Genomic DNA, 56028 nt, shown 5'->3' with positions numbered 1-56028 from the left:
GATGGACACAATCGACATGGTAAAGACCGTACACGAACACAGCACGCCAATGGTGGCGGCATCGTATTCGCCAATCACATCCAGCACCGGCTTGATGATAACGCCGCCGCCCATGCCGGTCAGGGCCCCGGCCGTGGTAGCGATCCACACCACCATAAAATAAATCAGTTCCATGCAGGGATTCCTCCTATCCCGATCGCATCAAAAAAGGGCTGCTCTGCACAGGAGAACAGCCCTTTGTTTTGGAATGCGTCTTATCGCGTCAAATTGGTGTAATTATGCGCCCATTGCTCGCTCCAACTCTGCTCAATGCCTGCGCGCCAGGTTTCGGCCTTTTGCCGCAGCTGCTCGGTTAGTTCGGGCATGGCTTCGGCCAGGTTGTGACTCTCCGACGGATCGTTTTCCAAATCGGACAGGAATACCGGCGCCTGCTCGGGTTCGCCTTCCACCAGCTTGCCGTGGAGCACCAGCTTATACTTCCCGCACCGCACGGCGGTCTGGTCCTCCATTTCCCAATAGATGGCGTCATGCGGCGTACTGCCCTGCTCGGTCAGAACCTGCGAAATATCCAGGCCGTCCAGCGTATACTGCGCCGCGTCGCCGCCCGCCATGTTCAGGAACGTCGGGAAGACATCCATGGCGGCGCACGGCTGGTCAATGACCTGCCCGGCCGGAATGTGCCCCGGCCAGCTGAAGATACCCGGCACGCGAATGCCGCCTTCAAACAGGCTGAACTTATGCCCCTTCAGACCGCCCGCCTGGCCGCCGTAATAGGGGTCGGGTGTGCCGTCCAGCCAGTTGCGCGATTCGCGCGACGGCCCGTTATCGCTTTGGAAGAAGATCACGGTATCCTCATAAATGCCCTGCCGTTTGAGTTCGTCCACGATCTGGCCCACGCCATCGTCCACGGCGCTCAGCATAGCGGCCATGATCTGCCGGTCCCACGGCAGATCGGGGAAGCGGTCCAGATATTTCTGCGGCGCATGCATGGGATAATGCGGCGCATTGTAGCCCACATACAGGAAAAACGGCTTGTCGTCCCGGTTCATTTTGCGGATCTGCTCGACCGCATGCTCGGAAATATCCTCGGTCAGGTATTTGCCATTGCGGTAGATCTCGGTATTGTTTTCCCACAGGTCATGGGTGGGGTTGGTATGGCCATCTGCCATGGACCAGTAAAAAATATGCGAATAATAATCCAGGCAGCCTGCCATGAATCCATAGAAATAATCAAAGCCGTTTTGGTTGGGACGGCTGGCTTCCTGCAATCCCAGATGCCATTTGCCGATCAGGGCGGTTTGGTAGCCCTCCTCCTTGAGCGCGGTCGCAATGGTGGGCGCATCGGCGGTCAGACCGGACGCCTTGCGGTTGCCGGCCAGAATCGCGCGCACACCCGCATGGGCCGGATACCGTCCGGTCAGCAGCGAGGCGCGGGACGGCGAGCAGACTGGGCTGTTGGAATACCAGTTGGTAAACCGCGCGCCGCTTTGCGCCAGGGCGTCGATGTTCGGGGTCTGGAAATCGGTGTTGCCCATACAGGACAGATCGCCATAGCCCTGGTCATCGGTCATGATAACAATGAAATTTGGCTGTTTCTGTGCCATGTTTATTCTCCTTGTATTATAGAGTAGTAGTTATTAGAGCCCCTCTCCAAGGGCTGTGCTACACTGTAAGGGATGCTGTGGATTGGTTGGCGGCTCCTACCACAAGATGGTTCACGAAAGGTTCCAACCACAGCCCCTTACAATTTTGTTAATCAGTTAAATACCGCCAGACGGTTTATGTGGAACAAGGCTACAAAAGTAAGGTGTACTGTGGATACAGCATCACATATTTTCTCTGGAGGTATTTGTTATGGTAGTTTCTGTTGGCATTGATGTCTCAAAAAACAAGCATGATTGCTTCATTGTAAGCTCAGAGGGTGAAGTCCTGGCGGATGTTTTTACTATCCCTAACAACATGGACGGTTTTGATGCTCTACTGGAAAAAATTCGAGCTTGTACTACACCGCAGGACAAAATAAAAGTAGGGCTTGAGGCAACCGGGCATTACAGCTACAACATTCTTGGGTTTCTTCTGGACAACGGTCTGGCCACCTATGTCTTGAATCCCCTACGCACGAACCTCTACCGGAAAAGTCTCAGCCTGCGAAAGACCAAGACCGACCGTGTAGATGCTCGAACCATTGCTGCTATGCTGTTATCCGATGTGGGCCTCAAACCCTACACGAATACAGCATATCACAACGAGGAACTAAAGTCACTCACCAGATACCGTTTTGACAAGGTGAAAGAACGAGCAAAGCTGAAAAGCTCAATTTCCAGACTGGTTTGCATTCTCTTCCCTGAACTGGAGAAGCTGGTGTCCTCTCTCCATTTGGCGACTGTCTACGCTCTGCTGGAAGAGTTTCCAGGTTCCAAACAGATTGCCAAGGCACACCTGACAAGGCTCAAAACCCTTTTGGGAAACGCCTCCAAAGGTCGCTACGGTCGGGATATGGCTGTTACTATCCGGAGCGCTGCTCAGAATTCTGTTGGGTCCTGTATGCCTGCCAAATCCCTGGAATTGCAACATACCATCCGGCTTATCCGTGAATTGGATGCTGAGATCGCTGAAATCGAGGCTGAAATTGAGACAATGATGGACAAGATACAGTCTCCCATTATAACTATCCCTGGCATGGGCTTTCGTATGGCTGCCATGATTCTTGCTGAAATCGGCGACTTCTCTCGGTTTGAGTCGCCGGACAAATTATTGGCCTACGCCGGAATGTCGCCTTCTACTTACCAGTCCGGGCAGCTCAAAAATTGCTATCCCCACATGGAGAAGCGTGGCTCTCGATACTTACGCTACGCTCTTTACAACGCAGCCAAGTATGTCTGTCACTGGGACCCAACCTTTGCTGCTTACCTTGCTAAGAAAAGAGATGAAGGCAAACACTACAATGTCGCACTTTCTCATGCCACCAAAAAGTTAGTTCGTCTGCTGTTTGCCCTGGAAAGATCCAGACAGCCTTATTGCAGCTTGGCGGCCTAATTCCATCTTGTTAGCCTACGCCGGGGTCCCTACGGACCTCTGCTTTGCTATACCTTTCTTGAACTATCTCTTTTCACCACCACCATTCATTTTTGGGGTTGACTTTTAATAGTTAATCTTTCAGCGGCTCGGCATAGATGGATGCATCCATTTTCAGCCCTTCGGGAAGCGTTCCGTTTTCATAGAGAAAACACTTGACCTTGCGCGAGCCGACCGTATAGGTATCCGGTACCTGGCTGCGGCACCGATCGGTCGCCAGCGGGCAGCGGGCGGCAAAAGGACATTTCCGGCTTTCCCCGGTCAGGTTCGGACGTTCCTCACTGGCATGGATCTCAACCGGCTGCTCCCGGAACGGTTCGGGCGAACTATTAAGCAGCAGCACGGTGTAGGGATGCAGCGGCTGATCGATCATCTCTACCGTATCCCCCTGCTCCACGCAGTTGCCGGCATACATGACCGCCATGCGGTCGGACATATACCGCGCCGACGCGAGATTGTGCGTGATGAACATATAGGTCAAATGGTTGTCTTCTTTTTTCTTGAGCATGAGATTCATGATCTCAATGCCGATGGAAACGTCGAGCATGGAGGTCGGTTCGTCGGCTACGATGATGGACGGATTGGCTGCTAGAGCGCGCGCAATGACGATGCGCTGGCGCTGGCCGCCCGAAAGCTGGTTGGGGTGCTTGGGCATAAAGTCCTCTGCCGGCGTCAGACCGACGGTTTCAAAGAGTTCCCGCACCCGCTGGTCGACCTCTTTGGCGCTCAGACCGGGATTGTGCAGCTCTACGGCGCGTCCCACGATGCGCCCGGTTTTGTGCGCCGGGTTGAGCGAGCTAAACGGGTCCTGAAAGATCATCTGCACCTTGGAGGTATATGCCTTGCTATCTTTGGCATGCATGCGGCCGGTCACGTCGACGCCGTCCACATAGATATGGCCTTCGGTCGCCGCATACAGCCGGCACAGCATTTTCGCCAGGGTGGATTTGCCGCAGCCCGATTCGCCGACCACGGCTAAGATCTCCCCGCGCTTGATCTCAAAGCTGACATCGTCCACGGCGCGGAAAAATTCCTTTTTGAACAGCGAGGATTTTTTGGTCGGGAAATATTTTTTGACATGCTCAAACTTTACCGCAATATCCGAATTCATTTGGCTCATTGGTCGCTCTCCTTCAACTTGTGGTGACAAGCGCAGTAATGGTACGGTCCGGTCTGCTCCAGTTTGGGGATGCACTGCCGGCATTCCGGCGTTGCTGCAAAGCAGCGGTCATAAAACAGGCAGCCGGGCGGCGGTGTGATGAGATCGGGCACGCTGCCGCCGATGCCGCGCAGCTTTTTCTTGGGGCCCATCAGCGAGGGGAAGGCGTTGAGCAGTCCCTTGGTATACGGATGCTGCGGGGCAACGCTCAGTTCTTCTACCGGTCCCACTTCGACCAGGCTGCCGGCATACATGACCGCAATGCGGTCGCACATTTCCAGCATCAGCGGCAGGTCGTGCGTGATAAACAGGATGGCAAACCCCATCTCGTCTTTGAGCTTGATGATTCTGCGGATGATATTGTACTGCACGACCACATCCAGTGCCGTGGTCGGCTCGTCAAAGATGACCAGGTCAGGTTTGAGGGCCAGCGCCATGGCGATGACCACGCGCTGCTTCATGCCGCCCGACAATTCATGCGGGTAAGCGTTGACCCGCTCGGGGTCGATGTTGACCAGTTCCAGCAGGCTGCGCGCCCGGTCCATGGCATCCTTGACCGGGATGTCCTCGTGCGCCAAAATGGCATCGCTGAGCTGGCTGCCGATGGTGACCACCGGATTGAGGTTGTTCATCGCGCTTTGCAGCACCATGGAGGTCTTTTCCCAGCGGAATTGCCGCATTTCGCCGCTCGAAAGATCGAGCAGGTTCTTGCCCTTAAACGAAATGGTGCCGTCGACGATCTTCGCGCCGCTTTTAAGCAGCTGCATCACAGCATAGGCCATGGTGGACTTGCCGCAGCCCGATTCCCCGGCCAGGCCGAAGAATTCCCCGCGGTGGATGTCAAACGAAACGCCGGTGACCGCATGGACCTGTCCGCGGTCGGCGGTATATTCAATGCTCAGATTTTTTACGGATAAGATAATTTCGTCGTTCATATTCCGGATCCTTTCTTGCCATTACAGCTTGATGTGTCCACCACGGTCGTTGGCGTAGATATCCAGGAAGGAGTTGCCGATCAGCATAAAGCTGAAACCAAGCGTTGCAATGCACAGGCCGGGCGGAATCATCCACCACCATGCGTCATGCAAAATCGCGCTGTTGTCATAAGCGATGGACAGCATCTTGCCCCAGCTGACCGCCGCCGCGTCGCCCAGGCCCAGAAAACTCATGGAAGCCTCGGTCAGCAGCGCCTGGGTGATGACCATGACCATATTGGCCGTAACAACCGGCAGAATGTTGGTCAGGATCTCTTTGAACATGATCTCGATACTGCCCATGCCCTGCGCTCTGGCGGCATCGACATATTCCCGTCTGGCTTCGGTCAGCGTCTGCGACCGAATGCTGCGCGCCATCATCAGCCAGCTAAAAAAGCCGATGACCAGAATTTCGCCGCCCAGGCCCATGTCCCGTACGTACGACGACAGCACGATGATGACCGCCAGCGTGGGCAGCACCAGAAAGACGTCGACAATGCGCATGAGCACTTCGCCGGTCTTGCCGCCCCTATAGCCGGCCAGCAGGCCGACAAATGTACCAATAAAGCTGCTCAACAAGCCGGCAAAAATACCGACGAGCATGGTCACACGGGTGCCGTAGACCAGGCGGGAAAAAATATCCTGGCCGTAGCTGTTGACACCCAGCCAGTGCTCGCTTGTCGGGCCTTCCCAGGGGGTGAAGTCGATCGCATTGGCCGAATACGGCGCAATGAAGTCCGCAAAGATCGCGACCAATGCAAAAAATACGATGATGCCGATGCCTACTTTGGCGCGCAGGTTCTTTCCGATGTATTTATCAAAGGAAAGGCGCAGCTCACTGACCGGCTTTTTGTTGGTTTCCAATCCCGATCCCTCCTTTTATGACATGCTCACGCGCGGGTCTAATGATGGGATAGAGCAAATCTGCAATGAAGTTGAGCACCACGACACACAGCGCAATGAGCGCAAAACAGCCCTGCACCACCGGATAATCCTGGTTCATGATCGCGTTATAGATCGTCAGGCCGAGGCCGGGGTAAGAAAAGACCAGTTCGGTGACCAGTGCGCCGCCGACCGCCTGTCCCAGGCTGACCATCAGGCCGGTGAAGGACGGCAGCAAGGCATTGCGCAAAGCATATTTACTCAGTATTTTGCTGCGCTTGAGCCCCTTGGCCTGCGCCAGCACGATGTAATCCTCGGAAAAGACCTGCAAGATGTTGCTGCGCATCATGATCATACGCCCGGCCAGGCCAACCAGCACCAATGACAGCACCGGCAGGAAGGCGTGATACAGGATGTCGCCCAGCTGTCCCAGCCAGGTCGAATAGGTCGCCCGCGTCGACAGGGCATGCGACAAGGGGAACCATTTGAGATTGAAGGCAAAGACCATCAAAAGGATCATTGCGACAAAATAATAGGGCACCGACTGCACATAGAACGACACGCCGACCGTAGTCTTATCAAAGGCCGAGCCTTTTTTCATGGCGGCCAGGGTGCCGAGCAGCCAGGCCAGCGCAAAGGATATGATGGTGCTGCTCAACACAATCAGCAGCGTCCAGGGCAGCGCATTGAGAATGATGTCGCTGACCGGTGTCGGATAGTTAGCGTAGGAAATGCCAAAATTAAAGTGGCACAACTGCTTGAGATAGGATACGTATTGTACCAGAACGCCCTGATCCAAACCAAATTGTTCGGTCAGCGCTTCCACATATTCCGGGCTGTTCATGGCCGTTTTGGACGCCATGTATTCGGCCGGATTGCCGCCCATCAAACGCGGCAGCGCGAAATTGATGGTCAGCGCAATAAACAGGGTCAGCAGTGCGCTCAGGAAACGCATGATGACGTATTTCTTATTGAGGCCTCTCACGTTTTGTAGTCCCTCCTTGAAAAAGGTGCTGGTAGATCACTACCAGCACCTCGTGGAAACCATTTTGTTACTCAACAGGATAAATGCTGATCAGGTTGTCTGTGCTTGTGATCGGAGCATCGTTGGTGGTCCACCCGGAGAAGTGGATGCCGTCATAATACGGCTGATGCGTGCCGCTGTTATACATCGGAATATAAACATAATCTTCTGCAATCAGCTGCTGAACCTGATCGTAGATCTCTGCCAGCTTGGCCTCATCGGTTTCGCTCGCCGCGCTTTCCAGCAGGGCATCGACCTCGGGGTTGCTGTAATTGAAGTAGTTGGTGCTGCCATTGGTGCTAAACGAATTGGACAGTGCCGCATAGACATCGCAGGGGAATTCGATCTTGTTTTGCAGCAGGTCATACGAGCCCTGGGATGCAATGCTTGCCAGTTCGGCCCAAGTTGCAACGCGCGGCACCACTTCTACGCCGATGTCAAGCAGATACTGCTGGATCATCGCCGCTTCGCTCTGCTGGGCGGGTGCGCCCGATGCGCTGTAATACTCAAAGGACAGGCGCTTGCCGGACGGGCTGACATAAATGCCATCCGAACCCATGGTGTAACCAGCGTCTTCGAGCAGCTTCTTTGCGCCTTCGGCATCAAACTTGAGGGTTGCCGCTGCTTCTTCGTTGACATAGTCGCCAAAGATTTCAGGCAGCCAGGAGATGGGCGCTTCGACTACACAGTTATACTCGCCGCGCGAAATCAGTTCTTCGGTATTGAGTGCCATACACAGGGCCTGACGGACGACCGGATCGGCCAGCAGCTCATTTTCCTGGTTCATCATGACGCCAAAGTTGCCCAGACCGGCAAAGACGTCCATCTGTGCGCCATCCTGTGCCATAAACTCGCTGACCGAGGACATAATGATGGTGTTATCGATCGCAATGTCGATTTCCCCGGCAATCAGCGCCAGCGTCAGGTTGGTGGACGAGTTGTACAGAACCACAGTCATACCGTCTACCTTGGGAGAGCCCTTCCAATACTCGGTATTGGCCGAATATTCCACGCTCGTTCCGTTGGTGTACTTTTCAAAGACAAACGGACCGGTACCGATAGGCTCGGCATTGGTAAAGGTGGACATATCCTGGCCGGTCCACTGGTGCTCGGGCACGATAAAGATGTAGGCCAGGTAGTTGGGCAGGGCTACGAACGAATTCTTGCAGGTAAAGACCACCGTGTCATCGTCCTGCGCCGTTACGCCTTCCAGACGGTTCCACATGCCGTATTCGTCCAGCGTCGGGTTGTCCCGCAGCAGTTCGTAGGTAAATACGACGTCCTTTGCCGTGAAGTCTTCGCCGTCATGCCATTTGGCATCCTTGTTGAGCGAAACGGTCAGCTGGGTATAATCCTCATTCCATTGCAGGGTATCCGCGTCGCCCAGAGCCGACTGCAATTCGCCTGCCTTGGGGTTGTAGTAGAACAGCCCTTCATACATCAGGTTGAACACTGCAAAATCCATATTGGTGGTGGGGTTTGCAAACGGCACCATGTTGGCCATTTCACTGTCCAGCACAAATGCGCCGGCCATGACGGTACCTCCTGTGGCGCCTTCACCGCCCCCGCCCTGAGACTGTGCACCGTCTCCCGCGCCACATGCTGTGGCGCTCACACACAAAACGGCAGCCATCGCCAAGGCCAGTAATCTTTTTACTTTCACCTGTTTTTCCTCCTTTTTCTTCTTTGTGCTTCGATTTTGTATCTTTACTATACCCCCAGGCGCTTAAAAATCACATGGATTATTTTCATGATTCCATGCAATATCTTAGGTTTCTTTACAAAGGCATAATCATAAATCACAACAAAAAACTGAGCCAACCTACACTAAAACGTCGCTTTTTCAAGAAAAAGGCGGCGTTTTTTTCATGGCCCGGTTTGGGAAAGGAGTGGTGCTGACTTAATACTAAAATGAAAGGGGGAATTTTTTAACTGGCCGGGCCGGGAGGTCTGGCTTTTTTCATCTCACGAAAAAGGAGGTTAGCCAATGGCTGATGAAAAAGTAAACGTGAGCCCGGAGGAAAGTAAACCCCCGGAAGCTCCGGCCCCGTCCGGGCCGGGTGAGCCGCCCGCGCCGGAACACACCGAGGGGCCCGCTGTTCCTGGTGGGGATCAAGCGGCTCCCGCTCATGTGGAGCCCGCCATGCCGGAAAAAACGGAGGGGCCCATCAAGCCGGAGCAGTCTGTTATCCCTGGTATGGGTGAGGACACTCCCGCACCGTCCAGCAAGGTGATCAACCTCTCGGACATCCAGGCCGCTGATAAGGGCGGTAAGGAGGCTTCTACTCCCACTCTGGAAAAGAAAGCGCCGGAGGCGGATAAGCCGCCGAAGCGCCGGGGCCGTCCGCCGAAGGAGCAGGCCGGGCCGACTGTGGAGAAAAAGTCGAAAGCGGCGGAGCCCCGCACAGGCCGCCCGTCTAAGGTTGACAAGGCGGCCCGTGAGGAGGCTCCGCCCTCTGTTCGGGACAAAGTGTCCAGAGGTAAGAAAGCCGACAAGGGCAAGGAAACGGGTTCCGGCGGTGCGCCTGCGTCTAAATCCGCTAAGACGGTAAAGCCGGGCAAGGCCGCTCCCGTCAAGGAGGCGGCAGTCCCGCCGCCGGAGATTAAACTGCCGCCCACGCCGGAGGTGCCGCCCCGCCCGGTGGAAGAGGGAAAAATCGTCTATTTGAAGATGTCGGAGCTTCACCCGTTCCGTACGTTCCGGGAGCATCCCTACAAGGTGCAGGACGATAAGGCGATGGACGATCTGGTGGGGACGATCAAGGAACACGGCATTATGACCCCCGCTACCGTCCGCCCGGAAAAGGACGGCAAGGGCTATGAGATTATACCATGTCAACGCAGGATATCCCCTGCTCCAGGAAAACGTGCAAGTCATCATCCCCTCCCAGCAGGTCATCCCACGGGATGCTGCCGCCGAAAGCGGTCTGCACGATTGGGACCAGATGCCTGCCCCTGCACCCGGCGTTCCCGAACAGGTTTTTTATCACAAGGGTCTACCGGAACAGGTGCAGATCGGGGTGAAAGGCGCGAATGGGCATGCGCTGTGGCTGTGTTATGCCCGGGAGGAATTGCCCATGCTGACCCAGTGGAAGTCCAGCGCATCGGGCAACTATGTGGTTGGCTTGGAACCGGGCAACTGCTGGGTGGAAGGCATCGCTCGGGAGCGCGAACGCGGTACGCTGCAATTTTTAGAACCCGGCGAAACGAAAACCGTCACCCTGCACATCCGGGCCGAATGAACATAGCATTTTAAAAAAGAAAAAGACCGTGTTTCAAAAGAAACACGGTCTTTTTAATGGAGTGTAAGACCAATTGAGATATTTGCGGAAATCCATGACTTTCAAGGCTTTGCGGGTCTTCACCCATTATTTTTTTGCCGTTTTGCTGCGATGGCTGCGGATTTTCCACCCGAGGGTCAATTTTAGTGTTCGACCAAAAAAGATGTCCGCTTTATCCATGCCGAAAAATTGACTGAGGGAAGCGCCTGCTTCATCGGACACATCATCCAAGGAGTTCGTCCAGCAGGTAGTTGTATTCCGGCAGCTGATCCGTGTACTCTTTCATCCATTCCCGCATAGCTCGCTTTTCCAGATTGGTGGCTTCCGTGTAATCCTCGCTGTGCCCTTCCTGCTCCATAAAGTCGTATGCGAGATTCTGATAGATCTCTTTCACCAATGTTTCGGGATCTTCCAGTCGTGTTACATCGGAGTCATCAATGGAATCCGCCGCAGGCAGGCCAAGCAGAACATACCCGAACTTTTTCGAATAGACCACATCGAGCAATTCAGAGCCTTCAATGTAGTTCTGGAATACCCCAAGGACCCTCTCAAGCTCACTTTTCTTTTCCTCTAATGAACTCATGGCAACATCTCCTTCCGCCGGAATGAGCAACTTTCCCGGTCTGGTGTATGTGGTTCTTTTATTATACCGCATTTTCTTTGGCCGTGGAAGAGAGGTGGGACGGGAACTTTTCCCAATCACATGGTCTGTTCCATCGTTGCCACCCGGAAATAACCATGAGAATATGCGGGGGCCAGATCAATTTCGCCATCTGGGCAATAGACCCGGACTCCTGCTGCGGTCAACTTTTCTCCAATTGCCGCCAAACCTTCGGCGTCACGAGCCAGACGGTCGCCGTTCATCACCAGCACACGGTCATAGACTCCATGTCGTGCATCACGGGTCAGCGTTCGAATGCTCTGTCGGTTTGCGTCCAAGCCGCTCTCATATTGGAGCATCTCTGCGGAAATCGAAAAGCCAAGCTGGCCGGCGAGGCTTCGGAGTGCGGTGAGCTGCTGGTTTATGGCGAGACGATTGCTTTCCGTAGACGCTCCATCTACCCGGCAGTATAGGCAGCACTTAGACATCTGATTTGACCTCCTTGAACGAATTTGGGGAGACGCTACCACTCAGCCCTGACATTCATCCCGGATGAAATCATACAGGGCTTCCGGTTCCTTCAGGCACCACTTAGTTTTTTCATCATCGGTCCAGACTTCATAGTCCGGGGCGGCATCGTAAAGCCACCAGCTGATATAGTCGTACTGGTCGTTGACCGCTTCCTTCAGTACATCCAGCAAGGCGGCAAGAAGCGGTGCTCCGCCCTCAAATACGAAATGTCCGTCTCCCATCAGGGTGAGTGCCTTACTGAACTGTTCGTCTCGATCCTTTTGCGCTTGGATCTTTCGCAGGGCTTCACAGAAGGTTTCCTTGGACAGCATTAAAGTCCCCCTCCCGGATTCTCCCCCTCCGCTTCCTGTTCGGCTTTCCATTTCAGAAGCAAGGAGATGGCCAACTCCTGAGTAGCGGGATTGACGCAGAACTCGAAAAACTTCACAGCCAACATTTCTGGCGTCAGCCCCATCGGGGCGATTACCGCTTCCAACTGTTCCAGAAGCTCCGCATCTACTTGGATTTCCACGAGCTCATATTGCTTTTCATCCATGGTGCGTTTCCTCGCCTTCCGAAGATTCCTTCCGCAACTCGTCCAGTCGCTGCCGGAACAGCTCCTGGAGCTCCTTCCAGACCTGCGGCTGCTTGAGGGTCACTATCGGCTGGTTCAGTTCCCGCTCCAGATCGGCGACAGCCACCGAAAGCGTCTTTTCATCGAACAACTGGTAGTGGCGACGAAGATACTGGACGACCGCCGCACTCTCCTCATCTTCGCTGCGCATGGCATAGCGGAGGGCGCTGTTGATGACACAGGAAAAGTCATCCACATAGTCAAGGTTGAACCAGGAGGCTGGGCAGAGAACCAGGTCATCTTTGCCTTCCTCGGTGATCACCAGCCCAATGTCCTCGCGGCTTATCCTTTCCAGCACGGTGTCCAGGTCATCTGCCAGTGCTTGGCGTGAGATGCGTTCCATGCTTTCCAGAGGTTGTAAAATCGGCATCCTTTCCTTCCTCCTATCGTCTTCTTTGATTTTGCCAGATGTGAGCACCCGACTCAAGCTGTGCCACAATCGAGGATATGGCTCCTGTTCTCCATATCGGTTTAAATGTGCGCGGATCTCTGCCACAGCGGTGAAACGGGTAGCTTCGTCCAGACGGCTCAGGTTCCGGCAGGTGAATTCCGCGACTATGCCGGGCATATAGGTGTGCCGCCCCAGACTGTACTGGATCGCTGCCAGAACGATATGCCGCAGCCCTCCATCTAAAATGGGAGCGAGGATTCTCACGGAGAACAGCACCCCGGCGCTTCCTTTTTGGGACTGGAGAGAGAGGCCGCTCCGCTCGGCTCGCTCCATCATGTGCGTCCAGTCCTGCCGTGCGATGGAACTGGCCACAGGAGCCGCCTCATAAAAGCCCTTTTGAGGTCTCACGGCTGCACCTCAAGCTCGGGTTTCGCCTGACCTTTATACAGAAGATTGTTGGCCTCCATCTCCTCAAAGGTGACTGGCTCGAAGTGATTGACATCCACTCCGGCATTCAGCATCCTCTCGTTTGCCTGGATGAGCGGCCAGTAATCCGCATCGGTATTGCCGTGGATGTGGCCAAAGACCATGTAGCAGCGCATGATGTGTGGCCAGGACATCATGGGGTAGTGGCAGAGGGTGTACTGCCGCTTCCCGTCTGCGACATACAGCAGGTTATTGACGCTTTCAAAGAACTGTTCCGTCTGACAACTCCTGATCCATCCCCTGTCATGATTGCCAAGGATGAGATGTTTCTTTCCCCGCAGCCGCCGCAGGTATTCCTCCGGCGGCTTTTGGCTGCGGTAGATCAGGTCGCCGAGGATATAGACGGTATCCTTTCCTGTGATCTTGCGGTTCCAGTTTTCGATGAGGGTTTCGTCCATCTCCTCGATACTGGAAAAGGGGCGGTTGCATAGGCGGATGCAGTTTTCGTGACCGAGATGCAGGTCAGAGGTAAAGAAGATCATGGGGTTTCACCCTCCTTCTTCATCCTGGGAACTGGGATTGGCTGCCATCGGCAGTATTTTGCAAGTTCATCCTGACGCTCCCGAGGCAGGTTCATAAAATCGACAATGCTCTCTCCCGGAAACCTGTCGTGGCAGTAGGCGGGAAAGACTCCCTCCGGCACGATGCCGATGGACTCCGCTCCGGTCAGGCGGGCCTTCAGTTCCTCTGCGTTTCGGATGCATACGGGAACGCCTGCCCGATAAAGCGCCAGGAAGAAACGGACCGCCTCAATCGTCCGGGTCTCCGCAAGACCGGCCACCACCAGATAGTAGCCATGCGCATCTTGGTGTACGATGCAGTCGATGTGGGTGCTGTTGCCGCCCCGGCATACCTCCCAGGGGTGACCGGTGCGGGGACGCTCCTTCAGCCACCGTGCAAAAGCTTCGGGGGAATCTCCGTCCAGCTTGGACAGTCCCTCGTCCCGCCCATCGGCGTGGAGAGCGTACTGCTCTTTTTCCGATTTCTCCGTTCCAGTGTATCCCATGGCCCGATAGCCCAGGGCACAGAAGTGATAGAATTCGTTTGCGGTTACGGATGGGAGCCGCTTGTTATTTCCCAAAGGATACCCAACCGCCGAGGTGAGAAACTCCTCCACCTCCTGCTGGGAGAAGTCCTGGAAGAACTCCTCCTTCCACTGTGGGAATAGCCTCCACAGATCCCGGCGCAGGATGGTTCCGGTTCGATGCCAGATGGGCAGCTCCCGCTCCACCAGTTCCTGATAAGAGCCGGTCTCCACCATCTGAACGGCGTTCCGTACCGCCTCCTCCAGCCAAGCGGTGAATTTGGAGATGTCGTTGGGGAAGGAACGTTCTCTGCGGCCATCCACTTCCAGCACATGCCGATGCCCCAAGAATATTGCCCGATATCCGATCTCTTGATCCTCGCCGGCGGCAAAGTGGAACCACGCTGCCTCCTCCGGGAACTCGGAATGCCACCAGGTTTCAAACCCCTCAAAGCTCTCCACCTGGCCGTCCGCCCGTAGCTCCTCAAAGCTGCCGAAGTCTTCGATGGTACCTCGCTCCGCACGGAGCCATAGTTCCCAGCTTGTGTTCTCCGGGCCTGGCTCCAGCCGGTGGAGAAGGCGGAAGATTCGGTCGATGGCCGCATAGGATGTCTCGTCATAGGTGAAGGAGCAGTTGATGTTTCGGTATTCCACCCGACCCAGCCAGTTGATGTAGTGCTTGATCTCCGGCGCTTTCATGTTTCCACCTCCTCAGTATCCGTATCCCCATCCTCCGTTTCCTCAAACTGGAGCCGGAAGAGGGCAGTGTGCTCTCCCACAAGATCGGGGTATTTGTAATAGACATGGCGGCAGAGGGTTTTGTACAGTTCAAGGAGCCTCGGATCATCTCCGAAGTCCACAAGCCCGTCCATGATTCGCTCGATCTCCCGCTCCTCAGTGATCCTGCCGTTCAACACCTGCTCTACCAAACGGCTGTATTGCTGATATGCGGCGTCCATTAGGCGGAAAATCTCCTGGACGATCTCACGGATTGCGGCAAAGCACGCCTCCTGCTCCTTGGCCTCCGGTCTTTCTTCCTCTGTCACAATGTGTTCCCTCCCGTCAAGAGCTGCGGCGCAGCCTCCACGCTGTGGAAGAGGAAGTGCATCCGGTCGATATGCTTGTCAATATGCCAGTGTCCACAGAACCAGTGGTCGTATTTGAGTTTCCGCTCGATCTCCTCCAGCCATTTCTCGGTAGAGTCGTCCACGGTACTCTGGTCGATCATCGGAAGAAAGGCCTCGCGAGGCTCATACGGATAGGGACAGGTGTGGGAGAGGACGGTATCTACCTGCCACCCGCAGGCGTCCAGCGTCTGGATAACCTTGTCCTTGATCTCCTGGGAAGGCTGCTCATCCGGCCACCAGCCGTAACCTCTGGCCAGCCGGTAGAATTTGTCCACGCTGTAAGCTCCGCCGATGACCAAGTGTCGGAGACCTTCCAGATCAAAGATCTCACCATCCATAGCAAACAGCAGGCGGGGAAAGGCTTCCTCTACCCAGACTGCCCCGCCATTCCACTGCTTCGTCCGATAGGAAGGGATGCTGGCCGGCCGGATCTCATGGTTGCCGTGGATGCAGAGCATCGTCGGCTTTACGGCGGTAAGAACTTTCTTCATCTCTGTGTCTCGCCGGTTTCGGTAGTAGTTCGCTCCTACATCTCCAAGCAGAACCAGAGTATCCTGCTCTGTCAGCTTCTTGCTGTCGCAAAACTGTATGACCTCATAGGGGTCTCCGTGGATATCACCCGTGTAATAGATCATTGGTCATTCCACCTTTCTTTTCTCATTATACCAACTCGGAAGCCCCATATCCGGGACTTTCCAAAAACATATCCACCGTTCCAAAAATATATCCAGCTTTACTGGCATAGATCGACCGGCAGTCAATGCTCGTGACTTCCGGTTGATTGCTTTCTCAGGTTCAGACGGTAAAATCAGAGTTATCTGGTTTACCGTATCTGCCTTGATGCTCTTTCAAGGAAGCTTTCAACGATTTTATAACATCCAAGAGAATCAGCATCTCATAGGTACTGCAATCCGAAAGGAGCAGGGAGATTTCTTCGCTGGCGCACCGTTCAGTGCTGGTGACTTGCTCCATCAAAAGCCGGTCGGGAGATACTCCCAAGGCATTGGCGATAAGCACAAAGGTGTCAAGGCTCATGCTCTTGATCCCGCTCTCTATGTAGCTGATGTAAGATGGCGTTTTATCCACCAGTTCAGAGAGCATCGCTTGCGAAAGGTGGTTGCGCTGGCGGACTTCACGGATGTGTTTTCCAATGACTTTGTAGTTCAGGCTCATAATAAGACCTCCAAAAAATTTTGCAGTCTTATTATAGTGTTTAGATTATATCATCAACTTGGCCTTATATCAATTTCACCTCAAGTTGATATACTCTTAGAAATAGATAATCTGGAGAATATATTTGAGGGGGGAAGCCGATGACGGAACATGATTTGACCGAGAGCCAGCTGATCGGCTCCCGTATTCGAGATGCGCGGATCAATCGCCGGATGAGCCAGGCCGATCTTGCTGCGAAGGCCAATATCTCGCTGCCGCATATCAGCAATATCGAAAAAGGCAAGACGAGCATGAAGTTGGAAACCTTTATCCGAATCATCGAAGCCCTGCAAGTGTCTGCTGATTCCCTTCTTCGGCCCGATGTGCCGGAGGTGAGAAGCCTATACCAGAGCGAGTTTGACGAGCTGCTGGCCGACTGCTCTCCCAAGGAGCTGGATTCCATCCTGAAGATTGTTCGTGAGTTGAAATCCACTATGGCCAGACGGGATGACAATACCTGAAAATTTGCGAGCTGGAATTGCCGGCTCGCTTCTTTTTTTCTCATCTATCGACCAGAAGTCAACACCTTGACTTCTGGTCGATTTTGTTATTAGTCTGCAGATTATATAATGGCCTGGAAGAGAAATAACACAGGGGGAGCAAATATGTCAGATCTGGCCGTTCAAAATAGAGAGTCAGAGCAGGAAGTTATGCCCTCATTTGATTTCCTGCTGGAAAGGGAGACGGAACGAAACACCCTTTTAGCGGAACATCGTGCCTGGTTAAAGGAAATCAAGCGGGAACGCCCGCTTCCCAAAACACATTACCGTGTGGCGGTATACATCCGCTACTTCAACCAGACCCGCTATGAGGACTATCTCTCAGCTCATAAAAAGCAATTTCTTGATACACTGGCTCTCTGCCCAAACTGGAAGTTTGTCGGTTTCTATGTGGACGAGGGCAGCACTGCGCCCAATATGGAGAGCGCCCCGGAGTGGTCAAGGCTTCTTCAAGACTGCTACGAGGAAAAGGTCGATCTGATCATTACCCAGAAAGCAAGCAATATCTCGAAGAAGCTCTCCGAGCTCTCTTTCGGTACGCGCCTCTTGGCAGCACTCCCAAAGCCAGTGGGCGTTTACTTCGTTTCGGAGGATATTTATACGCTGGCTTCCTATTACCAGGAGGATCTACACGACCCCTACTTTTTGCCAGATCCCGCTTGGAAGATACTCCCTGATGACGAACCCCGGAGGGAAATGCTGCATGATTGACAAGTCCACACGCAAACAGCTTGCGGAACGGAAAGAACGGGTCCGTCGGCGTATCAACACAAAAGTTGACCCGGAGAACTATGAATTCATTCCGGCTAAAAAGCCCATCGACTATTACGACAATGATATAAGGCAGCGGGTCGCCGTGTATGCCCGTGTCTCCACAGACAATGTCCAGCAGACTTCCTCCTATGAGCTGCAAAAGAAATACTATGAAGATTTTGTTGTGCATCATCCCAACTGGACATTGGTCAAAATCTATGCGGATGAGGGCATCAGCGGGACTTCTCTGGCTCATCGGGACGAGTTCAACAGCATGATCGCCGATTGCCGCAGCGGGAAAATCGATATGATCATTACCAAAAGCGTGTCTCGCTTTGCCCGGAATGTGGTGGACTGTATCAGCATGGTGCGAATGCTTGCGGAGCTGCCCAGTCCTGTCGGGGTATTCTTTGAGAGCGAATGTATCTTCTCCCTCAAAGACGATTCCCAGATGGCGCTTTCGTTTCAGGCCACCATGGCTCAGGAGGAGTCTCACATCCGCAGCCGGAGCATGGAGACCTCCTTGCGGATGCGGCTGGACGGAGGTCTGCCATTGACGCCCAAGCTGCTGGGGTATTCTCACGACGCAGATGGAAACCTGGTCGTCAACCCGGATGAAGCCCCCACGGTAAAACTCATCTTCTATATGTATCTGTACGGATATTCCACCTCCGACATTGCGGCGGCGCTCACCGAGCTGGGCAGGAAGACTTATCTGGGGAATGTCAAGTGGACATCCAACTCCATTGTCCAGGTCCTTCGCAATGAGCGGCATTGCGGGGATGTACTGACCCGGAAGACCTTCACCCCCAACTATCTGAACCACAAGGCCAGAAAGAATCGGGGGGACAGACCCCAGAGCCTTTACCGGAACCACCACGAGGGCATCGTTTCCAGAGATGATTTCATTGCGGTTCAGCATCTTCTGAACAATTCCAAGTATGGCAACCGCTCCATCCTCCCGGAGCTGCGGGTGATCGACAGCGGCCTGCTCAGGGGGTTCGTGACCATCAATCCCCGCTGGGCTGGATTTAAGCCGGCGGATTATTACCAAGCGTCCGCCAGTATCCATCCACCCGATGAGCAGCAGGCGGATGCATCCCTGCCCTCGAGCATCACATTGGTTCCGGGAGATTTTGATATGAGAGGCTTTGAAATCGCCCGCAGTGAATTCTTTGATAATTATCACCGTCCCTACGTACTGTTTCAAGATAAGAGAATCAAGTTCAGCACCACATGTGTTCGGTCTTTTGGGAAAGACAACCATGTGGAGCTGCTGGTCAACCCTGTGGAGAAGAAGTTCGCCGTCCGTACAGCGGCGAAAAGCAGCCGCAACGCAGTCGTGTTTTCCAAGCTGTCAGACGGAAAGTATCAGCCCAGGGATATCGCCGGTGCGGCCTATGTAGAAACGCTTTTTCAGTTATTCGGCTGGAGTCCGGATTTAAAATACCGGATCGCCGGAGCGCTGTTTCAAACCGAAACTGAATCTGCGTATATTTTTGATGTCAATGATGCGGAAGCGTTTATTAAATCGTACCTGCTTTCCGGTTCAAAAAGCACGGAACAGGCAAAGGAGCCTGTACAGCCCCTTTCTGTCTCCGGCAAACGGGTGCGGGCAGTCCCGGAGGAGTGGATCGGCTCTTTTGGCAAGCAATATTACCTCCACCAACAGTCTTTCCCGCCCGTCTGCGATCAGAGTGAGGAAGACTGGAAAATCCGCATGGAGGGCCAGTTGTATGAAACCGGACAGAAACTCCGCGTGACAGGATTTGACGTGCTGCGTGACTATCTCTGTCAGGAACTCGGTCAGCGCGGGAAGGAGGAATCCTAAATGTTTGAAGAAAGTCGGGAAAATACCGGCGGCGTAATCGCAGGAATGCTTCGTTCCCTGGAGGACGAGCATTTGGATATTGTTCCGTCTGCTGAATTAGAAAAAGCAGAACCGGCAGTTTCTCCCGCAAACAGCAGTAGTGATGAGGTTCTGGAGATGGCCGGTGACTTTAACTACGATGACTACCAAGTGGTACGCCGTGAGTTCTTCGCCCATATTAATGAGCCGTCTGTAACGTTCAACAATTACAAATTTTATGTAAATACCGCCTGCCTGAACCGCTTCCCACAAGTTGATTATGTGCAGGTACTGGTCAATCAGGAGAGCAGGATCTTGGCGATCCGTCCCTGTCGGGCGGAAGATCGGGATGCCTGCGCCTGGTGCACCAACGGCTCCGGCAGACGCAAACCGAAACAGATCACCTGCAAGATTTTTTTCGCCAAAGTGTTTTCACTGATGGGCTGGAATCTGGACTATCGATATAAGCTCCTCGGGCGGATAATCCATGCCAGGGATGAGTGGCTCATCGCATTTGATCTCACAGCGACCGAAGTGTATCAGCGGGTGCAAAAAGACGGCCAGAAACCCAAGTCTTCTCGAACTCCCGTGTTTCCGGAGGGCTGGAAGACGCAGTTTGGACTCCCGTTCCGGGAACACCAGAAATCTATGCAGGTAGACATTTTTGAAGGATATGCTGTATATGGGTTGCGCGATAACATCGCTCCTGCTGCATCAGAGCAGTCAGACGAGGCTGCCCCTGATACTGGTAGTAAGTCCGTTTTGGGAGGACAAGGACATGAATCATGAAAATCAATTGCAGGCTTACTTAACGCTGGACCCTGCGCGAAACCGGATTCGAATCCACAGGCAAACGATTCGGCTCTTGAAGAATCCTGCGTATGTGCAATTCCTGGTAAACCCTGAAGAACTGTATATCGCCGTTCTCGGATCGGACAAACCTATTTCAGGCGGGACCGCAAACAAGGTTCGGATGTCAAGTACATCCCAGCAGTCTATAGAATTCTATAGTACGATCCTTATCAAAAACTTTTCCGAACTGCTGGGTGGCTTTGACCTGAGATTTAATTACCAGCTGACCGGTGAGATCGATCAAGTCAACCGGGTCGCATATTTTTCCCTCAAAACCGTCAAACAGCTGGAACGCAGGAGGCTACATGACAGAGAAAGCATTTAGGCAGCTTAACATCGATCCGGAATTCAAAAACTTGATTCGTCCACTTCGCCGGGAGGAATACCGGCAGCTGGAGCTGAATCTGGTCGTGGAAGGATGCCGGGAAGATATCATCGCATGGAATGATACCATCATCGACGGTCATAATCGCTATGAAATATGCAATAAAATGCGCATTCCTTATGGAGTCAAGGAGCTGGATTTTCCAAGCAGAGATGCTGCCATCGCCTGGATCTGTGCGAACCAACTCGGACGACGCAACATCTCAGAAGAAACCAGAAAATATCTGATTGGGAAACAATATGAAGTGGAAAAGAAAGTACAGCGAAATAGGAATGGCTATAATCAGTACCGTCCGAACCCCAACATTGCTGTGGGGAGAGGCCGCCCAATAGATGAAGAGAGCGGCCGGCGAACAGCAGCCCGGCTGGGAAGGAAGTATCATGTGTCCGGCGCAACCGTACAGAAATATGCGAAATATAGTGCAGCATTAGATACCATTGAACAAAATGCTCCTGAGCTTGTTCCGCACATTCTTTCCGGGGCATATAAGATTTCTTTCGAAAATATCGTTGCTCTATCAGAAATGGAACCCGAAGAATTGAGAGCACTTAGTAAAAAAATCGGAAAAAATCCCTATGCTTTCGCTCGTTACAGTGAATCGAGACGATGCCTTTATTTCGACGCTTCTGCCAAGCCCGGCACAGCGGCGGCAGAGCAGCCGGCAATCAAGACGATGCCCGCCTATGACCCGGATGCGGAAGTTGCTGGACTTACTCTTACGATCCCCTCCTGGATGAGCTCCATCGACCGGACAAAGTCCATGGCACATTTGGAAGCAATCTCACCTGCTGCCAGACAAAACCTCTTGGCGGCGTTGACTGAATTAGAAGGAAAAATCCAGGAAATGCTCAATGCAATTGAGGGGGAATCCTAATGGAAGATTATAGTATGTTTGTTCCCAATGTTCACTTCGAACAGATTCCCATCAAGAACCTCGTATCCAATCAGGAGTACCAGAGGAATATTTCCGAACAGCATGTGCTGAATGCTGCGGCACACTTTGATCTGTATCAGATCAACCCTGTGAAGGTGAGCCGTCGAAATGGGGTCAACTATGTCTTCAATGGCCAGCACACGGTGGAGATCGTCGCCCTGGCCTCTGGCTCTCGTGAAACGCCAGTCTGGTGCATGATATACGATGATCTGAACTACGAGCACGAGGCAGATATCTTCGCCAACCAGATGAAGTTTGTCAAACCGCTCCGTCCCTATGAAGTGTTTATGGCAAATGTGGAAGCCGGGAATCAGGAGCAGCTTATGATCAAAGATCTGGTAGAGTCTTATTCTCTTTCCATTGGCCAGGTCAGAAACTATGGCGTTGTCTGTGCTGTCTCTACGCTTGAAAATATATATGAGCGGTTCGGTTACCACGTACTTGATCGAACACTCAGACTCTGCGTAGGCACATGGGAGGGCGATATGAATTCGCTGTCCGCCAATATGCTCAACGGAATCGCCAGATTGGTCTACACATTCGGCGATGCCCTGAAAGATGAGACCTTCAAGGAAAAAGTAGGGGAAATGTCGGTCAAGCTGCTTTCGAGAACAGCCAAGGAACGACGCCCCGGTTCTATGGGCTATGCTGAGGCGATGCTTCTGGCCTATAACCGCAAATGCAAATATCCGCTCAAATGGACCAAGCTCTACGAGAAGAATGTGGGGAACAATGAAGGACTGGACATTGATACGGATATGGACGAGGATGAGGGCGGGGACTCTTTTGAGGGAGCCGCCAAAGAATAAGCAAACGGACGGTTCCACCAGGAATCGTCCGTTTGTGATCTTATCATGGAAGGGAAAAGGCGGGGCGCATATACTCTATCGCTCCCCGGCTGAGACCATACTGTCCGGCCAGCCGTTCCCAGTGTCCGGATACTGTTTTGCAGACCTCCTCTGCAGCCTGTTCCGCTTCCTGCGGGGCAAGGCCGAAATAATCGGCTACTTCCAGAGCCAGTTCCAAGTCAATGGTGTTATCATACTCACTCACATTGAGGGAAAGCCGGTCCCCCGAGGGGACTGGGTTCACATCATAGAGAGGGGCCAGCCGCCAGCCGGTGGGTGTCAGAAGGAAACCATGGTTGCGCAGGTGGTCGTCAGTATTGGATACCGCCATGCTGAACACGATCCGCTTCCACAGCTCGGCCAGATCCTGCCGGGGTGATGCCCCGTTGGCCCGGATGAACGCCGCCAGATCCAGATAGCTGCTTCCGTCCGCTGCCGAGGCTCCATCGATCTTGCCCAGCAGGGTCATGGCGGAGGCGAAGTGGATGCGACGGCTGCCGTTTCGGTCAAATCGCTTGACAAAAAAGGTGCTGCCGGTCTTGGAGAATGTCTCCAATTTGGATTCCGGAACATCCAGCCCGCAGAGCCGTGCCAGGTCATGGACGACCTTCTCCCATGCGCCGCTGTTATATTCATCATGCTTGGAAGGGAACTTGGCGATCCACAAGGCGCCATCCGTGGCCTGCACCGTCGCTTTGGGTCTTGCGCCTCCCAAGGAGGAGCCGGGGGCCAGAAGCTCACGCAGCCATTTTTCATTCAGGCCGCTCTCATCGCTCTCGAAAGCGATAGAGGCGTTTTCCAGCGTCCGAAGGTTTACCCATGGAGGCGTCGCAAACGCTTTATCGTTCGAAAGAAATTCGCCCCCTTCTTCCAAGCTGAACCGCAGCGCACCCATACGGGATTCATCGTAGACCCCCAACAGGAAGTCGCTCTCGGTGAGCTTACGGGGCTTGCGGTCCTCTTTGCGAGCGTCGATGGCCTCCTTGCGCTTCATCAGCAGACGCCCCCAGCGATCCGGACAGGAGTCGGAAAACAGGCCAAAGAGCTGCTTGTTCAGCGGCACATACTGCCGCCCGCGGTAAAGAGCCAGATCCGGGTCCAGAGAGAAGGAACTCTCGGCGGATGACAGCCAGGCTGGATCATACTCAAAGGAAAAGGTTTCCTGTCCGCGGACGAAGCCGCAGCGCAGCCGCCCCAGCAGAGTGGGTGCCTCTCCACGCCAATTTTCATATACATAGATGGTCTTTTCGTCCTGCGCCATGGGCTACTCTCCTTTCTTGGGTGCCCGCCGTCTGGTGAGCAGCGCCAGATCTTGTAGCTTCCTGCCGAATTCATCATCTTTTGCAATAAGCAGCAGGTCGCTGTCCATATTGTTTAATGCGTGCAGCACAGCGGCATAGGAGCCGATGGATACCGTAGGGGTGCCTTTCTCAATGGATATCAGAGTGGCTCGGCTGATCCCGGCACGCTCTGCTACCAATTCCAGGCTCAACTTCCTGCGCAGGCGGGCCAGGCGGATCTGCTCACCCATCTGTGCCAGGATCTCCCGTGTTTGCGGCATTATGACCGCAGCTTTTTTTGCCATGCACAATCGCCTCCTAACATAAATTATACTATATTATTTCGGCGATTATGTCAATTATATTTGAAGTTATCAACTTTCTTTTTCCAGGCGTTCTTCGATAAGGTACCCTCCTCCGAAGATAATGTCCAGTCTCCCGTCGGGATACACCTTCACACACTCAATCATTTGGTGGACGATGGTATCATCGTACTCCATCTTTTTGGATGCTCGGTCGGCGATGATCTGCTGTAGTTGAAGGATTCGGCTGTCATTCACCTGATCGGAAGCAAGTGCTTCTTCGAGTTTCTGAATCCGTCCTTGCAGGAGTTCAATGGTATCGGAAAGTTCTTTGAATTCAGCTTCGTGACTCTCGATACCCTCCCCGCTTTCCACGCTCTCATTGATAAGAGATACCATTTTCCGATTCAGTCCATCTATTTTCCGCCGGAGCAGGTCGATCTCATCTGTGCCTCCGGTTAGACCGATTGCTTCACCAATGGTTGCCCGCATGAGTGCCATATAAGTGGACTCGTCTTCCTCGTTGAATCGGTTGATTGCCCGAACAATAGCGGCGTGGAGGGCGGTCTCATCTACCGTGAGCGAGGTTTTGCAGTAGCGCTTTCCATAGTCTAAGCGGCTGATGCAGCGCCAGACAACTCGCTTTTTTCCTCGGGATGTCCAGGTCACACGCTTATATCGACTTCCGCATTCGGCGCAGATCATCACATTGGATAGTGCGTACCGGGAGTATTTTCCGGTGGCTGTGGTAGCCGTTTTGGTGGAATTTGGCTCCCGGCTCATCCGCCTGGCAAGTTCTTCCTGCGTTTTGTGAAAGAGCTCTCGGCTGATGATGCCAACATGGCTATTCTGTACATAGTACATGGGTGCCTCACCTATGTTTTTGCGGCGAACCTTACCAATACAGTCAATTGTGACCGTCTTTTGAAGGATGCTGTCCCCGCAGTATCGTTCATTCCGGAGAATACCCTTAATCATGCTCGCAGAGAAGGAGAAGCGTTTTCCTGGTATCTGGAGATTTTCTTCTCTGAGTTTGGTTGAGATCCGGTTGATGGTTTCACCTGACAGGTACATATTGAAGATCCTCTCCACGATGGATGCCTCCTCCGGGACGATCTCCGGTTCTCCGTCTGCACCCTTGCGGTATCCCAGAAGGCACTTATAGTTGAATATGGGCTTGCCCTCCTGAAATCGCTTACGAAAAGTCCAGGTGACATTCTTGCTGATGCTTTCGGATTCGGACTGTGCGAACCCTGCGTAGATGACCAGATAGAGTTCGCTGTCGATTTGCAGTGTGTCTATATTTTGCTCCTCGAAGTAGATGCCAATCCCTCTTGCCCTGAGCATTCGGACATGGTCCAGGCAGTCCACTGTATTACGGGCGAAGCGGGAAACGGATTTCGTGATGATATAGTCGATTTTCCCAGACAAGCAGTCGTTGATCATCTTCTGGAACTGGGGGCGCTTATCTGCACGTGTCCCGGAGATGCCCTCATCTGCGTAGAGTCCGGCGAACTCCCATTCGGGCTTAGCGGCAATCATCTCGGTATATACCTTTTTCTGGTTGGTATAGGATGTGAGCTGCTCCTCGCTGTCGGTGGATACCCGGCAGTAGGCAGCAACCCGCCGCTGATGATACTGCTCCCTGTTGACGATCAGGGAGCGTTTTGGCTCAATAACCGATATTGTTTTCTTGGGTATCTTGGTTACATTCATTTTCTTCATCTCCGATCTCGACATCGGTTTTGGTATGTAGGATCACCTTTCCTCCGCTGCCAAGCGTCAGGTAGGCGGCGATGTCACTAAAGTAGGCCGGGCTGAATTCCTCCTGGGGAGTCATCAGACTTACCCGCTTTCGGGCGATGGATGCAGCAATCTGTAGATGGGCATCGCTCTCAGCATAGAGCCGCTCTGCCATTTCGATTGTTTTGACGATAATCAGTGCATCGCTGGGGTCATCCCGCTCCAGTTCGGCATCAATTTCCCGGTTGATTCGCTGGGCTTCCGCCGACAGCTCTTTTCGCTTTTTGGGGCGAGGGATGAGCAGATAGCTATTGGCGATGATGCGGTTCATCAGGATTGCCACCTTTTCCAACAGGTGTGTATCGGAGATCCGGATGCGCTGACCGCAATCAGGATTAGTGCAATCCCAGCTCTCGCGAATCCGGTGCTTACTGCTCACCCTTCGCCGCATAGGGGCTCCGCACTCCGCACATCGGACCAGATCCCGAAGCAGGTCGATCCCCTCCAGATTTTTTTCGAAGGCGTTCCGCTGGCGGGCTGTTTTCACGGCAGCCGCTTCCTCATACTGCTCTTCCTCAATGATCGGGTCATACTCCCCATCGCCAATGTATTTGGCGTTTCCGATGATTCGTGCGATACGAGCTTTATCCCACACGTCCGTTCTCTCACTGTAGGGGATCTTCCTCTCAGTCAGCAGCTCGGCAATACTTTGGAGGGATGCGCCGTTGATGTAGGCGCTGAATATCTCGCGGATGACCGCAGCTTCATCTTGTGCGATGACTGTCCTTCCATTTCTCATGGTGTAACCGTATGGGATATAGCGTATCTTCTTCATGGCGAGGTTCCTCTCTGTCAGAGCATTTCAGTGAATCTCAGCCCGCCGATGAGGGTGACTGTCATTTCATCTCGGCGGCTGATACTGATGGCCTGAACAATCTCAGTAAAAAGCTTCTCATCGAAGCGGTCCAGTGGTTCCTCGAGCTCTTCCAGCAGCTTTTTCAGCCGCGTCAGTTCCTCTATCATATGGGTAATGCCCGAGGAGAATTCACATTGGCGCTCCCGCTTCAGCCGGCGCAGTTGGTCGTTAATCTCCCGCACCTGAGCTTTATGGACCTCATCTTTGAGGTATCCCTTTGCATGGAGCTGCTCCACCATCACCAACTTGGCGTTCAGATCTGCAATGTTCCGGCTGATCTCCCTTGCGGCCGTGTTTTTCTGCTTTCGCTTCAGCTCGGCGGATTCCAGACGGAGTAGAGTCTGACCCAGGATGTCGTATTCAGAGAACCGAAGCTTATTGACCATGGCGATGAAGGCATCGTAGATCCTCTCCTCGCTGTAGTAGTTTGAGCCGCACTGGGTACGATCCTGAATGTGTTTGGAGCATCCCCACTTTACTGTCCCGGAAACCTGCCTCCTGCGAAAATACGAGCCGCACTCAGAACACTGAATGCGGCTCGTAAGAGGGTAGATATTTTGCGTTGTAGATTTTCCAAAGACATCCTGACGCTTTTTCAAGAGGAGCTGGACCTTGTCAAAGGTATCTCGGTCAATAAGAGGAGCGTGGGTCATGGAGGCGTAGAACATATCCTCCTGACCTCGATTTCGGAACTGTTTGAAGGGGACTGTGGTGTCGCGGTAGGTTTTCTGATATTTGCAATCGCCGCAATACCGCTCATTTCCAAGTATGTATGCCACCTTGGTGGAGCGCCAGGTGGATTTCCCGGTTTTGGTTTTGATGCCGCGGCTGTTGAGATCCCGGGCGATCTCCGATGTAGACTGGCCGCTCAGGTAGTTTTCGAACATCATGCGGACGATGGCCGCCTCCGGTTCATAGACCACCAGCGCCTTATCCACCAGCCGGAAGCCGTAAGGAGCGTTGCTGTCCACATATTCCCCAGACTGCATCCGCTTCACGATGGAAAGCCGCTGGTTCTGGGAAATTGCCTTAGACTCCTCCTGTGCGATGGCAGAGAAGGTATTGAGCAGCATCTCATCTCCGAGGGCCAGGGTGTAGATTCCCTCTTTCTCAAACTGCACCCCCACGCCGAGCAATTTCAGCTTCCGGACATATTCCAGAGACTCCTTGGCGTTTCGGGCGAAACGGGAGACGGATTTGGTGACGATCAGGTCGATTTGGTGCTGTTCGCACATCTTGATCATTCGCTGGAATTCGGTGCGGTTCTGTGCGTTCATGCCAGAGAGCCCTTCGTCAGCGAATATCTCCACCAGCTCCCACTCTTTTTTTCTCTGAATGAGGCTGGTATATACCCGAATCTGGTTGGCGTAGGAGTTCTGCTGATCCGCTGAATTGGAAGATACCCGGCAATAGGCGGCAACTCGGATTTTGCGGATTTCCTGCCTGGTGATGGGCGAGATGAGTTTGACCTGCGGCATCAACAGCCCTCCTTTCTGGCTGAATTTTGGATTGTACTACATTTTGGTACCATCCACTTTTCCGGTTCAAGCAACATTATAGTCAACGGCAAGGCAAAGTCTATTGAAAGAACGCAGAGAAGTAAATTTCTACACAAGCGACAAGACCTGATGCCCAAAATACATCAATTTAGACGGTTCCTTCTGAACATTTAATCTGCGATGACGAGATCGGAGCCGGTGAGCTTCTGGTAGTAGCGCTTGGCTCGCTCATACTCGGCCTGAGTGATCACGCCACCTTCCCGCATCGACTTCAGCACGGCCACAATAAACAGGTAGTTTGCACTCTTGGTTTGCGACACAGCAATCATGATGTGATCCCTCCTAAATATGAATATGAATTGATACCACAAAAATAGGGGTCACCCGATTTGGTTGAGGAAGCCTTGTCTTTCCTGCTACATGATGGGTGACCCCCATTGCTTCTGATATCAAGACTATTAAATGTCTTTTTGTTGCCTGTATTCGACACTACTTCCCCAGGCCTGGGCGGTCAGCTAAACTGCGGCGGGCGCCGCACTCCGGGAATCTAACCCCTCCGAGGATCTCTCCGAGCTGCCCCCATTGCTTGAGACTGTGGCTGGACAGGGGTACCATTATAGGCAGATGAGGTCTTGGCGAAACAGGCTGCCATGCCTGCTTTTGGATCGGAGGACCCGCTGGGCACCTTATTGGCCGTCATTGATAGGAGAAAAAGAAAAGCATTTCCTTTTTGTCTCCTACAGGTGGTCATCGCGCACCGTCCGCATCGCTCGCTCATCGCTGATGTTATTTAGCTGCCGGATATTCAGTTGAAAAGGTTCAATGAAGGCGTCTTAAGGCCCCTTCACTTTACAACGGACATATTTGCAGCAAACCACAACCATCAGCCAAAAATATTTTTTGCTTTTTTCTGAATGAGGCGGATTGCATTCTGGACGCTCTGATAGCTAACACCCATCAGGTCTGCATAAGCCTTGTAGCTGATCCCATTCAAAATGCAGGCTTGATAGATGCCATATTGGGTAGGAGTCAAGCTTTCTCGCAAGCTACTCTCCAGCAGTTTCGTGGAAATCTCCTCCGTATAGTCGCAGGTGTCAGCTAACCAGCTGGAGTCTGCCACATCTTCGGGAAGCATATCCAGAGAGAGAACCGTTGGAGCGGTTTTCCCTTCTCTGGATGGACCCTGCTCCGGAGATATGGTGCGCCGGAGACGCTTCTCCTCTGAGCGCAGAACCTGCATGACAGAGCGTTCCACCTCCGTTATCTCGCCGGTAGCTTTGATCCGAACCATGCATTTTCCTTCCTCTGTGGTCCACAGGTCGTAATCGAATTCAACTGGGGTCTTCGGAATACTCATTGTCTTGTCCTTTCCGCTGGCACGAAGCCGCGGAAAGGCAAGACAACAAAAGAGCCGCATGACGGTGGTCATTCTGTCCGTGCCGATAAACAGAGTCTTTCGACTCTGTCCATGCGGCATCAGGATGACTACACCTATCAGGCGGCTCCACAGCTCAGCTATGTGATTCAGTTTTAATTTAGTTCTCCTTCGGGCGAAGGCGAAACACGATTTTTCTCATGCTCAAAACATCAAAGACGGTGACTTTTCCGCACTTTTTGCACTTTGTTTCGATATGACCTCTTGTGTCCTCATATACGACGATTGAGTTATGCTGGCAGTACGGGCATTTGATATATCGCGGCTTTTGCGCCGCAATCGCCTCCCGCGCCCGGATAATTTTGCCCAACATTTCTGCGGAAGGCTCTGTAATGCGAATGTTTTTGCTCATGCCCACACCTCCAGTGGATCAACAAACTCTGCATACGGGCGTTCTTCCAGATACCCAAGCTGCCGGAGCCGAATTACGGCGGCAGACTTGGACACGCCAAGAGCTTGACAGAGAAGTGAAAGTGCCAGCTTGTCCGCATATGAAAACCTCCCTTCATAGCTAATCAGGGTCCGACATTGAGCGAAAAGCCACATGGCCCGCTTTATCTCCGCCTGGGGCATGAGCAGAGCGGCTCCCAAGGCATTGGCCTGCCACTCGTTCCAGTCCTCTCTACTTTTCAAGTCTCGGAGGGAGTAGGACCGCCGCTCCGAATAGGATTCGCGGCATTTTTGCTGGGACTCCTCGGACTCCATTTGAAACAAGATTTGATGTGCGCACTCATGCGCCAGAGTGAACCGACGCTTGCCGCACAGTTTCTTGACCTTGCCGGCCTCAAGAAAGCTGGAGTCCAGAAGAATTTGATTTTCTCAGTTAAAATTTCTATACCCCTTGAAAACACTGGTGTTTCCAGCGTTTTCGCCGCCTCGGTTTTGCCCTTTTCCCTCATTTTTTCCCTTGCGAGAAGAAATGAGGGAAACTTTTTTCAGGCCGTCCCTACAACCTTATCCAGTAGCCTTGCGGAAGTTCGCTTGGCCTCTCTGGTGGCGTGGGCGTAAATGTTCATCGTGGTACTTACATCAGAATGTCCCAGCAGCTCCTGCACATCCTTGGGTGCTGCCCCGTGAGAGAGAAGGTTGGTCGTATATGTATGCCTCAACAGATGGAAGTGAAAATCATCCATATCCCCGATCTTCTTTCGGGAGTATCGGCACACACTGCTGACCGTTGCAGGGGCTTCATAAGCTCCATCGGGCCGCAGGCAGACGAAGGAAACCTGGGTGTAACCTTCTGGTGGTGTCTCTGTCCGGGGCAAGGAATAGACCTCATAGTAGGTGCGGTTCTTTTCCTTGACGATGCGGTAGTAGTTTTGTGAGTACAGCGGTCCATATTTGATGCTGTTCAACATTTGCTCCTTTTTGGCTTCCCGCAGGATAGCCGCCAGGGTGTCGCAGAAATCCACAGTACGGATTTTCTTACGCTTTGTGGGGCCGATCTGTGTTTTCTTCCTTACGGAGTCATACCTCATACTCCGGCGAATGGTGAGGCATTGTTCCTTCAGGTCGATGTCCTGCCAGGTTAGCCCGCACACCTCACCGATACGAAGCCCGGCGAAATAGGCGATCTGGGTAGGCAGTAACGCGGGATTGTGTTTTTTCTTCAGAAGCTCGTTCAGCGCCAAATACTGCTCATGGGAGATTGTCAGCGTTTCAGCAGGAAGGTCGCCTGTACCATCCTCAGTGAACAGCTCATATTCATCACCTTTAATCCGCTTCACCACATACTGCATCGGATTGAAAGTAATCAGCCGCTTGGGAAAAACCGCAAATCTGAAAGAGTTTTGAAGCACCGCTGAATACTGGCCCAGCGATCCTTTACTCAATGCCTCAACAGTTTTCCCATCAGGGTCTGTCCCTCCGAAGCTCAACAAATCCATATAGCTTTGCAGATGGTCGGAAGTTACCGTCTTGAGCTTGCGTTTTCCAATGGGATGCTTCTTGATGCGGGAAACAGTGTTGATGTAGGCTGTCACCGTTCCATCACTCAATGAACCGGGTTTCAGTTCTTCCTCCACCCACATATCCAGCATATCTCCCAAAGTGATGTTCTTGGCCTGCGCCAGAAACATCTTGGTTTCATAGTCCTCCATCGCCTTGCGGAGCAGTGACTCGGTTTCACTCTTGCTTTCCGTTCCCGGAAATTCCTTCTGAACGCGGTTGCCGCTGGCATCCTCTACATAAAAGCGATAGTACCACTTCTTTCCTTTCTTTCTTACAGATCCTTTTGCCATAGCAAACTCCTTTCTATGCTGGCAAACGGAACCGTAGTGATGTGTCACCCTGATTATAGCAAAGGGTGGCCAATCTATCAAACATACCGCTTGCTAAATATCAAAAGTTTCTATGTTCAATCCACTGCAAGGACCTGATTGCGGTCCAGAAGGTCGCGGCCCTCGTTGATCTGCATGAAACAGCAAATCACATCCACACGGACTATGGACTTACGCCCAATCCGCAGGACCGGGATTTTTCCCCAATCCACAAGGCGGCGGAGGGTGTTGCGTCCAATGCCGGTATAGTCGGCAGCTTCTTCAATCGTCATGCCGATCTTACCAAAGCCCGCAGGCTGAACAGCGGAGTATCTTTCTGTATGAGTACGCCCGGAAGTTCCGGACGGGATATTCGCATAACAAACAGGCGAATTTGAAGTCATAATTGTTCGCCTCCTTCGAGAACAAAAAAAGCAGCCGCGCCGATTTGGTTGAAGCCGTTGTAACATACGGCGCACTTCGGCGCGGCTGCCTTGATTTTTCAGTAACTTCAAGCCCACTGTATTTGCCACGCATCCCCAGCGGTGGGGATATTGCAGGCCGCCCCTGGCAGGGCTGTCATAACTCCGCAGCATCGTTCAAAGCGTGTGCCGCAGGGTTCCCCCTCAAGTCTGTGGGAGGTCGTGAGAAAGTATCTTTAACCCCCGCGCTGTCATCGCGCCCGGAGTGCCTGTCCGGGTCTAAGGTATGCGTTGATCGCTCGGATAGCTTGTCCCATCACCTCCTTGAAGCTATCGTCCTGGCGGCGCACCTTATGTCGCTCATCACGCGGGTTTCGTACCTGCAATACCGTATATTCAGTTGTCATGGTTCTGTGAAGGGTGAGGAAAATGTGTCCTTCACCTATCACATTTTTTAAGGCCGTTTGTTAGGTATTTTTAAGAGCTTTCGCAAACTTTTTTGAAATTTTTTTCATCGCCCCGTCAAGGGAGAGAGAAATGCTGGCTTTCGTTACTCCTTCGAGCTTTGCAATTTCCGTAACGGACTTTTCCTCAGCGCAGTACATCCAAATACGCCGGTACTGCTTTGCGTTCAAAATGCCTCTGAGTGCAGCCAGCCGCTGCTCCGTCAGAGCTTTCTTTACGGCCTGCAAATCAGCCTCAATGAGCTTCGAGAAAAATTCATCCTCTGCGGACTGGACTGTACCGATTACATCCAAACACTCATTCAGATCCACACGCTTGTCGTTGAAGCTGCGGCCGCTTTTTTCTCTCTCGTGATAATCCTCATCAGACCAGGCTTTCCATTTCAGAAATTCTTCCTCACTGGAAAAGTCGGCGCGGGTGAGCCGGATATGTCCGCTGACGCTTATGTAGATGATGCTGTCCTGATCGTGTTTGTTCAGGGCATATTCGCTTTTCTTATCAAACATACTTGTCCTCCATTTCAATTCAGGGGTTAGCGGATGAATGGTGAATTGAAATGGGGATGGCGGGGACCGGCAGCCTACGAAGAACCGCAGGATATGACAAAAAACGCCTGACTGGATATAATCCAGCCAGACGCTATCTGGTGCATTTTGATAATTCGACTTATTTCAGTATGATTTTTCGGTTTGGAAAAGGATGAAAAAACCAGACTGAAAACCTCAAAACCCTTGATTCTACGGGGCTTTTCCGGTTTGTCGTAATTATACCGTAAGGGCACACAAACGCGACATTGCTGATTGCGGCAGGGACAAATTTACAAACCGTGGCGGCGCGGCTGGGTCATGCCAATACAACCACCACCAGTAAAATTTATGCACACGCAATACGATCTGCCGATGAAGCAGCCGCCGAAGCATTGCAGGATATTCTTCACCCCATCAAAAAAAGCATAGAAAAAGGGCGTTCCCATCAGCGGAAACGCCCGATTTTTTACACCATGAACACCAAATAAACACCAAATCATTTTTTCTGAATTTTATAACTCGCAAAAAAGCAAGAAAAAAGCACCAATTCGCTTTGAATCAGTGCTTTTTAATGGGTGCAGGGACAGGACTTGAACCTGCGACCTCCGGGTTATGAGCCCGACGAGCTACCAGCTGCTCTACCCTGCGATATCCAGTTCGCATCACTCGCTTCTTAAATGGTGCTTAATTATAATAGCATATCCGGAAGCTGGCGTCAAGTCTTTTTTTATTTTTTCTTCGTGTGAATAACAAAAAATATAGAACCCCAGAAAACGTCCATACGCGTTCTTGTTTTTTGATGCCGTTTAGATTAAGATGGGATACAGCACCGAATCGAGCGTAAAACGTACCAGGCCTTCGATGTAGTTGTCAAACACATTGTTGTCGATGCTGATCTGCGGGATGTTGGGCTCGGTGATGACTTCGCGGCACTGGTTGTAGATGACTTTCAGGTCGTCGTCATCCAGGCCGTTGCCCATCAGGGTCAGATGCGCCGGATTGACCGTACAGGCCACAATCAGAATCATCTGTGCGACAAAACGCCGGAAAACCTCCCGATTTTGCAAAATTTCGCGCTGCTGTTCATAATCTACGCCAAAGGCGCGCGCTACTTGAAACAGCTGGCCTGCCAGCATGGACGAACCCTTGAGCAGACGGCCGTCCACCATCAGGCCGCAGCCGACATAACTGTCCTTTTCCTGTGGGAAATGGATGGCCGCAAAATTGCCCTTGGATTCCGGGCATTCGTGGAACAGGCGATAGGCAATGAAATTCATATCGTTTTCCACGATGACTTCGACCTCGTGTTTTTGTTTGATGCGCATCGCGAAATCGATCCCTTCCAGGGTCTTGATGTCGCACGCTTCGATGGAGCCGTTTTTCGCATGGCCAGGAATGCCCAGGCCGACGGCACGGATGAGGGGGTCCTGCATCATGCACGAGGTAACCAGCGCGTCGAGCCTTTCATAGTCGAGCGTTTCGACGGGCATTTCCTCGCGTGTGATGATCTTGCCGTAGGCGTCGGCGATGGCGTATTCCAAAATGCACTGCCCGGCGTGTACTGCGGTACATAGGCCCAGCACATGCATATAGTCGCTGTTGTAGGCAAACAGATCGGCCGGACGGCCGATGTTGAACCCGGTCTGGTCCACTTTGAGGATCTCGCCCGCTTCCAGCATTTCGTTGAGTGTGGTACTGCACGTGGCCATGCTCAGCGCGGTTTCGCGCGCGATGTCGGCTTTGGTACATTTTTCATGCCGCTGGATGGCGCTGCGGATGCGTTCTTTGTTAAGGCGCCGGATCTCTATTGCTGTACTGACAACCATGCTTTCGTTCCCCGATCTTGTCATTTCTATTGCACAAATACTTTATACAAAAGATTTTGTTGTTTTTATCATAGCGCAAATCGCAACCAATGTAAAGGCAAAGCAAACGATTCATTTTATTACGGCAAACTTTCCGCACTTTTTTCATTTTTCGCGAAAAACAGTAAATCAATTTAGGAGGATTACCATGGACCGTGTGACTGACATGACCCGCGGCAAGCCGATGGGACTGATTTTCTTTTTCTCGCTACCGCTGATGTTCGGCGGTATGTTTCAGCAACTTTATATGATCGTAGACACTATCATCGTGGGGCGGGGCGTCGGCATATCAGCGCTGGCCTCTCTGGGTGCTGCCGACTGGATCAACTGGCTGGTGCTGTGGGGCATCCACGGGTTTACCCACGGCTTTTCCATTCCGGTGGCCCAGGAATTTGGCGCCGGGAACCATACGGCCCTGCGCAAAACGGTGGCCATGATCATCAAGCTTTCGGTACTGTTCGGCCTTATCATCACAGTAGGAAGCCTGCTGCTGGTCGATCCTATGCTGCGCCTGCTGGGTACCGAACCCGCCATTCTGGGCGGCGCACGGGTCTATCTCTATGTGCAGTTTTCGGGCACACTGGTCATCATTGCCTACAACATGGCAGCCGCTATCCTGCGCTGCCTGGGTGATAGCCGCACTCCCCTGATCGCCATTGCGCTGGCTACGGGCATCAACATCGGGCTCGATCTGCTATTTGTATTGGTGTTCCACTGGGGTATCTTCGGCGCTGCGATTGCGACCGTGATTGCGCAGGTCTTTTCCTTTCTGGCCTGCCTGGTTTCGCTGTGCCGGCTGTCCATCCTGCGCCTGACGCGGGAGGATTTCCAAAACGACCGGCAGATTTTGAAACATCTGTGCCGTTTGGGCATCCCAACCGCCCTGCAAAACAGTTCAATCAGTCTGGGCGGTCTGGTCCTGCAATCGGTCCTCAACAGCTGCGGGGTGCTGTATGTCGCCGGTTTCACGGCCACCAACAAACTCTATGGCGTGCTGGAAAACACCGCCATCGCCTTTGGCTATGCCATGACCGCCTATATGGGCCAAAACCGCGGCGCCCGGCAGATCGACCGTATCGACGCTGGGATGCGCAGCGTGCTGCTGCTTTCCGTGTGCTTTTCGGCAGCCATTTCGGTGTTTATGGTGCTGTTTGGCCGCCCGATTTTGACGTTGTTCGTCTCCTCGTCCGAGCAGGACGCAGATGCCGTGCTGGCCATCGCTCACCGCTATTTGATGATCATGTGCGCCTTTTTGCTCATTCTGTTCCTGGTGCACGCGTTCCGCTCCTCCCTGCAAGGGCTGGGTAATACGACCATCCCCATGCTCTCCGGTTTGGTAGAAATGTTTATGCGCGCCGGGGCGGCACTCATCCTGCCCATCTTTTTCGGCCGGGGCGGCATCTTTTTTGCCGAGATCGCCGCTTGGAGCGGCGCCGCTGCGCTGATGATGCTCTATTATTTCCTGCGCATCGGCTCGATCAAACGCGCCATTGCTACTGGTAGCCAACTTTGACACCAAAAGAACCGCTGTATCGGCAGCGGTTCTCTTATTTTTTCAGCTTGACACACCTGCTACCTTGCGATACAATATAGTTACTACTTTGTAATGTAAGATAGTGAGGTGAGGGCCATGATCCCATCACAGCTGCTCAAGGGCACGCTGGAAGGCTGTATTCTGGGCGTAATCGGTCAAAAGGAGACCTATGGATATGAAATCGCGCAGAAACTGGAAGGCTATGGGTTTGGCCGCATCGCCGAAGGCACGATCTATCCCTTGCTGCTGCGGCTGGAAAAGGGCGGACGCATCCAGGCGGTCTACCGCCCGTCAGCCGCGGGTCCCAAACGCAAGTATTATTCCCTAACCGCGCAGGGGCAAGCGGATTGGGAAATCTTTCAAAGGCAGTATCGGGAACTGACACAGGCCGTCGCGCATCTTCTGCGCGACGCCGCACCGGGGGAGGCATCACAATGAATCGACGCACCAAAGAACTTCTGGCCGAAAACAACGCCTTGGAGCGCGGCCTGAACGAGGAAAATGGCAAGATTCTGACCGATATTGTGGTCTATCTGCGCACGGCGCCGGTCAGCGAATACCAGCAGGAGCTCGTCCGGCGGGACATCACCCACATGATGCTGGACGGCCAGGCGCGCGGTGCATCCATGCAGGAAGTGCTGGGCGACGATTATCAGGCCTTCTGCGATCAGGTGCTGGACGCCCTGCCACCGATGAGCATGCTCAGTCGTGTTCTTTCGGCAGCCGGCAATCTGTGTTATTATCTGGCTATCCTAGCTGCTATCTGGCTGGCCTTCGAACTGGCGCCCAATCTGCTGGTTCGGGCCGGATTGTATGTGCGCATCACGGTCGGGGATGTGCTCGGCGGCGCTGCTATTGTGGCCGCTGCTTCGCTGATCGTGTTCTGGATTTGCCGGTTTTCCTTTCAGGAGGACGGTCCCCGACTTAAAATCCTGGTCGGCAGCACGCTTTTACTGTGTTTTGCTTGCCTTGTGGCTTCGTTTTTCCTGCAAATCGTACTGTTCGAACTACATGCACTGGTCGTGCTGGTTGGTATTCTCCTGCTGTTTGGCCTGCACAAGCTGCTTGAAGAAACTGTTCCAGCCTAAAAAAATCCCTCCCGCACGCGGGAGGGATTTTTCTCTTAGGGCAAACTTTCGCGCAGCGCGCGTTCGACGGCGTTTAAAATGTTCTCATACCCTGTGCAGCGGCACAAATGCCCGGAAATCCGCTGCCGCAGTTCGTCCCGTGTGCGGGGTTCCCCTTCCCCGATGATCTCCACAGCCGACAAAATCAAGCCGGGCGTACAGAAGCCACACTGCACCGCCGCTTCCTCGATAAACGCGCGCTGGATAATAGATAACTCTCCGTTATCTTCTCGCAATCCTTCTACGGTAAGTATATGTTTTCCTTCGGCCCACACGGTCAAATACAGGCAGGAATCGACCGCCCGGCCGTCCACCAGCACGGTGCACGCGCCGCACTCGCCCACCTCGCAGCCGCGCTTGACGCTGGTCAGCCCCAGGCGGGTGCGCAAGGTGTCGAGCAGGGCCTCCCGCTCGTCGATAGCCACCTCGACCGGCTGGCCGTTGACGATGAAATGCACGATTTTCAACATGCCGCTCCCTCCTTTGCCTGCCGTACCGCGTCGCGCACCGCGCGGCGGGTCAGTTCGCCTGCGATTTGCAGACGGAAATCGGCCGATGCCCGCCAGCTGGAACGCGGGGTGATGTTCTGCCGCACGGCGTCGGCCAAGGCGTCATAGAGGGCTTCGTCCGGCACGTTACCGCGTGCGAGCGCTTCGGCTGCACCGCAACGGATGGGCGTGGGCGCCGCCACGCCAAAGGCCAGCCGCAAATCCTCCACCCGTCCGGCGCCGTCCAGCCGCACAAGCGCCGCACAGCCCAGCGTGGAAATTTCCATGGCATTGCGCTTGCCGTATTTGAGATAACAGCCGAAAAAACCGGTAAAATCGGCGGGCGAAATGCGGATGGCGGTCAATACTTCGTCGTGGGCTCGCACACTTTTGCCCGGGCCGGTATAAAAATCAGCAATCGGCACCTGGCGCACCCCATCCGGCCCGGTCAGTTCGAGCACGGCCTGATAGGCAAACAGGCTGGGCGCAGTATCGGCGCTCGTGGCCGCGTTGGCGATGTTGCCGCCAATGGTCCCCATGCGGCGAATCTGCGGGCTTCCCACCTGATCGGCTGCCTGGCCGAGCATAGGCACCCGCTCGCGGATGACCGGATGAGCGCTTAAGTCAAAGAAGGTCGTCGCCGGACCGACGCGGAGGGTGCCGTCCGGCTCGGAAAACACACCGCTCAGGGCGGGCAGACCGTGGATGGACACCAGCCGCCGCCCGGCCAGCTTGCCCGTGCGCACCTGAATGAGCACATCGGTGCCCCCGCAGATTAGGACGGCTTCCGGGTCGTCCCGCAGGGCGCACACGGCGTCAAAGACGCTTTGCGCCTGATAAATCCCTGCAATGTCATACATACTATCCCGGCCTCCTTCCTTCGATCAGGCCCGCGGCCTGAAACTGTTCGACCAATTTTTGCGGGGACAGCGGCAAGCTTTCCACCGCCACGCCAGTGGCGTGCAGCACGGCGTTGCGCACCGCCGGGGCCACCGGGATGGCGGGCGGCTCACCGAGCGCCTTGTTGCCAAATGGCCCGGACGGGTCGGGAATCTCGACGAACATGACCTCGAATTCGGGCGAATCCATGGCCGTGGGCAGTTTATAGTCGAGCAGATTGCCGTTGAGCGGCCGCACATTTTTATCATAGAGCAGTTCTTCGCTGAGCGCATACCCCAGCCCCATGGACATGCCGCCATGCACCTGGGCGCGGGCCAGGTCGGGATTCAAAATCGTGCCCGAATCGTGGACATTGAGCAGCCGCAGCACCTGCACCTTGCCGAGCGGCACATCGACCTCGACCTCGGCAAAGCAGCAGCCGGTGGCAAAGGTGTTTTCGGTGCAGTGGATGCTCTCCTCGGCGGCCAGATGCACGCTGTTCGTGCGGCTGTAACAGGCTTCCATGGCGACTTCGGCCACGGTCAGGCGCTTTTCCTCCCCGCACCAAATGGCGTCCTCGCGCAAATCAAGCGTTTCCGGGTCGCAGTCCAGCATGCCGGCCGCATAGGTCAAAATGCGGGCCTTGAGCGTTTCGCCGGTCTTTTTGACCGCCTTGCCGCTGACATAGCTTTGCCGCGAACCATAGGCGCCTGTGTCGAACGGCGTCACATCGGTGTCCTGCCTGGACTGGATGAAAATATTTTCCTCGGAAATACCGGTCGCGGTCGCGGCCATCTGGGTAAAGACCGTGTCCGCGCCCTGGCCGATCTCGGTCGCGCCCATTTGCAGCTGCAAGGTGCCGTCCTCATTTAATAACATGCGGCAGGCCGCGGTTTCGAGCGAGATCGGATACACGCCGGTCTTGTAGATGAACAGCGCCATGCCGACGCCCCGCCGCGTGTTGCCCGTCTGGTTTTGATACTTTGCGCGCTTTTCCGCCCAGCCAAAGGCTTCGGCGCCCTGTTGTATGCACTCCTTGAGCCCATAGGACAGGCAGGGGATTCCGGTATGCGGGTCCACATAGCCCTCAGGCATGCAGTTTTTCAGCCGGAAGGCCAACGGATCCATGCCGATGGCGTGCGCCAGGTCGTCGGTCAGCGCTTCGGTGACAAAATCGCCCTGGGGGATACCATAAGCGCGCATGGCGCCCGCCGTGGTACGGTTGGTGTAGACCGTCCAGCTTTCCGAGTCCAGAGCGCACTGGTCGTGATACGCCTGCTTGAACATGTTGGCCGCGTTGGCGGCGATCGCGTGCCCATGGGAGGCATAGCCGCCCTGGTTGCACCAGGCGCGGTACCGGCGGCCGAGCAGTGTGCCGTCCGGCATGACCAGCCCGCGCACCTGCCAGGTAAACGGATGGCGCACCCGGGTACAGGTGAAAATCTCCTCGCGCGTCAGCTCGATTTTGACCGCATGGCCGTGCAGCTGCTGGCTGAGCCAGGCGGCCAGCGGCTCGACCAGCACATCCTGCTTGTTGCCGAACCCGCCGCCGATGTAGGGCTTGATGACCCGCACCCGGCCCCAGGGGATGCCCAGCGCCTGCCCGACCACCCGGCGCACGATGTGCGGAATCTGGGTGGACGAAATCACCACGATCTTGCCGCCCTCCTCATAAGCGCAGGCGTGCACGGGCTCCAAATGACAGTGCTGCACCGGGGCAACTGCGTATTCCTTGGAGACCTCGATCGCGCCCGGGATGGCCCGCGCTTCGGCATAGCTGCGGTCACCCAGCACAAAGGACGAATGCGCCAGCACATTGCTTTCCCGCAAATCGGGATGCAGGACAGTCGCACCCTCGGCCATGGCGTCAAAGGGGGTATCCAGCGGCGGATAGGTTTTATACTGCACCTTCACCTTGCGCACCGCGCGCGCAGCCGCCACCGCGTCGCGCGCCACCACGACCGCCACTTCGTCGCCATACACGCGCACGCGGGCGTTGAGCAGCTTGCGGTCGGCGATGTCCTGGTGGGAGGGCTCGGTTGACCAGGGGTGTCCGGCGGTCGGGAACTGGATATCCGGCACGTCGAAACAGGTGTAAATGGCCACCACGCCCGGCTCGGCCCGCGCCTCTTCCAAACCAAAGCCCAGCACCCGGCCATTTGCGATGTCAGCTCGCACCAGCCGCGCGACATAGGCGTCCCGCGGCTCGATATCGGCCACATATTGCGCCTGCCCGGTCACTTTGGCGTAGGCATCGACCCGTTTTTTGCTCTCTCCGATTGCCATCAATCTCGCCCCCTTATCCAATTTGTAATATGATTACGTTTTGTATAATACTATTCGTAATCATATTGCTCTTTGTTGATTTATACAATTTGTATTCTGATTGCAAATCGTATATTATACAATCCGTTATCTGATTCCATTTTGTTAAAACAGCTGACAGCCCTCCACATATTTGTGGACGACCGCCCGGTCCTCAAGCTGGTAGGCGATGCGCTCGAGCCGCTCGCGCACGGTCATGGGACGCGGCGCGGGCAGCGCGGCATCGTCCAGCACCAGCGCATCGAACGCATAACCGGGTTCGAACGCGCCCACCTTGCCAAAGAACGCGCCGCCGCCGCGGGTGGCCAGGAAAAAGGCTTCGGCAAAGGTCAGCGGCGTCAGGCTCTGGTCTGCCAGCCGCCAGCGCAGCTTGGAAACCGCAACCGCGTCGGTCAGAGCGCGGAACACCGACAAGTGTGCGCCGCCTGCCACATCGGTGCCCAGACCGATGCGCAGCCCGTCTTTCAGATACCGCCGCACGGGCGCAATCCCGCTGGCCAGATTGGTGTTGGACTGCGGACAATGGGCCACAAACACCCCGTTTTGCCGCATCGCGTCGATCTCATGGTCGGTGCAATGCACGCAGTGGGCCATGATGCACGGCCCGTTCTCCCCGAACAGGCCAAACTGGCTGTATGCTTCGCCATAGTCGGCCGTATTGGGACACAGTTCGCGTACCCAGTCGATCTCGCCCTGGTTTTCGGACAAATGGCTCTGCACCGGCAGACCGGTCTGCTGTTGCAGGTCGCCCAATCCGGCCATCAGTTCGTCGGTGCACGAGGGCGTAAAGCGCGGGGTCAGGATGGGCTTGCAGTTTGTGAGTCCCCCGACCTCGTCCAGCCAGCGGCGGGTGTCGTCCAGCGACGCGGCCGCGCTCGCTTCGCGCAGATCGTCCGGGCTGTTGCGATCCATGTTGACCTTGCCCACATAGGTGCGCAGGCCACTTTCGTCCAGCTTGCGCATCAAGATTTCGGTCGCTTCACGGTGCAGGGTGGCAAAGATGCACGCGCGCGTGGTCGCGCTGCGGCGCAGCTCCTGCGTGAACAGATCATACGCCTGCGCGGCATAGGCCGGGTCGGCATACCGTGCTTCCTCGGGGAAGGTATAGGTATTCAGCCAGTCGAGCAGTTCCATATCCATGCCGAGCGACCGGAAAGTATACTGCGGCGCATGGACGTGCAGGTCGGTGAATCCGGGCACGATCAGCTTGTCGCCGCAATCGTGCACCGGCAGCCCGGCATAGGCTTCCGGGATTTCGGCATACACGCCCGCGCAGACGCCGTCCGCGCAGACAAGATAACCGTTTTCGGTCACGTCAATCGTCTCGGGCGTGCGGCTGAACAGGATATGGCCCTTCAAGATAAAATTCGGTTTCATAAACGCCTCCTAAAAACAAAAAGCCAACTGCGGGAATGCTGCTGCAAACCCGCTCGAAAAAGCGGGCTTATAGTCAACTATTCCGGTAGTTGGTAGAAACGCTCAACCGATTATGAGCCTATATAAGCCTGAATTTTTTGGAGAAAACGCACAGCTTTCTCCGCAGATATTCACTTGCTATTGTGATTATACACCAACCCGCCCCGGGTGTCAATCGCAAAAAGCAGCCGGAGAACGCCGCAAAGCGCATTGACAGAATATATAAAAAAGCGTACAATACTTTTATCTATTTTTGAAAATTTTCACAAATAGGAGGAAGAAGTATGAAAAAGAAACTTGCCTTTTTGGTGGCAGCAGCCCTGCTGCTGACCACGCTTGCGGCCTGCGGGGGGAACGAAAACGCAGCGGACGACAACGAAAAGGCCAACCAGGATGTAGAGGTTTCGGAGTTCCAAGAGTCCGAAAAGTCCGAGCCGCGGGTGATTGAGCTCGATCCCCCGGTGATGCTCTACCAGGACGAGTATGTCACCGTAGAAGTGGTCGATCTCCACGAAAAGGTGAATTGGGACCGGATGGCCAAATGCTTAACCCTCAAGACCACCAACACCTGTGACCGTGAGGTCTTAGTCTCCATCATGGATGCTTACCTGGGCGACGAGAATGTCCAAGTGTCTACCGCAGGTGACGGTCCCGTTCTCCCTGGGAAAAACAAGACGACCTCCTACCATTTTCAGTACAAAACACAGCCAGAAACCACCGAACTGGAAAACCTGGAGGACCTGTTCCAGCTGGACGGTAAGCTGGAGATTTTTTTCTTCGATGAAGACGGCACAACGATCGTGCATTCCGTGGAACCGCTGTTTGACCTTGAGGAAGCTACCTGACAAAAAAACGCCCGAACCGGTCGGTTCGGGCGTTTTTCTTGCGATTAGAGCATGTGTGCGCGCAGTTCCTCGCCCGACTGAGCGGACAGGTACGCCGGCGCGATGTCAAAGACGGTCTTGGCGCCCGACATGCCTTCCTTGGCCATGCGGTAAGCCGCACGGGCATAGGCAACGAGGACCGAGCCGGTGAATTCCGGGTTGGAATCGAGCTGGAGGCTGTATTCGATGATGTGCTTGTTGCCGCCATGGGTCTGGCCGCTGCGGATGACAAAACCGCCATGCGGCAGACCGGCATGTTCACGCGCCAGGGTGTCGGCGTCGATGAAATGCACGGTGGTATCATAATCGGAGAAGTAGTTGGGCATCTCCTTGATTTCCTTTTCGATGCGGGCCAAATCCGCGCCTTCCTCGGCAACCACATACACCTCGCGGGTGTGCTTTTCCCGGGTGGTCAGTTCCGGATTCTTGCCAGCGCGAACGGCTTCGAGTGCTGCGGGCACCGGTACGGTATACTGACGGGCATCCTTGACGCCTTCGATGCGGCGAACGGCATCCGAATGGCCCTGGCTGACGCCGCGGCCCCAGAAGGTATAATCGTTGCCTTCGGGCAGGATGCAGCTTGCATACAGGCGATTGAGCGAGAACATACCCGGGTCCCAGCCGCACGAGATGATGCCAACCTTGCCGGCCTTCTTGGCAGCAGCGTCGACATTGGCAAAGTGCTCAGGGATGCGTGCGTGGGTATCAAAGCTGTCGATGACGTTGAACATCGCCGCATACTTGGGGGTCTGCTCGGGCAGGTCGGTCGCGCTGCCGCCGCAGATCATCAGTACGTCGATCTCGTCTTTCATGCTTTCCGCCTGGTCAACATGCAGCACCTTAGTGCCTTCGGTAGCAATGTGCAGCGCTTCGGGTGCACGACGGGTGAATACAGCTTTCAGTTCCATATCTGGGTTCTGGTGGATGGCCGCTTCTACGCCGCGGCCAAGGTTACCGTAACCCAGGATACCAATGCGAATGGACATAGTCTTTTGATCTCCTTTATGTTCGCCCGAAACGGGCAGATGATTTCTGTTTCCACTATACCATCATTGGCCGGTCTTGTCCAGAAAATGCCCGGCTGCCGCGGCAAAAAAACCGCTTATCGAGGCTGTGTCATATTGCTGCAGGCCTTGCGCATGAGTTCATAAAACGCCATACATTCCACCTGACTCATGTCCTCGGTCATTTTCTCGATGCATTCCTTTCCATGCTGGCACAGTTTGGAATACAGCGCCTGTGCCCGCTCGGTGGGATATACATCCACCGCGCGCGCATCGTCGGGGTTGCAGCAGCGTTTCACATAGCCTTCCTCTTCTAACTTGGCCAGCATTTTGGCGACCGTACCGCGGCTCATATCCATCACTTCGCACAAGTGATTTTGTGCCATACTGCCGCGTTGACAGACTGCGACCAGGAACGGCGCCTGACCACCTGTAATCCCCAAACCATCCAGGCGGCTGTTTAAAAAAATCTGTGTTTTGCGCTGCAAGATGGAAATACATTTGAGCAATTCCTGCTCGTCGATCTCTTGCATTGGCGGTTCTCCTTTCCGTTTCCCTTGCAACAATTATAGTAAACAACGTTTTTCCCCGTGTCAAGATTTTTTTGCATTTATGATTGACAATATCGCCTTTTTTCGCTACAATATGTAATGCACGAGTTTTATCTCTGCGTATTTTTTTGCTTTATTTTGTTTCCTACGAAACTTTTAAAAGTCCAAAGGAGTGATGGCATGCAAAACGAACAAATGGAAGAAAACAAGATGGGGGTCATGCCGGTCAATCGGCTGCTTCTGACCATGTCGGTCCCGATTATGATCTCCATGCTGGTGCAGGCACTATACAACGTAGTAGACAGCATTTTTGTTGCCCAGCTGAGCGAGGATGCGCTCAATGCGGTTTCGCTCGCCTTCCCCATGCAAAACCTGATGATCTCGGTCGCAACCGGTACCGGTGTTGGTATCAGCGCCCTGCTGTCCAAGAGCCTGGGCGAACACGATACCGAACGGGTACAGCGCGCCGCGCGCAACGGCGTATTTTTGGCCCTGGTCAGCTTTATCGTATTTGCGATCATCGGTGTATTCTTCTCGCGTACATTCTTTCAGCTGCAAACCGACATCCCGGCCATTGTCGACGGCGGTACTCAGTATCTGCTGATCTGTACCCTGCTGTCCTTTGGTCTGTTCGGTCAGATCTGCTTTGAGCGTCTGCTGCAATCGACCGGCAAAACCTTTTATACGATGATCACCCAGGGTCTGGGCGCGATCCTCAATATTATTTTTGACCCGTTGTTTATTTTCGGTATTGGGCCCTTCCCCAAAATGGGCGTTGCCGGCGCCGCAGCGGCCACCGTTCTGGGCCAGATCGTTGCGTTTATCGTCTCGATTTTCATCAACCACGCCAAAAACCCGGAAATCCAGCTTTCCTTCAAGGGCTTCCGGCCGCACGGCGCGACCATTGCCCGCATCTATGCGGTTGGCGTGCCCAGCATCATCATGGCGTCCATCAGCTCGGTGATGACCTTTGGCATGAACAAAATCCTGATTTCGTTCACGTCCACGGCAACGGCGGTCTTTGGCGTCTACTTCAAGCTGCAAAGCTTTGTGTTCATGCCGGTCTTTGGCCTGAACAACGGCATGGTGCCGATCATTGCGTACAACTTCGGTGCACGCAAACCGGACCGCATGAAAAAGACCTTCACTCTGGCGGTCGTCTATGCGACCCTGATTATGGTCCTCGGTTTCGCAGTCATGCAGCTGGCTCCCAACCTGATGCTCAGCTTCTTTAACGCTTCGGACAAGATGCTCGAAATCGGTGTCCCGGCGCTGCGCATTATCAGCATCAGCTTCCTGCTGGCTGGTGTGAGCGTCATCTGTTCGTCCTTCTTCCAGGCGTTGGGCCATGGCATGCTCAGCCTGTGGATTTCGGTCGTCCGTCAGCTGTTCGTATTGCTGCCGGTCGCCTATGTCCTCAGCCGCATCGGTGGTCTTTCGACTGTTTGGTGGGCCTTCCCGGTCGCCGAAGTGGTTGCCCTGATTTTGTGCGTCGTATTCCTGCGCTACGCATACCGCAAGGAGATTCACCCCTTGGAAGAAGCCGCTCAGAAAGCATAACTTTACAAAAATTTCGTTGATTCTCCTGCCAAAACGGTTCATAATAGAAGTGTTGAAAATCTTGTAACAAACAAGGAGTACATGATATGAACCATCTGGAAGAACTTCGAAGCAAAAAGGGCTTCATCTGCGATATGGACGGTGTCATCTATCACGGCAACCGTCTGCTCCCGGGCGTGACCGAATTTGTCGACTGGCTGCACCGGGAAAACAAAAGCTTTCTGTTCCTGACCAACTCGTCCGAGCGTTCGCCGCGCGAATTGCAGCAAAAGCTCGGCCGCATGGGTCTGGATGTGGACGAAAGCCATTTCTACACCTCGGCGCTGGCGACGGCTGCCTTTCTGGCTAACCAGTCGCCCGGCTGCACGGCCTATGTCATCGGCGCGCCTGGCCTGGTCAATGCCCTGTATGATGTAGGCATCACCATGAACGACGTGGACCCCGACTATGTCATTGCGGGCGAAACGACCGGCTACAACTACGAAACCATCATCAAGGCAGTCGGCTATGTGCAGCGCGGCGCACGTCTGATCGCCACCAACTCCGACCTGACCGGTCCCTCCGAGCAGGGTATTATCCCGGCGTGCCGTGCACTGGTCGCCCCCATCGAACTGGCGACCGGCAAGCAAGCTTACTATGTCGGCAAGCCCAACCCGCTGATGATGCGCACCGGCCTGCGCATGCTGGGCGTGCATTCGGAAGAAGCCGCCATGATCGGCGACCGCATGGATACCGACATCGTTGCCGGCATGGAAAGCGGCCTGGATACCGTCCTGGTGCTTTCGGGCTGCACCTCGCGCTCGGATGTGGAAAACTATGCGTACCGTCCGCGCCATATTTTAAGCGGCGTCGGCGACATCCCGCCCGCTCACGTGTAATAAAAATCTCCTGCTTCGGCAGGAGATTTTTTCTTTTCCCGGAACCAAGTGGAATGCACATCCGTCTATCTTTATAAAAGGGGTGTATTTCGGAAAGGAGTGTTTTGTATGATCCGCGAAACTTTGTCCCTGCTGTTGTCCGCCGTCCTGCCGCTGCTGTCAGCGCCCGCGGCACCCGCCTCTTCGGTCACCCAGGCCGCTGCCCCAGCGGCATTGAGTGCCCCCGCTTTTGACGATTTTTATGCCCAACGCGCCATCTGGGACCAAAATCCGGTCGACGAAACCTTTTTGACGTCCATCCGTGACTTTTCCGCCCAGACCACGGCCGGTCTGCTCACCGGTCAGGAAAATGCCTGCTACTCTCCGGCCAGCCTGTATTTTGCGCTCTCTCTAAGCGCCGCCGGTGCGGCGGGCAACACCGAAACCCAGCTGCTGGACCTGCTGAGCGCGTCTGATGTGGACACGCTCACGCAAAACTGCGGCAACCTCTACCGGGTACTGTACACCGACAACGAAGTCGGCAAAATGCAGATCGCAAACGCCCTGTGGATGGAAAGCGGCTCAGAGTTTACTCCTGCCTTCCTGCAAACCGCGTCTGAGGACTTCTATGCCTCACTGTACACCGCCGACCTGGACGCGCCTGCGACCGTTACGGCCATGGAGCAATGGGTCGCTGACCACACGGGCGGCAAGATCCAGCCCACCATCCAGCCCACCCCGGACACCATCCTGTATCTGATGAACACCATCTACCTGACCGACCAGTGGACCGCCCTGTTTGACGCCGACGAGAACACAGTCGAGCCCTTCCACTGCGCGGACGGCACGACCCCGGACGCGACCTATATGCACCGCAAAACCCTGTCCAGCTTTGTCCGCGGGGACGGCTATCTGGCCGCCGGACTCTCCCTGAAAAGCCAGGGCAGCGTCACCTTTGTCCTGCCCGATGAAGGCGTCGCGCCCGCCGACCTGCTCACCCCGGAACGCCTGTCGGCCATCCTCGCGGGCGGCACCGAGGAGCAGCAAAAATACGGCCACGTCACCTGGACGGTGCCCAAGTTCTCCTATGACAGCAAGCTGGACCTCAAGCCCATGCTGCAAGCCTGCGGCGTGACCGACCTGTTTGACGCTGAACGCGCCGACCTGTCGGATATGACGTCCCTGAAGCCCGCCTTTTTGTCTGGCGCTTCGCAGCAGACCTACATTGGCGTCAACGAGCAGGGCGTTGAGGCGGCCGCCTATACCGAACTGAGCTATGCCGGTTCAGCTGCCCCCGAGGACCAAGCCGACATGCGACTCGACCGCCCGTTCCTGTACATCATCAAAGCGACAAACGGTACCCCGCTCTTTATCGGCGTATGTGCAAATCCGACATAAGAAAAACTCCCCCAGCTGGGGGAGTTTTTTTATTGCACAATGCGATAATAGACCCGTGCCGTCAGCCAGTAGACGATGCCATACACCACCGCAAAGCCCAGGAAGCTGGCCCCGGTGCAGGCGAGCGTCAGCCCGGTGTTTTTGAGTCCAAACAGGGTGAGCAGATAGCTCATCAGCCGGAAATCAAACGCCACATGGACGGCTGCCACCAGCAGCGGCAGGAAGAACACCACCAAGATCTGTGCGTTGACCGACCGGCGCACCATTTTCTTTTCCAGACCCACGTTCTGCATGATGCGATAGCGTTCGCAGTCCTCATAGCCCTCAGATACCTGCTTGTAATACAGGATGAGCGCGGCCGCGAGCAGGAACACCAGCCCCAAAAACAGCCCCAGGAAGAAGAAGCCGCCGTTGAGCGCATAGGCGTCGGTCGCCCGGGCTGCCTTGCTTTCTACCCGATAGAACTCCCAGTGGCCGGTTTTGACACCGCGTGCAAAGTCATCCCACACTGAAATGGCCTGGGCGCAGTCGATGTTCTGCTCATCGGTGCCGTTGGTATCCACATAGGCTTCCCAGCGCATGAAACTAACGTATTCTCCGGGGTCGATCAGACCCTCGATCATGGACTGCCGTACACTCTCGTCAGCCACCACGAGTTGCACGGTTTCTTCGACTGCCGATGCCGGCATACCGACCACGGACACCTCAGCCGGGCGCACCCGGTAAGTAACTGTGTCGTCGCGTGCTGGGCCCGCAAAATGGAGGGTCAGGTCTTCCCCGACCGGGCTCTCAGCACTTACCAGCACCTCGTTTGCCGCCAGCTGCGGCACACTTTCCCCGGTAAAGCGGCTGTATTCCTCCGCCGTAAGAACAATCAGCGTGTCGTTGCCCTCGTTTGCTGTGACCTCCATGCTGCCGTCCTTCTGCCAGAACAGCTTGAGTTTGGTATAAGACAGGGTGCGCACGTTTTCCGGTTCCAGCCCTTCGGCACGGATGCCCTGCTCAACGGCGTCCAGCATGTCGTCCGGTCGGAAGGGATTCTGTGCATCCGGTGTATACCGTACTTCGATGTTGATATCCCCCGGATAGCGCCGGTCCACCAAGTCGTGTGTCCCCAAAAACAGCGATACCGTGCCCGACACCATGACCAGCACCATGGTGGACAGGATGCAGATGTTCGCCAGACCGACCGCATTGCGCTTCATGCGGTAGAGCATGCCCGAGATGGTAATAAAGGCATGCGGCCGGTAGTAAAATTTCTTGTTGGCGCGCAGCGCCTTGAGCACCGTGATGCTGACCGCCGTAAACAGGCAGTACGTGCCGATGATGACCAAGAACACGGCCACAAAATACCACGCAAATGCTTCCATGGCATCCTGCACGCGCAGCGCAATGGCATAGCCGCCCACGAGCGACGCCACGCCGATGAGGGTCAGCAGCCAGCGGGTCTTGGGCTCACGCTCGCCCGCGTTGCCCTCTCGCATGGTTTCGAGCGGATTCTGCACATGGATACGCCGCAGGTTTGCGAGCAGGCCGACAAACAAGATCGCGCAAAACAGCAGCACGGTCGTGCCGATGGCCTTACCGGACACATAGAACGAAAACCCGTTGCTAAAGTGCATCAGCCGAAAGAGCAGGAGCGTCAGCAGCTTTTGCAGCAGCATGCCCAGGGCGATGCCGCCCACAATGCCGATGACGGCCACATACAGCGTTTCCACGCCCAGCATGCAGGCGATATGCCGCTTGCCGAGCCCTAAGACATTATAAAGCCCCAGTTCTTTTTTGCGCCGTTTCATCAAAAAACTGTTGGTGTAAAACAGGAAGATGACCGCAAAAAAACCGATCACCCAATACCCGATGGACATGAATGCCGACAGATAGGCATACCGCATGTTACCGGGCAAATCCTCCGCCCTGGCCAGCGTACAGGTGATGTAAAACGCCGCCACGGTACACAGGATGGTCAGCAGATAGGGCACATAGAACTGCGCGTTCTTGCGCATGTTCTGCGCCGCCAGACGGGCATACAGCCGTTTATTCATGCCGTTCACCGCCTGTCTGCAAGACCGTGAGCGTGTCCGAAATTTTGACGAACAGCTCTTCCTCACTCATGCTGCCGCGGTAGAGCTGATGAAAGACCTCGCCGTCCTTGATGAACAGCACCCGGCTGGCATGGCTGGCCGCAACGACCGAATGGGTAACCATGAGGATAGTCTGCCCTTCGCGGTTGATCTCCCCGAACAGCCGCAGCAGATGGTCGGCCGAGCGCGAATCGAGCGCGCCGGTCGGTTCGTCCGCCAGAATGATCTGCGGGTCGGTAATGAGCGCACGCGCGACCGCGGCGCGCTGTTTTTGTCCGCCCGATACCTCATACGGGAACTTGGCCAGCAGTTCGGTCAGCCCCAGCTTGCGCGCCAGGGGTTTGAGCCGCGCTTCCATCTCGTCATACCGCTTGCCCGCCAAAACAAGCGGCAGAAAGATGTTGTCCCGCAGCGAAAAGGTGTCGAGCAAATTAAAGTCCTGAAAAACAAAGCCCAGGTTTTCGCGGCGAAACGCCGCGATTTCCCGTTCCGGGATGGCCGACAAGCTGCGGCCATTTAAGCGCACCTCGCCGCCCGTGGGGCGGTCGAGCGCGGCCAGGATGTTGAGCAGCGTGGTTTTGCCGCTGCCCGATTCCCCCATGATCGCCACATACTCGCCCGCCTCGACCGAGAAGGTCACCTGGGTCAATGCTGTCACCTTCGCTCCGCCAAAGCGAGTGGTGTAGATTTTTCCCACGTCCTGCACCTCGAGAATCGCCATTGTGATAAGCACTCCTTTCCGTTTCTGTGCCTATTATACAGCGTCCCCGCCCCGGCCTGCCATGGCTTTGCCTTACATTCCGCGGCCCGTTCCTTACATTTGTGTAAGGTTACTCGCGCGGCAGCGTCACCATGGACAAATCAATGGTCACGCGCGTGCCCTTGCCCGGCTCGGACACGATCGAAAATCCATGCCCCAGCTTTTTGAGTACCCGGCTGCACAGATATAAGCCGATCCCGGTCGATTTCTGCCCGGTGCGGCCATTGTAGCCGGTAAAGCCCTTTTCACAGATGCGCGGCAGGTCCTCGGGCGCAATGCCGATGCCGGTATCCGCAATGACCAGGGTTTGGGGCCCGTCCTGGGAAATAGTGACCGTTCCGCGGGGCGTATACTTAAGCGCATTCGATAAAAGCTGCTCAATGACAAACCCCAGCCACTTGCTGTCGGTGAGCACGGTTTCGTCCAGGCCATCATACACCAGCCCAATCTGGCTGCGGATGAACAGGGGCGCATATTTGCGCACCGCCTGCCGGACGATCTCATCGAGCGCACACGACCGAAACACAAAATCGGACGACTCGCTGTCCAGCCGCAGATATTGCAGCGCCATGTCGGCATACTGTTCGATGCGGAATAATTCGGCGGTCAGTTCCCGCCCGGCCGGATGGGGTTCCCCCTGCAAGAGCAGCCGCATGGCTGCAATCGGCGTTTTGATTTGATGCACCCACAGCGTATAATAGTCGAGCATGTCGGCGCGTTTGCGGCCGGTCTGGCTTTCCAGCAGCGCATAGGCCCGCTGCAAGTCGATCAGCGCTTGCTGATACACGGTTTCTCCCGGCGCCAGACAAGGCGGTAGGGCGTCGGCCTCCAGCGTATAGGGCAGTTTTTGCAGCGCTTCCCGCAGCCGCTCCCGCTGCCGCCAGGCGTGCAGCAGGCATAGGCCATAGACGAGCGCCCCCAGCACCAGGCACAGCAGCAGCGCATACCCAACCGCGCCCACCGGCGCGCCCTCGAGCGACAAAACCAGCGCAAAAATACCGGCAAAGCAAACCACCAGCACGGGCAGCATCCAATAGACTTTCCAATCCCGCATAGCGTTACCTCACAAAATATCCGATGCCCTTTTTGGTGCCGATGAAGTCCTCCAGCCCGAGCTGTTCGAGCTTTTTGCGCAAGCGATTGATGTTGACGGTCAAGGTATTATCGTCAATAAAGCTGTCGCTCTGCCACAGGTGGGTCATAATAGCGTCGCGCGACACGGTCTGTCCGCGCTGCTCCATGAGCAGCTTCAAAATCCGAAATTCATTGCGTGTCAGTTCGGCCTTCTGCTCCCCGACCAGCAATGTCCCTTCATTCAGGTCGAGCACGGCACCCCTGTGCTCAATTAAACTCTGCGACCCAGCAAAGTGATAGGTGCGGCGCAGCAGGGCGCGCACCTTGGCCGTCAGCACCGACAAATCAAACGGCTTGGGAATAAAATCATCGGCGCCCATATCCATGGCCATGACGATGTTCATATTATCTGCCGCAGAGGACAAAAATAAAATGGGCGCTTCGGAAATTTTCCGAATCTCCTGGCACCAGTAATACCCATTGAAAAACGGCAGGGAAATATCCAAAATTACGAGATGCGGCGCATAGTGGACAAATTCGCCGCGGATATTGGAAAAATCTTCGGCAGCCTTGGCTTCCAGCCCCCAGCGGATGAGCTCTTTGGTCACCGCGCCCGCGATGATGGGATCGTCCTCCACGACCAGGATTTTATACATGGTGCATCCCTCCCCGGAAAAAATAAAAAAGGTCAATCCGAAGTTGGATTGACCTTTTATCAAGGTGGAGCTGTTGAACAGATTCGAACTGTCGACCTCTTCCTTACCAAGGAAGTGCTCTGCCTGCTGAGCTACAACAGCAAATGGCGACCCGGAAGGGACTTGAACCCTCGACCTCTGGCGTGACAGGCCAGCGCTCTAACCGACTGAGCTACCGGGCCATTTTGGCAGGGGCAGTAGGGATCGAACCCACGGCACGCGGTTTTGGAGACCGCTGCTCTACCAGCTGAGCTATACCCCTATGTTGTGTATAGCAAGAAAACACTGAAGTTTTCTTTGCCAACTTTCTTTTTCAAAAGAAAGAAGGTGGTGGGCCTTCAGGGACTCGAACCCAGGACCGGACGGTTATGAGCCGTCTGCTCTAACCAACTGAGCTAAAGGCCCTTATCCTTGAAAGCAGATAGAAAATTTGCCGCCACTTTGTTGTCAGCAGCGGCAAACTCTGTCTTATTGGCTCCTCAAGTTGGACTCGAACCAACGACCCTGCGGTTAACAGCCGCATGCTCTACCGACTGAGCTATTGAGGAATATACAGGCATGCTCATTTTCATGAGCATGCTTTGGTGTAGGCGCTGAGTTATCTTCCCGGGCCGTCGCCAGCCAAGTATTGTCACCGTAAGCGAGCTTAACTACTGTGTTCGGGATGGGAACAGGTGTACCCTCGCCACCATTAACACCTACTTACTTTCTTGTGTACAAGAAAGTAAGCAAAGAAAACTTTACTTGCGCTTCGCGCTTTTCTTGCACACGGCTTCGCAGCTTTTAAACTATAACATATCGTCATCGTTTTGTCAAGACTTTTTTGGTGACCCGTGGGGGAATCGAACCCCCGTTTGCGGCGTGAGAGGCCGCCGTCTTGACCGCTTGACCAACGGGCCACATCTGGTCTTTACGCAGCTACAAAGATCTTCCCTGTGTTATACAGGTATTTTCTTTTTTGCTTTCTTTTTTCTTTTTATCAAAGAAAAAAGAAAGTGGTGCACCATCGGGGACTCGAACCCAGGACCCACTGATTAAGAGTCAGTTGCTCTACCAACTGAGCTAATGGTGCATGTGAAAGGTTTGCACCCTGAAAACTGAACAATACTTACTCGCAATCGCTTTTTTATCGAGATGCTTTTTCCTAATTCATTTTAGGTCAAGCCCTCGGCCTATTAGTATCAGTCCGCTGCACGTGTTACCACGCTTCCACTCCTGACCTATCAACCACATAGTCTACGTGGGGCCTTACTCCCGAAGGATGGGAATACTTATCTCGAGGGAAGTTTCACGCTTAGATGCCTTCAGCGTTTATCTCGTCCGTACTTAGCTACCCAGCTATGCCCTTGGCAGAACAACTGGTGCACCAGAGGTACGTCCACCCCGGTCCTCTCGTACTAAGGGCAGCTCCTCTCAATATTCCTACGCCCGCAACAGATAGGGACCGAACTGTCTCACGACGTTCTGAACCCAGCTCGCGTACCGCTTTAATTGGCGAACAGCCAAACCCTTGGGACCGAATTCAGCCCCAGGATGCGATGAGCCGACATCGAGGTGCCAAACCTCCCCGTCGATGTGGACTCTTGGGGGAGATCAGCCTGTTATCCCCAGGGTAGCTTTTATCCGTGGAGCGACGGCATTTCCATTCACATCCCGCCGGATCCCTAACTCCAACTTTCGTTACTGCTCGAACCGTCATTCTCGCAGTTAGGCTCGCTTTTGCGTTTACACTCATTGCACGATTTCCGTCCGTGCTGAGCGAACCTTTGAGCGCCTCCGTTACCTTTTAGGAGGCGACCGCCCCAGTCAAACTGCCCACCTGACAGTGTCCCCCGACCAGATTCATGGCCGCAGGTTAGAATTCCAGTATCCCAAGAGTGGTATCCCAAGGTTGACTCCACACAAGCTGGCGCCCGTGCTTCCAAGCCTCCCACCTATCCTGTACATGGAATACCGAAATCCAATATCAAGCTACAGTGAAGCTCCATGGGGTCTTTCCGTCTAGTTGCGGGAAACCGGCATCTTCACCGGTACTACAATTTCGCCGGGCGGGCTGTTGAGACAGTGCCCAAATCGTTACGCCATTCGTGCGGGTCAGAACTTACCTGACAAGGAATTTCGCTACCTTAGGACCGTTATAGTTACGGCCGCCGTTTACTGGGGCTTAAGTTCGCACCTTCGC

Annotated in this window: 58 protein-coding genes, 8 tRNA genes, 2 rRNA genes, 1 pseudogene and 1 riboswitch (2 of these 70 running past the window's edge); of the genes and pseudogenes, 18 read left to right on the top strand and 51 right to left on the bottom strand. The window is 54.4% G+C overall.

Annotation, left to right across the window (positions count from 1 at the left end; genetic code table 11):
- Both EFB11_RS15515 and EFB11_RS15510 read right to left on the bottom strand, forming a co-directional pair.
- Window positions 1–174 carry the beginning of a sulfite exporter TauE/SafE family protein gene (locus tag EFB11_RS15515; RefSeq protein ID WP_122791202.1) on the bottom strand. 612 nt of this gene lie to the left of the window's left edge, so the window shows 174 of its 786 coding nt (coding positions 1–174); the start codon lies at window positions 172–174; its stop codon lies off the left edge, out of view.
- Window positions 175–254: 80 nt separating this feature from the next.
- The gene (locus tag EFB11_RS15510) at window positions 255–1604 is read right to left on the bottom strand and encodes a sulfatase family protein (protein WP_122791201.1); all 1350 of its coding nucleotides are present in this window, start codon (window positions 1602–1604) and stop codon (window positions 255–257) included.
- A gap of 250 nt (window positions 1605–1854) precedes the next feature.
- Here EFB11_RS15510 and EFB11_RS15505 point away from each other — a divergent pair, with 250 nt between their 5' ends.
- Window positions 1855–3036 carry an IS110 family transposase gene (locus EFB11_RS15505; protein ID WP_122788747.1) on the top strand — a complete coding sequence of 394 codons (1182 nt, stop codon included), beginning with the start codon at window positions 1855–1857 and terminating at the stop codon, window positions 3034–3036.
- Window positions 3037–3148: 112 nt separating this feature from the next.
- On the opposite strand, the gene EFB11_RS15500 is transcribed toward EFB11_RS15505, so the two are convergent.
- The 5 genes from EFB11_RS15500 to EFB11_RS15480 all read right to left on the bottom strand — a co-directional run bounded on the left by EFB11_RS15500 (window position 3149) and on the right by EFB11_RS15480 (window position 8777).
- Window positions 3149–4195 carry an ABC transporter ATP-binding protein gene (locus EFB11_RS15500; protein WP_206424197.1) on the bottom strand — a complete coding sequence of 349 codons (1047 nt, stop codon included), beginning with the start codon at window positions 4193–4195 and terminating at the stop codon, window positions 3149–3151.
- Complete coding sequence (locus EFB11_RS15495; protein ID WP_122791200.1) at window positions 4192–5169, bottom strand: ABC transporter ATP-binding protein; 978 nt, start codon at window positions 5167–5169, stop codon at window positions 4192–4194. The genes EFB11_RS15500 and EFB11_RS15495 overlap by 4 nt, the downstream gene beginning before the upstream one ends.
- A 21-nt stretch (window positions 5170–5190) precedes the next feature.
- A complete protein-coding gene (locus EFB11_RS15490; RefSeq protein WP_122791199.1) occupies window positions 5191–6072 on the bottom strand; it encodes an ABC transporter permease in 882 nt (293 codons plus the stop codon).
- A complete protein-coding gene (locus tag EFB11_RS15485; RefSeq protein ID WP_122791198.1) occupies window positions 6044–7075 on the bottom strand; it encodes an ABC transporter permease in 1032 nt (343 codons plus the stop codon). The genes EFB11_RS15490 and EFB11_RS15485 overlap by 29 nt, the downstream gene beginning before the upstream one ends.
- Before the next feature lie 67 nt (window positions 7076–7142).
- Window positions 7143–8777 carry an ABC transporter substrate-binding protein gene (locus tag EFB11_RS15480; RefSeq protein WP_122791197.1) on the bottom strand — a complete coding sequence of 545 codons (1635 nt, stop codon included), beginning with the start codon at window positions 8775–8777 and terminating at the stop codon, window positions 7143–7145.
- Between the two features lie 324 nt (window positions 8778–9101).
- Here EFB11_RS15480 and EFB11_RS17455 point away from each other — a divergent pair.
- A pseudogene (locus EFB11_RS17455) lies at window positions 9102–9905 on the top strand (ParB/RepB/Spo0J family partition protein); the annotation flags it as partial.
- Between the two features lie 28 nt (window positions 9906–9933).
- Window positions 9934–10356: a DUF4432 family protein gene (locus tag EFB11_RS15470; RefSeq protein ID WP_122791196.1), complete on the top strand. Its 423-nt coding sequence runs from the start codon at window positions 9934–9936 to the stop codon at window positions 10354–10356.
- A gap of 126 nt (window positions 10357–10482) precedes the next feature.
- Here the strand turns inward: EFB11_RS15470 and EFB11_RS16960 are convergent, their stop codons facing one another.
- The 11 genes from EFB11_RS16960 to EFB11_RS15420 all read right to left on the bottom strand — a co-directional run bounded on the left by EFB11_RS16960 (window position 10483) and on the right by EFB11_RS15420 (window position 16341).
- Window positions 10483–10626, bottom strand: coding sequence for a hypothetical protein (locus EFB11_RS16960; protein ID WP_164706804.1), 144 nt, complete (start codon window positions 10624–10626; stop codon window positions 10483–10485).
- Complete coding sequence (locus tag EFB11_RS15465) at window positions 10619–10978, bottom strand: hypothetical protein (RefSeq protein ID WP_087334825.1); 360 nt, start codon at window positions 10976–10978, stop codon at window positions 10619–10621. Before EFB11_RS15465 ends, EFB11_RS16960 begins: the two co-directional genes overlap by 8 nt.
- 116 nt (window positions 10979–11094) lie before the next feature.
- Complete coding sequence (locus EFB11_RS15460; protein ID WP_122791195.1) at window positions 11095–11484, bottom strand: recombinase family protein; 390 nt, start codon at window positions 11482–11484, stop codon at window positions 11095–11097.
- Window positions 11485–11526: 42 nt separating this feature from the next.
- Complete coding sequence (locus EFB11_RS15455; RefSeq protein ID WP_101691777.1) at window positions 11527–11838, bottom strand: hypothetical protein; 312 nt, start codon at window positions 11836–11838, stop codon at window positions 11527–11529.
- Window positions 11838–12062 carry a hypothetical protein gene (locus EFB11_RS15450; RefSeq protein WP_122791194.1) on the bottom strand — a complete coding sequence of 75 codons (225 nt, stop codon included), beginning with the start codon at window positions 12060–12062 and terminating at the stop codon, window positions 11838–11840. Before EFB11_RS15450 ends, EFB11_RS15455 begins: the two co-directional genes overlap by 1 nt.
- The gene (locus tag EFB11_RS16955) at window positions 12055–12903 is read right to left on the bottom strand and encodes a hypothetical protein (RefSeq protein WP_164706803.1); all 849 of its coding nucleotides are present in this window, start codon (window positions 12901–12903) and stop codon (window positions 12055–12057) included. The genes EFB11_RS15450 and EFB11_RS16955 overlap by 8 nt, the downstream gene beginning before the upstream one ends.
- A 32-nt stretch (window positions 12904–12935) precedes the next feature.
- A complete protein-coding gene (locus tag EFB11_RS15440) occupies window positions 12936–13499 on the bottom strand; it encodes a metallophosphoesterase (protein ID WP_122791192.1) in 564 nt (187 codons plus the stop codon).
- Window positions 13496–14740, bottom strand: coding sequence for a hypothetical protein (locus EFB11_RS15435; RefSeq protein WP_122791191.1), 1245 nt, complete (start codon window positions 14738–14740; stop codon window positions 13496–13498). Before EFB11_RS15435 ends, EFB11_RS15440 begins: the two co-directional genes overlap by 4 nt.
- On the bottom strand, window positions 14737–15087 hold the full coding sequence (locus EFB11_RS15430) for a hypothetical protein (protein ID WP_122791190.1): 351 nt from the start codon (window positions 15085–15087) through the stop codon (window positions 14737–14739). The genes EFB11_RS15435 and EFB11_RS15430 overlap by 4 nt, the downstream gene beginning before the upstream one ends.
- Window positions 15084–15803, bottom strand: coding sequence for a metallophosphoesterase (locus EFB11_RS15425; RefSeq protein WP_122791189.1), 720 nt, complete (start codon window positions 15801–15803; stop codon window positions 15084–15086). The genes EFB11_RS15430 and EFB11_RS15425 overlap by 4 nt, the downstream gene beginning before the upstream one ends.
- Before the next feature lie 160 nt (window positions 15804–15963).
- A complete protein-coding gene (locus tag EFB11_RS15420) occupies window positions 15964–16341 on the bottom strand; it encodes a helix-turn-helix domain-containing protein (RefSeq protein ID WP_122791188.1) in 378 nt (125 codons plus the stop codon).
- Between the two features lie 140 nt (window positions 16342–16481).
- On the opposite strand from EFB11_RS15420, the gene EFB11_RS15415 reads away from it, so the two are divergent.
- From EFB11_RS15415 to EFB11_RS15385, 7 genes are all read left to right on the top strand, one after another.
- On the top strand, window positions 16482–16841 hold the full coding sequence (locus EFB11_RS15415; protein ID WP_071430658.1) for a helix-turn-helix domain-containing protein: 360 nt from the start codon (window positions 16482–16484) through the stop codon (window positions 16839–16841).
- 144 nt (window positions 16842–16985) lie between these two features.
- The gene (locus EFB11_RS15410) at window positions 16986–17591 is read left to right on the top strand and encodes a recombinase family protein (protein WP_122791187.1); all 606 of its coding nucleotides are present in this window, start codon (window positions 16986–16988) and stop codon (window positions 17589–17591) included.
- The gene (locus tag EFB11_RS15405; protein WP_122791186.1) at window positions 17584–19464 is read left to right on the top strand and encodes a recombinase family protein; all 1881 of its coding nucleotides are present in this window, start codon (window positions 17584–17586) and stop codon (window positions 19462–19464) included. The genes EFB11_RS15410 and EFB11_RS15405 overlap by 8 nt, the downstream gene beginning before the upstream one ends.
- Complete coding sequence (locus EFB11_RS15400; RefSeq protein ID WP_206424196.1) at window positions 19465–20271, top strand: hypothetical protein; 807 nt, start codon at window positions 19465–19467, stop codon at window positions 20269–20271.
- Window positions 20261–20659, top strand: coding sequence for a hypothetical protein (locus EFB11_RS15395; protein WP_071430665.1), 399 nt, complete (start codon window positions 20261–20263; stop codon window positions 20657–20659). The genes EFB11_RS15400 and EFB11_RS15395 overlap by 11 nt, the downstream gene beginning before the upstream one ends.
- On the top strand, window positions 20640–21593 hold the full coding sequence (locus tag EFB11_RS15390) for a hypothetical protein (RefSeq protein ID WP_122791185.1): 954 nt from the start codon (window positions 20640–20642) through the stop codon (window positions 21591–21593). The genes EFB11_RS15395 and EFB11_RS15390 overlap by 20 nt, the downstream gene beginning before the upstream one ends.
- Window positions 21593–22462, top strand: a complete 870-nt coding sequence (locus tag EFB11_RS15385; RefSeq protein ID WP_071430670.1) for a DUF6551 family protein — start codon at window positions 21593–21595, stop codon at window positions 22460–22462. Before EFB11_RS15390 ends, EFB11_RS15385 begins: the two co-directional genes overlap by 1 nt.
- 43 nt (window positions 22463–22505) lie before the next feature.
- Here the strand turns inward: EFB11_RS15385 and EFB11_RS15380 are convergent, their stop codons facing one another.
- From EFB11_RS15380 to EFB11_RS15325, 12 genes are all read right to left on the bottom strand, one after another.
- Complete coding sequence (locus EFB11_RS15380) at window positions 22506–23762, bottom strand: type II toxin-antitoxin system HipA family toxin (protein WP_122791184.1); 1257 nt, start codon at window positions 23760–23762, stop codon at window positions 22506–22508.
- 3 nt (window positions 23763–23765) lie between these two features.
- A complete protein-coding gene (locus EFB11_RS15375) occupies window positions 23766–24086 on the bottom strand; it encodes a helix-turn-helix domain-containing protein (RefSeq protein ID WP_122791183.1) in 321 nt (106 codons plus the stop codon).
- A gap of 69 nt (window positions 24087–24155) precedes the next feature.
- A complete protein-coding gene (locus EFB11_RS15370; RefSeq protein ID WP_164706802.1) occupies window positions 24156–25799 on the bottom strand; it encodes a recombinase family protein in 1644 nt (547 codons plus the stop codon).
- Window positions 25756–26661, bottom strand: a complete 906-nt coding sequence (locus EFB11_RS15365) for a recombinase family protein (protein ID WP_122791181.1) — start codon at window positions 26659–26661, stop codon at window positions 25756–25758. Before EFB11_RS15365 ends, EFB11_RS15370 begins: the two co-directional genes overlap by 44 nt.
- 17 nt (window positions 26662–26678) lie before the next feature.
- Window positions 26679–28220: a recombinase family protein gene (locus EFB11_RS15360; protein WP_101691766.1), complete on the bottom strand. Its 1542-nt coding sequence runs from the start codon at window positions 28218–28220 to the stop codon at window positions 26679–26681.
- Window positions 28221–28411: 191 nt separating this feature from the next.
- Window positions 28412–28570, bottom strand: coding sequence for an SHOCT domain-containing protein (locus tag EFB11_RS15355; RefSeq protein ID WP_022288936.1), 159 nt, complete (start codon window positions 28568–28570; stop codon window positions 28412–28414).
- Window positions 28571–29124: 554 nt separating this feature from the next.
- Window positions 29125–29532: a hypothetical protein gene (locus EFB11_RS15350; protein ID WP_164706801.1), complete on the bottom strand. Its 408-nt coding sequence runs from the start codon at window positions 29530–29532 to the stop codon at window positions 29125–29127.
- A 244-nt stretch (window positions 29533–29776) separates the two neighbouring features.
- The gene (locus EFB11_RS15345; protein WP_122791179.1) at window positions 29777–30028 is read right to left on the bottom strand and encodes a hypothetical protein; all 252 of its coding nucleotides are present in this window, start codon (window positions 30026–30028) and stop codon (window positions 29777–29779) included.
- On the bottom strand, window positions 30025–30441 hold the full coding sequence (locus EFB11_RS15340) for an ImmA/IrrE family metallo-endopeptidase (protein ID WP_279220567.1): 417 nt from the start codon (window positions 30439–30441) through the stop codon (window positions 30025–30027). The genes EFB11_RS15345 and EFB11_RS15340 overlap by 4 nt, the downstream gene beginning before the upstream one ends.
- 170 nt (window positions 30442–30611) lie before the next feature.
- Window positions 30612–31916, bottom strand: coding sequence for a tyrosine-type recombinase/integrase (locus tag EFB11_RS15335; RefSeq protein ID WP_122791177.1), 1305 nt, complete (start codon window positions 31914–31916; stop codon window positions 30612–30614).
- Between the two features lie 116 nt (window positions 31917–32032).
- Window positions 32033–32338: a helix-turn-helix domain-containing protein gene (locus tag EFB11_RS17575; RefSeq protein ID WP_082669687.1), complete on the bottom strand. Its 306-nt coding sequence runs from the start codon at window positions 32336–32338 to the stop codon at window positions 32033–32035.
- 485 nt (window positions 32339–32823) lie between these two features.
- The gene (locus EFB11_RS15325) at window positions 32824–33327 is read right to left on the bottom strand and encodes a sigma-70 family RNA polymerase sigma factor (RefSeq protein WP_122791176.1); all 504 of its coding nucleotides are present in this window, start codon (window positions 33325–33327) and stop codon (window positions 32824–32826) included.
- Between the two features lie 287 nt (window positions 33328–33614).
- Between EFB11_RS15325 and EFB11_RS15320 the strand changes: the two genes are divergently transcribed.
- Window positions 33615–33836: a hypothetical protein gene (locus tag EFB11_RS15320; RefSeq protein WP_122791175.1), complete on the top strand. Its 222-nt coding sequence runs from the start codon at window positions 33615–33617 to the stop codon at window positions 33834–33836.
- Between the two features lie 84 nt (window positions 33837–33920).
- Here the strand turns inward: EFB11_RS15320 and EFB11_RS15315 are convergent.
- A tRNA-Met gene (locus EFB11_RS15315) sits at window positions 33921–33996 on the bottom strand.
- A gap of 158 nt (window positions 33997–34154) precedes the next feature.
- Window positions 34155–35174, bottom strand: coding sequence for an ROK family transcriptional regulator (locus EFB11_RS15310; protein ID WP_164706800.1), 1020 nt, complete (start codon window positions 35172–35174; stop codon window positions 34155–34157).
- Between the two features lie 187 nt (window positions 35175–35361).
- Here EFB11_RS15310 and EFB11_RS15305 point away from each other — a divergent pair, with 187 nt between their 5' ends.
- From EFB11_RS15305 to EFB11_RS15295, 3 genes are all read left to right on the top strand, one after another.
- Window positions 35362–36726, top strand: coding sequence for an MATE family efflux transporter (locus EFB11_RS15305; protein WP_122791173.1), 1365 nt, complete (start codon window positions 35362–35364; stop codon window positions 36724–36726).
- Between the two features lie 117 nt (window positions 36727–36843).
- The gene (locus tag EFB11_RS15300) at window positions 36844–37185 is read left to right on the top strand and encodes a PadR family transcriptional regulator (protein WP_122791172.1); all 342 of its coding nucleotides are present in this window, start codon (window positions 36844–36846) and stop codon (window positions 37183–37185) included.
- Complete coding sequence (locus EFB11_RS15295; protein ID WP_122791171.1) at window positions 37182–37835, top strand: hypothetical protein; 654 nt, start codon at window positions 37182–37184, stop codon at window positions 37833–37835. Before EFB11_RS15300 ends, EFB11_RS15295 begins: the two co-directional genes overlap by 4 nt.
- Before the next feature lie 35 nt (window positions 37836–37870).
- Here EFB11_RS15295 and xdhC read toward each other — a convergent pair whose 3' ends face one another.
- From xdhC to EFB11_RS15275, 4 genes are all read right to left on the bottom strand, one after another.
- The gene (gene xdhC / locus EFB11_RS15290; RefSeq protein WP_122791170.1) at window positions 37871–38344 is read right to left on the bottom strand and encodes a xanthine dehydrogenase subunit XdhC; all 474 of its coding nucleotides are present in this window, start codon (window positions 38342–38344) and stop codon (window positions 37871–37873) included.
- Complete coding sequence (gene xdhB / locus EFB11_RS15285) at window positions 38338–39222, bottom strand: xanthine dehydrogenase subunit XdhB (RefSeq protein ID WP_122791169.1); 885 nt, start codon at window positions 39220–39222, stop codon at window positions 38338–38340. The genes xdhC and xdhB overlap by 7 nt, the downstream gene beginning before the upstream one ends.
- Before the next feature lies 1 nt (window position 39223).
- Window positions 39224–41530, bottom strand: a complete 2307-nt coding sequence (gene xdhA, locus EFB11_RS15280; RefSeq protein ID WP_442906880.1) for a xanthine dehydrogenase subunit XdhA — start codon at window positions 41528–41530, stop codon at window positions 39224–39226.
- A 141-nt stretch (window positions 41531–41671) separates the two neighbouring features.
- On the bottom strand, window positions 41672–42943 hold the full coding sequence (locus tag EFB11_RS15275) for an amidohydrolase family protein (protein WP_122791167.1): 1272 nt from the start codon (window positions 42941–42943) through the stop codon (window positions 41672–41674).
- A 50-nt stretch (window positions 42944–42993) separates the two neighbouring features.
- Window positions 42994–43089: riboswitch (purine riboswitch) on the bottom strand.
- Between the two features lie 177 nt (window positions 43090–43266).
- Between EFB11_RS15275 and EFB11_RS15270 the strand changes: the two genes are divergently transcribed.
- Complete coding sequence (locus tag EFB11_RS15270) at window positions 43267–43827, top strand: hypothetical protein (RefSeq protein ID WP_122791166.1); 561 nt, start codon at window positions 43267–43269, stop codon at window positions 43825–43827.
- Between the two features lie 44 nt (window positions 43828–43871).
- On the opposite strand, the gene EFB11_RS15265 is transcribed toward EFB11_RS15270, so the two are convergent.
- Both EFB11_RS15265 and EFB11_RS15260 read right to left on the bottom strand, forming a co-directional pair.
- Complete coding sequence (locus tag EFB11_RS15265) at window positions 43872–44852, bottom strand: diaminopimelate dehydrogenase (protein WP_122791165.1); 981 nt, start codon at window positions 44850–44852, stop codon at window positions 43872–43874.
- 116 nt (window positions 44853–44968) lie between these two features.
- On the bottom strand, window positions 44969–45403 hold the full coding sequence (locus EFB11_RS15260) for a MarR family winged helix-turn-helix transcriptional regulator (RefSeq protein WP_122791164.1): 435 nt from the start codon (window positions 45401–45403) through the stop codon (window positions 44969–44971).
- A gap of 198 nt (window positions 45404–45601) precedes the next feature.
- Between EFB11_RS15260 and EFB11_RS15255 the strand changes: the two genes are divergently transcribed.
- The 3 genes from EFB11_RS15255 to EFB11_RS15245 all read left to right on the top strand — a co-directional run bounded on the left by EFB11_RS15255 (window position 45602) and on the right by EFB11_RS15245 (window position 49236).
- Entirely contained in the window at window positions 45602–46981 is a 1380-nt protein-coding gene (locus EFB11_RS15255; RefSeq protein WP_122791163.1) for an MATE family efflux transporter, read from the top strand.
- Window positions 46982–47067: 86 nt separating this feature from the next.
- On the top strand, window positions 47068–47859 hold the full coding sequence (locus EFB11_RS15250) for an HAD-IIA family hydrolase (protein WP_122791162.1): 792 nt from the start codon (window positions 47068–47070) through the stop codon (window positions 47857–47859).
- A 108-nt stretch (window positions 47860–47967) separates the two neighbouring features.
- Window positions 47968–49236, top strand: coding sequence for a serpin family protein (locus EFB11_RS15245; RefSeq protein ID WP_122791161.1), 1269 nt, complete (start codon window positions 47968–47970; stop codon window positions 49234–49236).
- 29 nt (window positions 49237–49265) lie between these two features.
- On the opposite strand, the gene EFB11_RS15240 is transcribed toward EFB11_RS15245, so the two are convergent.
- The 13 genes from EFB11_RS15240 to EFB11_RS15180 all read right to left on the bottom strand — a co-directional run.
- The gene (locus EFB11_RS15240; protein ID WP_122791160.1) at window positions 49266–51278 is read right to left on the bottom strand and encodes an FtsX-like permease family protein; all 2013 of its coding nucleotides are present in this window, start codon (window positions 51276–51278) and stop codon (window positions 49266–49268) included.
- Window positions 51271–52038, bottom strand: coding sequence for an ABC transporter ATP-binding protein (locus EFB11_RS15235; RefSeq protein ID WP_122791159.1), 768 nt, complete (start codon window positions 52036–52038; stop codon window positions 51271–51273). The genes EFB11_RS15240 and EFB11_RS15235 overlap by 8 nt, the downstream gene beginning before the upstream one ends.
- A gap of 109 nt (window positions 52039–52147) precedes the next feature.
- The gene (locus EFB11_RS15230) at window positions 52148–53131 is read right to left on the bottom strand and encodes a sensor histidine kinase (RefSeq protein ID WP_122791158.1); all 984 of its coding nucleotides are present in this window, start codon (window positions 53129–53131) and stop codon (window positions 52148–52150) included.
- 4 nt (window positions 53132–53135) lie between these two features.
- Window positions 53136–53807 carry a response regulator transcription factor gene (locus EFB11_RS15225; protein ID WP_122791157.1) on the bottom strand — a complete coding sequence of 224 codons (672 nt, stop codon included), beginning with the start codon at window positions 53805–53807 and terminating at the stop codon, window positions 53136–53138.
- A 65-nt stretch (window positions 53808–53872) separates the two neighbouring features.
- Window positions 53873–53948 (bottom strand) — tRNA-Thr (locus tag EFB11_RS15220).
- 3 nt (window positions 53949–53951) lie between these two features.
- Window positions 53952–54028, bottom strand: a tRNA-Asp gene (locus EFB11_RS15215).
- Window positions 54029–54032: 4 nt separating this feature from the next.
- A tRNA-Trp gene (locus EFB11_RS15210) sits at window positions 54033–54108 on the bottom strand.
- Between the two features lie 66 nt (window positions 54109–54174).
- A tRNA-Ile gene (locus EFB11_RS15205) sits at window positions 54175–54251 on the bottom strand.
- A gap of 67 nt (window positions 54252–54318) precedes the next feature.
- Window positions 54319–54394: transfer RNA gene (locus tag EFB11_RS15200), tRNA-Asn, on the bottom strand.
- A gap of 37 nt (window positions 54395–54431) precedes the next feature.
- A 5S ribosomal RNA gene (rrf, locus tag EFB11_RS15195) occupies window positions 54432–54548 on the bottom strand.
- Between the two features lie 122 nt (window positions 54549–54670).
- Window positions 54671–54745 (bottom strand) — tRNA-Glu (locus tag EFB11_RS15190).
- 97 nt (window positions 54746–54842) lie between these two features.
- Window positions 54843–54918, bottom strand: a tRNA-Lys gene (locus EFB11_RS15185).
- A gap of 83 nt (window positions 54919–55001) precedes the next feature.
- Window positions 55002–56028 (bottom strand): 23S ribosomal RNA (locus EFB11_RS15180) (it continues 1810 nt past the right edge of the window).

It is taken from the genome of Intestinibacillus sp. Marseille-P6563, assembly GCF_900604335.1.
In the GTDB taxonomy this organism is placed as follows: domain Bacteria; phylum Bacillota; class Clostridia; order Oscillospirales; family Butyricicoccaceae; genus Butyricicoccus_B.
The sequence above is the reverse complement of the archived record's forward strand: the minus strand, read 5'-3'. Positions and strand labels throughout refer to the sequence as shown.

Bases quoted from the DNA above. Each gene is read 5' to 3' on its own strand.
- EFB11_RS15510 (WP_122791201.1), bottom strand. From the start codon at position 1,604: ATGGCACAGAAACAGCCAAATTTCATTGTTATCATGACCGATGACCAG.
- EFB11_RS15505 (WP_122788747.1), top strand. From the start codon at position 1,855: ATGGTAGTTTCTGTTGGCATTGATGTCTCAAAAAACAAGCATGATTGC.
- EFB11_RS15500 (WP_206424197.1), bottom strand. From the start codon at position 4,195: ATGAGCCAAATGAATTCGGATATTGCGGTAAAGTTTGAGCATGTCAAA.
- EFB11_RS15495 (WP_122791200.1), bottom strand. From the start codon at position 5,169: ATGAACGACGAAATTATCTTATCCGTAAAAAATCTGAGCATTGAATAT.
- EFB11_RS15470 (WP_122791196.1), top strand. From the start codon at position 9,934: ATGAGATTATACCATGTCAACGCAGGATATCCCCTGCTCCAGGAAAAC.
- EFB11_RS15465 (WP_087334825.1), bottom strand. From the start codon at position 10,978: ATGAGTTCATTAGAGGAAAAGAAAAGTGAGCTTGAGAGGGTCCTTGGG.
- EFB11_RS15460 (WP_122791195.1), bottom strand. From the start codon at position 11,484: ATGTCTAAGTGCTGCCTATACTGCCGGGTAGATGGAGCGTCTACGGAA.
- EFB11_RS15455 (WP_101691777.1), bottom strand. From the start codon at position 11,838: ATGCTGTCCAAGGAAACCTTCTGTGAAGCCCTGCGAAAGATCCAAGCG.
- EFB11_RS15450 (WP_122791194.1), bottom strand. From the start codon at position 12,062: ATGGATGAAAAGCAATATGAGCTCGTGGAAATCCAAGTAGATGCGGAG.
- EFB11_RS15440 (WP_122791192.1), bottom strand. From the start codon at position 13,499: ATGATCTTCTTTACCTCTGACCTGCATCTCGGTCACGAAAACTGCATC.
- EFB11_RS15435 (WP_122791191.1), bottom strand. From the start codon at position 14,740: ATGAAAGCGCCGGAGATCAAGCACTACATCAACTGGCTGGGTCGGGTG.
- EFB11_RS15425 (WP_122791189.1), bottom strand. From the start codon at position 15,803: ATGATCTATTACACGGGTGATATCCACGGAGACCCCTATGAGGTCATA.
- EFB11_RS15420 (WP_122791188.1), bottom strand. From the start codon at position 16,341: ATGAGCCTGAACTACAAAGTCATTGGAAAACACATCCGTGAAGTCCGC.
- EFB11_RS15415 (WP_071430658.1), top strand. From the start codon at position 16,482: ATGACGGAACATGATTTGACCGAGAGCCAGCTGATCGGCTCCCGTATT.
- EFB11_RS15410 (WP_122791187.1), top strand. From the start codon at position 16,986: ATGTCAGATCTGGCCGTTCAAAATAGAGAGTCAGAGCAGGAAGTTATG.
- EFB11_RS15405 (WP_122791186.1), top strand. From the start codon at position 17,584: ATGATTGACAAGTCCACACGCAAACAGCTTGCGGAACGGAAAGAACGG.
- EFB11_RS15400 (WP_206424196.1), top strand. From the start codon at position 19,465: ATGTTTGAAGAAAGTCGGGAAAATACCGGCGGCGTAATCGCAGGAATG.
- EFB11_RS15395 (WP_071430665.1), top strand. From the start codon at position 20,261: ATGAATCATGAAAATCAATTGCAGGCTTACTTAACGCTGGACCCTGCG.
- EFB11_RS15390 (WP_122791185.1), top strand. From the start codon at position 20,640: ATGACAGAGAAAGCATTTAGGCAGCTTAACATCGATCCGGAATTCAAA.
- EFB11_RS15385 (WP_071430670.1), top strand. From the start codon at position 21,593: ATGGAAGATTATAGTATGTTTGTTCCCAATGTTCACTTCGAACAGATT.
- EFB11_RS15380 (WP_122791184.1), bottom strand. From the start codon at position 23,762: ATGGCGCAGGACGAAAAGACCATCTATGTATATGAAAATTGGCGTGGA.
- EFB11_RS15375 (WP_122791183.1), bottom strand. From the start codon at position 24,086: ATGGCAAAAAAAGCTGCGGTCATAATGCCGCAAACACGGGAGATCCTG.
- EFB11_RS15370 (WP_164706802.1), bottom strand. From the start codon at position 25,799: ATGAATGTAACCAAGATACCCAAGAAAACAATATCGGTTATTGAGCCA.
- EFB11_RS15365 (WP_122791181.1), bottom strand. From the start codon at position 26,661: ATGAAGAAGATACGCTATATCCCATACGGTTACACCATGAGAAATGGA.
- EFB11_RS15360 (WP_101691766.1), bottom strand. From the start codon at position 28,220: ATGCCGCAGGTCAAACTCATCTCGCCCATCACCAGGCAGGAAATCCGC.
- EFB11_RS15355 (WP_022288936.1), bottom strand. From the start codon at position 28,570: ATGATTGCTGTGTCGCAAACCAAGAGTGCAAACTACCTGTTTATTGTG.
- EFB11_RS15350 (WP_164706801.1), bottom strand. From the start codon at position 29,532: ATGGTTCGGATCAAAGCTACCGGCGAGATAACGGAGGTGGAACGCTCT.
- EFB11_RS15345 (WP_122791179.1), bottom strand. From the start codon at position 30,028: ATGAGCAAAAACATTCGCATTACAGAGCCTTCCGCAGAAATGTTGGGC.
- EFB11_RS15335 (WP_122791177.1), bottom strand. From the start codon at position 31,916: ATGGCAAAAGGATCTGTAAGAAAGAAAGGAAAGAAGTGGTACTATCGC.
- EFB11_RS17575 (WP_082669687.1), bottom strand. From the start codon at position 32,338: ATGACTTCAAATTCGCCTGTTTGTTATGCGAATATCCCGTCCGGAACT.
- EFB11_RS15325 (WP_122791176.1), bottom strand. From the start codon at position 33,327: ATGTTTGATAAGAAAAGCGAATATGCCCTGAACAAACACGATCAGGAC.
- EFB11_RS15310 (WP_164706800.1), bottom strand. From the start codon at position 35,174: ATGGTTGTCAGTACAGCAATAGAGATCCGGCGCCTTAACAAAGAACGC.
- EFB11_RS15305 (WP_122791173.1), top strand. From the start codon at position 35,362: ATGGACCGTGTGACTGACATGACCCGCGGCAAGCCGATGGGACTGATT.
- EFB11_RS15300 (WP_122791172.1), top strand. From the start codon at position 36,844: ATGATCCCATCACAGCTGCTCAAGGGCACGCTGGAAGGCTGTATTCTG.
- EFB11_RS15295 (WP_122791171.1), top strand. From the start codon at position 37,182: ATGAATCGACGCACCAAAGAACTTCTGGCCGAAAACAACGCCTTGGAG.
- xdhC (WP_122791170.1), bottom strand. From the start codon at position 38,344: ATGTTGAAAATCGTGCATTTCATCGTCAACGGCCAGCCGGTCGAGGTG.
- xdhB (WP_122791169.1), bottom strand. From the start codon at position 39,222: ATGTATGACATTGCAGGGATTTATCAGGCGCAAAGCGTCTTTGACGCC.
- EFB11_RS15275 (WP_122791167.1), bottom strand. From the start codon at position 42,943: ATGAAACCGAATTTTATCTTGAAGGGCCATATCCTGTTCAGCCGCACG.
- EFB11_RS15270 (WP_122791166.1), top strand. From the start codon at position 43,267: ATGAAAAAGAAACTTGCCTTTTTGGTGGCAGCAGCCCTGCTGCTGACC.
- EFB11_RS15265 (WP_122791165.1), bottom strand. From the start codon at position 44,852: ATGTCCATTCGCATTGGTATCCTGGGTTACGGTAACCTTGGCCGCGGC.
- EFB11_RS15260 (WP_122791164.1), bottom strand. From the start codon at position 45,403: ATGCAAGAGATCGACGAGCAGGAATTGCTCAAATGTATTTCCATCTTG.
- EFB11_RS15255 (WP_122791163.1), top strand. From the start codon at position 45,602: ATGCAAAACGAACAAATGGAAGAAAACAAGATGGGGGTCATGCCGGTC.
- EFB11_RS15250 (WP_122791162.1), top strand. From the start codon at position 47,068: ATGAACCATCTGGAAGAACTTCGAAGCAAAAAGGGCTTCATCTGCGAT.
- EFB11_RS15245 (WP_122791161.1), top strand. From the start codon at position 47,968: ATGATCCGCGAAACTTTGTCCCTGCTGTTGTCCGCCGTCCTGCCGCTG.
- EFB11_RS15240 (WP_122791160.1), bottom strand. From the start codon at position 51,278: ATGAATAAACGGCTGTATGCCCGTCTGGCGGCGCAGAACATGCGCAAG.
- EFB11_RS15235 (WP_122791159.1), bottom strand. From the start codon at position 52,038: ATGGCGATTCTCGAGGTGCAGGACGTGGGAAAAATCTACACCACTCGC.
- EFB11_RS15230 (WP_122791158.1), bottom strand. From the start codon at position 53,131: ATGCGGGATTGGAAAGTCTATTGGATGCTGCCCGTGCTGGTGGTTTGC.
- EFB11_RS15225 (WP_122791157.1), bottom strand. From the start codon at position 53,807: ATGTATAAAATCCTGGTCGTGGAGGACGATCCCATCATCGCGGGCGCG.